At 69.8% G+C, this 57,671-nt stretch carries 35 protein-coding genes and 2 pseudogenes (1 of these 37 running past the window's edge); 22 read left to right on the forward strand and 15 right to left on the reverse strand.

Annotated elements, in window-relative coordinates; genetic code table 11:
• The 6 genes from JOC24_RS31015 to JOC24_RS31040 form a co-directional block, all read right to left on the reverse strand.
• Positions 1-1,059 (reverse strand): beta-ketoacyl synthase N-terminal-like domain-containing protein (locus JOC24_RS31015; RefSeq protein ID WP_205023767.1); only part of this gene is annotated, 1,059 nt, incomplete at its 3' end.
• On the reverse strand, positions 1,056-5,675 hold the full coding sequence (locus JOC24_RS31020; protein WP_205023768.1) for a type I polyketide synthase: 4,620 nt from the start codon (positions 5,673-5,675) through the stop codon (positions 1,056-1,058). The genes JOC24_RS31020 and JOC24_RS31015, both read right to left, overlap by 4 nt.
• Complete coding sequence (locus JOC24_RS31025; protein ID WP_205023769.1) at positions 5,668-8,214, reverse strand: non-ribosomal peptide synthetase; 2,547 nt, start codon at positions 8,212-8,214, stop codon at positions 5,668-5,670. Before JOC24_RS31025 ends, JOC24_RS31020 begins: the two co-directional genes overlap by 8 nt.
• 64 nt (positions 8,215-8,278) lie before the next feature.
• Positions 8,279-8,842, reverse strand: a complete 564-nt coding sequence (locus JOC24_RS31030) for a class I SAM-dependent methyltransferase (RefSeq protein WP_205023770.1) — start codon at positions 8,840-8,842, stop codon at positions 8,279-8,281.
• A gap of 428 nt (positions 8,843-9,270) precedes the next feature.
• Complete coding sequence (locus JOC24_RS34090) at positions 9,271-11,262, reverse strand: carbamoyltransferase C-terminal domain-containing protein (protein WP_205023771.1); 1,992 nt, start codon at positions 11,260-11,262, stop codon at positions 9,271-9,273.
• A gap of 991 nt (positions 11,263-12,253) precedes the next feature.
• On the reverse strand, positions 12,254-12,505 hold the full coding sequence (locus JOC24_RS31040) for an acyl carrier protein (protein ID WP_205023772.1): 252 nt from the start codon (positions 12,503-12,505) through the stop codon (positions 12,254-12,256).
• A gap of 299 nt (positions 12,506-12,804) precedes the next feature.
• On the opposite strand from JOC24_RS31040, the gene JOC24_RS31045 reads away from it, so the two are divergent.
• The 11 genes and pseudogenes from JOC24_RS31045 (at position 12,805) to JOC24_RS31095 (ending at position 28,559) form a co-directional block, all read left to right on the forward strand.
• Positions 12,805-13,737, forward strand: a complete 933-nt coding sequence (locus JOC24_RS31045; protein WP_205023773.1) for a TauD/TfdA dioxygenase family protein — start codon at positions 12,805-12,807, stop codon at positions 13,735-13,737.
• Positions 13,738-14,828: 1,091 nt separating this feature from the next.
• Positions 14,829-16,970 (forward strand): condensation domain-containing protein, encoded by a 2,142-nt coding sequence (locus tag JOC24_RS31050; protein WP_205023774.1) that lies wholly within the window; start codon positions 14,829-14,831, stop codon positions 16,968-16,970.
• Between the two features lie 36 nt (positions 16,971-17,006).
• On the forward strand, positions 17,007-17,222 hold the full coding sequence (locus JOC24_RS31055) for an MbtH family protein (protein WP_205023775.1): 216 nt from the start codon (positions 17,007-17,009) through the stop codon (positions 17,220-17,222).
• Complete coding sequence (locus tag JOC24_RS31060; protein ID WP_205023776.1) at positions 17,219-17,977, forward strand: thioesterase II family protein; 759 nt, start codon at positions 17,219-17,221, stop codon at positions 17,975-17,977. The genes JOC24_RS31055 and JOC24_RS31060 overlap by 4 nt, the downstream gene beginning before the upstream one ends.
• Before the next feature lie 74 nt (positions 17,978-18,051).
• On the forward strand, positions 18,052-21,534 hold the full coding sequence (locus tag JOC24_RS31065; RefSeq protein ID WP_205023777.1) for a non-ribosomal peptide synthetase: 3,483 nt from the start codon (positions 18,052-18,054) through the stop codon (positions 21,532-21,534).
• 91 nt (positions 21,535-21,625) lie between these two features.
• Positions 21,626-22,606, forward strand: a complete 981-nt coding sequence (locus tag JOC24_RS31070; protein ID WP_205023778.1) for a thioesterase II family protein — start codon at positions 21,626-21,628, stop codon at positions 22,604-22,606.
• 257 nt (positions 22,607-22,863) lie between these two features.
• Positions 22,864-23,721: pseudogene (locus tag JOC24_RS34310) on the forward strand (3-hydroxyacyl-CoA dehydrogenase family protein); the annotation flags it as partial.
• 39 nt (positions 23,722-23,760) lie between these two features.
• A complete protein-coding gene (locus JOC24_RS31080) occupies positions 23,761-24,006 on the forward strand; it encodes an acyl carrier protein (protein WP_205023780.1) in 246 nt (81 codons plus the stop codon).
• A gap of 77 nt (positions 24,007-24,083) precedes the next feature.
• Positions 24,084-25,292, forward strand: coding sequence for a class-II aminoacyl-tRNA synthetase family protein (locus JOC24_RS31085; protein ID WP_205023781.1), 1,209 nt, complete (start codon positions 24,084-24,086; stop codon positions 25,290-25,292).
• A gap of 2 nt (positions 25,293-25,294) precedes the next feature.
• The gene (locus JOC24_RS31090) at positions 25,295-27,931 is read left to right on the forward strand and encodes a condensation domain-containing protein (RefSeq protein WP_205023782.1); all 2,637 of its coding nucleotides are present in this window, start codon (positions 25,295-25,297) and stop codon (positions 27,929-27,931) included.
• A 58-nt stretch (positions 27,932-27,989) separates the two neighbouring features.
• Positions 27,990-28,559 carry a cysteine dioxygenase family protein gene (locus tag JOC24_RS31095; protein WP_205023783.1) on the forward strand — a complete coding sequence of 190 codons (570 nt, stop codon included), beginning with the start codon at positions 27,990-27,992 and terminating at the stop codon, positions 28,557-28,559.
• Positions 28,560-28,685: 126 nt separating this feature from the next.
• Here JOC24_RS31095 and JOC24_RS31100 read toward each other — a convergent pair.
• The 4 genes and pseudogenes from JOC24_RS31100 to JOC24_RS31115 form a co-directional block, all read right to left on the reverse strand.
• Positions 28,686-32,096 (reverse strand): annotated as a pseudogene (locus tag JOC24_RS31100) (amino acid adenylation domain-containing protein); the annotation flags it as partial.
• A gap of 385 nt (positions 32,097-32,481) precedes the next feature.
• Positions 32,482-33,624 carry a threonine synthase gene (locus tag JOC24_RS31105; protein WP_205023785.1) on the reverse strand — a complete coding sequence of 381 codons (1,143 nt, stop codon included), beginning with the start codon at positions 33,622-33,624 and terminating at the stop codon, positions 32,482-32,484.
• 159 nt (positions 33,625-33,783) lie between these two features.
• The gene (locus JOC24_RS31110) at positions 33,784-35,544 is read right to left on the reverse strand and encodes an ABC transporter ATP-binding protein (protein ID WP_205023786.1); all 1,761 of its coding nucleotides are present in this window, start codon (positions 35,542-35,544) and stop codon (positions 33,784-33,786) included.
• Positions 35,541-37,325: an ABC transporter ATP-binding protein gene (locus JOC24_RS31115; protein WP_205023787.1), complete on the reverse strand. Its 1,785-nt coding sequence runs from the start codon at positions 37,323-37,325 to the stop codon at positions 35,541-35,543. Before JOC24_RS31115 ends, JOC24_RS31110 begins: the two co-directional genes overlap by 4 nt.
• Before the next feature lie 1,587 nt (positions 37,326-38,912).
• Here JOC24_RS31115 and JOC24_RS31120 point away from each other — a divergent pair.
• The 4 genes from JOC24_RS31120 to JOC24_RS31135 all read left to right on the forward strand — a co-directional run bounded on the left by JOC24_RS31120 (position 38,913) and on the right by JOC24_RS31135 (position 45,199).
• On the forward strand, positions 38,913-40,055 hold the full coding sequence (locus JOC24_RS31120; RefSeq protein ID WP_239581253.1) for an acyl-CoA dehydrogenase family protein: 1,143 nt from the start codon (positions 38,913-38,915) through the stop codon (positions 40,053-40,055).
• The gene (locus tag JOC24_RS31125; protein ID WP_205023788.1) at positions 40,052-41,341 is read left to right on the forward strand and encodes a condensation domain-containing protein; all 1,290 of its coding nucleotides are present in this window, start codon (positions 40,052-40,054) and stop codon (positions 41,339-41,341) included. The genes JOC24_RS31120 and JOC24_RS31125 overlap by 4 nt, the downstream gene beginning before the upstream one ends.
• A gap of 939 nt (positions 41,342-42,280) precedes the next feature.
• Positions 42,281-43,792: an FUSC family protein gene (locus tag JOC24_RS31130; protein ID WP_205023789.1), complete on the forward strand. Its 1,512-nt coding sequence runs from the start codon at positions 42,281-42,283 to the stop codon at positions 43,790-43,792.
• A gap of 336 nt (positions 43,793-44,128) precedes the next feature.
• Positions 44,129-45,199: a lactonase family protein gene (locus tag JOC24_RS31135; protein ID WP_205023830.1), complete on the forward strand. Its 1,071-nt coding sequence runs from the start codon at positions 44,129-44,131 to the stop codon at positions 45,197-45,199.
• Between the two features lie 110 nt (positions 45,200-45,309).
• Here the strand turns inward: JOC24_RS31135 and JOC24_RS31140 are convergent, their stop codons facing one another.
• Positions 45,310-46,233 (reverse strand): sirohydrochlorin chelatase, encoded by a 924-nt coding sequence (locus tag JOC24_RS31140; RefSeq protein ID WP_205023790.1) that lies wholly within the window; start codon positions 46,231-46,233, stop codon positions 45,310-45,312.
• Positions 46,234-46,382: 149 nt separating this feature from the next.
• Positions 46,383-47,372: an N-acetylglucosamine kinase gene (locus JOC24_RS31145; protein WP_374104546.1), complete on the reverse strand. Its 990-nt coding sequence runs from the start codon at positions 47,370-47,372 to the stop codon at positions 46,383-46,385.
• Between the two features lie 209 nt (positions 47,373-47,581).
• Between JOC24_RS31145 and JOC24_RS31150 the strand changes: the two genes are divergently transcribed.
• From JOC24_RS31150 to JOC24_RS31165, 4 genes are all read left to right on the forward strand, one after another.
• The gene (locus JOC24_RS31150) at positions 47,582-48,259 is read left to right on the forward strand and encodes a uracil-DNA glycosylase (protein WP_205023791.1); all 678 of its coding nucleotides are present in this window, start codon (positions 47,582-47,584) and stop codon (positions 48,257-48,259) included.
• Positions 48,260-48,660: 401 nt separating this feature from the next.
• Positions 48,661-49,881, forward strand: coding sequence for a saccharopine dehydrogenase family protein (locus JOC24_RS31155; RefSeq protein ID WP_205023792.1), 1,221 nt, complete (start codon positions 48,661-48,663; stop codon positions 49,879-49,881).
• Between the two features lie 109 nt (positions 49,882-49,990).
• Positions 49,991-51,484, forward strand: a complete 1,494-nt coding sequence (locus tag JOC24_RS31160) for an APC family permease (RefSeq protein WP_205023793.1) — start codon at positions 49,991-49,993, stop codon at positions 51,482-51,484.
• Between the two features lies 1 nt (position 51,485).
• The gene (locus tag JOC24_RS31165; protein ID WP_205023794.1) at positions 51,486-51,902 is read left to right on the forward strand and encodes a universal stress protein; all 417 of its coding nucleotides are present in this window, start codon (positions 51,486-51,488) and stop codon (positions 51,900-51,902) included.
• 34 nt (positions 51,903-51,936) lie between these two features.
• Here the strand turns inward: JOC24_RS31165 and JOC24_RS31170 are convergent, their stop codons facing one another.
• The 3 genes from JOC24_RS31170 to JOC24_RS31180 all read right to left on the reverse strand — a co-directional run bounded on the left by JOC24_RS31170 (position 51,937) and on the right by JOC24_RS31180 (position 54,781).
• Complete coding sequence (locus tag JOC24_RS31170) at positions 51,937-53,022, reverse strand: WD40/YVTN/BNR-like repeat-containing protein (RefSeq protein ID WP_205023795.1); 1,086 nt, start codon at positions 53,020-53,022, stop codon at positions 51,937-51,939.
• 155 nt (positions 53,023-53,177) lie between these two features.
• Positions 53,178-53,717, reverse strand: a complete 540-nt coding sequence (locus JOC24_RS31175) for a GNAT family N-acetyltransferase (RefSeq protein WP_205023796.1) — start codon at positions 53,715-53,717, stop codon at positions 53,178-53,180.
• Complete coding sequence (locus tag JOC24_RS31180; protein WP_205023797.1) at positions 53,714-54,781, reverse strand: LacI family DNA-binding transcriptional regulator; 1,068 nt, start codon at positions 54,779-54,781, stop codon at positions 53,714-53,716. Before JOC24_RS31180 ends, JOC24_RS31175 begins: the two co-directional genes overlap by 4 nt.
• Before the next feature lie 215 nt (positions 54,782-54,996).
• Here JOC24_RS31180 and JOC24_RS31185 point away from each other — a divergent pair, with 215 nt between their 5' ends.
• The 3 genes in view from JOC24_RS31185 to JOC24_RS31195 are tightly spaced (at most 4 nt apart) and all read left to right on the forward strand, a layout consistent with a single transcriptional unit that may run on beyond the window.
• Positions 54,997-56,241, forward strand: a complete 1,245-nt coding sequence (locus tag JOC24_RS31185) for an extracellular solute-binding protein (protein ID WP_205023832.1) — start codon at positions 54,997-54,999, stop codon at positions 56,239-56,241.
• A 2-nt stretch (positions 56,242-56,243) separates the two neighbouring features.
• Complete coding sequence (locus JOC24_RS31190) at positions 56,244-57,173, forward strand: carbohydrate ABC transporter permease (RefSeq protein ID WP_205023798.1); 930 nt, start codon at positions 56,244-56,246, stop codon at positions 57,171-57,173.
• Between the two features lie 4 nt (positions 57,174-57,177).
• Positions 57,178-57,671: the 5' portion of a carbohydrate ABC transporter permease gene (locus JOC24_RS31195; protein ID WP_205023799.1), read on the forward strand. It continues 406 nt past the right edge of the window; the window shows 494 of its 900 coding nt (coding positions 1-494); its start codon is at positions 57,178-57,180; its stop codon lies beyond the right edge, outside the window.

The raw sequence follows: 57,671 nt of genomic DNA on the forward strand, positions 1-57,671 counted from the left end.
GGCGGCGTCGAGGTGGCCGACGTTGCCCTTGAGTGAGCCGAGGGCGCAGGGTCCGGTGTCGCCGAACGCCCGCGACAACGCCTGCACCTCGATCGGGTCACCCAGCGAGGTACCCGTGCCGTGCGCCTCGATGTAGTCGATGTCCGAGGGCGTGAGGCCCGCGTCGGTGAGCGCGGCGGCGACGACCGCGGCCTGGCCCGTCACGCTCGGAGCGGTGAAGCCGACCTTGACCGCGCCGTCGTTGTTGACGGCCGATCCCCTGATCACGGCGTGAATGGTGTCGCCGTCGGTCAGCGCGTCCTCCAGCCGTTTCAGTGCCACCACACCGACGCCGGTGCCGAAGACCGTGCCACGGGCGTCCGCGTCGAACGGGCGGACGTGCCCGTCCGGGGAGACGAAGGACCCCTCCTGGTAGAGGTAGCCGGTTCCCGGGTTCGGGTCGACGTGCACACCCCCGGACAGGGCGAGGTCGCACTCACCGGCGAGCAGGCTGCGGCAGGCCGTGTGCGCTGCCACGAGTGCGGTCGAGCAAGCCGTGCGCAGGGAGACCGCGGGGCCCTTCAGGTCAAGCTTGTACGACACCCGGGAGGCCAGGAACCCGAGTTCGTTCGCCACCAGGATCTGGGTCTGGCCCAGGGTCTCCACGACCTGTCGGTGCGAGTAGACGTGCTGGACGTAGCGGTTGGCGCCCGCGCCGCCGAAGACACCGATGCTGCCGTCGTACTGGCCGGCGTCGTGACCGGAGTGCTCCAGTGCCGCCCACGCCGTCTCCAGGAAGAGCCGGTGCTGCGGGTCCATGATCTCGGCCTCGCGGGCGGTGTAACCGAAGAACTCCGCGTCGAACAGGTCACTCCCTGAGAACTCGGGTGTGGCCTTGACGTAGTCCGGACGGTCGAAGACCTCGGGCGGCACTCCGGCCGCCGTCAGCTCCTCGTCGGTCAGGGCGACGATCGACTCGACACCGTCGCGCAGGTTCGACCAGAACTCGGTCAGGTCCCCGGCACCGGGGAAACGCCCCGCCATCCCGACGATCGCGACACCACCGCCTGCTGTCGTCACTGCGCGGCCCGGAGGTTGTCGATGAGGACACCGAGCGTGCGCACGGTGGGACCCTCGTAGACGATGGTCAGCGGTACGGCCACGGCCAGCTCCTGACGCAGTCGGTGGACGACCTGGAGGCCCAGCAGCGAACTGCCGCCCAGTTCGAAGAAGTTGTCCTGCACGCCTACGCTCTCCACGCCGAGCAACTCCTGCCAGATGTCCGCTACCCGGTGTTCGGTCTCGCCGCTCGGTGCGACGAAGGGGTTCCGCAGGTTGGGGCGCTCGTGCCGCCGGGCCGGAGCCGGTACATCGGCGACCGGGTCGGACCACAGCTCCTGACGCAACGTCAGATCACCCGTGGAGATGACGATCTGTGCCTGGGGGGCTGCATCCAGGATGCCGTCCACCACCAGGCGCCCCTCGGCCGGAGTGAGCGCCAACTCACGTACCGCGGAACCGAGGTCCGAGTCCGCCCGGTCCTCGTGCGAGAAGTACCAGGCCTCCCAGTTGACGCTGGTCCAGGGCAGGGCGGCACTGTGGTGCCGCTGGGCGAAGGCGTCGAGCGCGGCGTTCGCGGCCGCGTACGCACCGAAGCCGAGGCCGCCGAGCAGCGAGGCGATGGAGGAACAGATGACAGCGAAGTCCAACTGCTGGTCGGCCAGGACCTCGTGCAGTACCTGGGTGCCGTAGAGCTTGGGGGCGAAGTGCCACGAGGCCTCCTCCGGTCCCAGTACCGCGACTTCCCGGTGGGCCGCCGTACCGGTCGTACCGGCGCAGTGCAGCACGCCGTCGACCGGCCCGAACTCCCGCAGGACGCGTTCCTTCAACGCGAGCATGGCCGCGAGGTCGGAGACGTCCGTCGCGGTCACCATGACCTCGGAACCGAGCGCCTCGATCTCCTCAACGGCACGGATCGCCGACCGCACGGCCTCCGGGTGCTGCGTATCGGCCCAGCTCGACCGGGGCGGCAGGCCCGCCCGCCCGAGCAGCACCAGGCGCACCTTCGCCCGGTCGGCAAGGGCACGGGCCATCAGCAGGCCGATCTTCCCCAGGCCACCGGTGATCAGGTACACCCCGTCCGTCCGGACCGGCGAGTCACCGCGCGAGGGCGGCGCGCCGGTCACGTACGCGGGCGCCCAGCGGTGTCGTCCGCGCAGCGCGAGCGTGCGTTCGCCGGGCGGGGCGGCGAGGTCGGCCAGCAACTGGTCGACCAGCCCGGGCACGGCCTCCCGGCCGTCGACCCGCAGGTCGAACTGGACGCAGCTGAGCGAGGGGTACTCCTGCGGCAGCACCTTGCACAGGCCCTGGACGGTGGCCTTGGGCGGGCAGAGCGGCTCATCCCCGAGGACGGCGTAGACCTCGGTGGACAGCACGTCCCAGCGCTGCTCCTGTGTCATCAGCTCGGCCTCGGTGGCCTGGACCCAGTGGACCAGGCTGTCGAAGGAGCGGTGCAGCAGGGCCCGCACGTCCTCGGGTGCGTCCGCCCGGTCGGCGTCGTCACCGACGCTCCAGCAGTGCACCACTCGGCCGGGCAGGGTCCCCTCCGCACGCAGCGCTTCGGCGAGCCGCCGGAAGTGGTCCGGCCGGGCGGGGTCGAGGACGTACTCGCGGTCGCTCTTGCGATGCCACTCGGCTCCCTGGACGACCGTGCGCACGGTGGCGCCGAGACCTTCGAGCCGGTCGGCGAGCCTGCGTCCGACACCGGTCTCGTCCGCGAAGACTAGCCAGCGCTGAGCGGCCAGGTCCGTCTCGGCGGGGGGCGGCGCGGCGGCGAGCCGCTGCCAGGAAGGAGCGTAGAACCACTGCGGCAGGGTGCCGCGCCGCTGCTGGGCCGAGCCGCCGCCCGGCTGTGCGGCGCCGGGCTCGAGCCAGTACGTGCGCCGTTCGAAGGGGTAGCCGGGGAGCGGCACCCGCCTGACGCCAGCCGGCACCGGGAAGGGGTGTGCCCGTCCGGCGAGCCAGAGCTGTCCGGCGGCCCGCAGGAGTGCGGCGCGGTCGCTCTGCCCGCGGAAGGCGCCGAGCAGTGACGGGACGACGACCCGGTCGGTGCCGGCCGCGGCGGGGTGCTGGAGGGCTCCGGGGGTCAGGGTGGGCGCGGGGCCGATCTCGACGATCGCGATGTCCGGGACCGACCACAGGGTGCCCAGGCCGTCCGCGAACCGCACACTCTCCCGGACGTGCCGGGCCCAGTACTCGGGACTGGTGGCCTCCTGGTCGGTGATCCAGGTGCCGGTCAGGTTGGAGACGAACGGTACTGCCGGAGCGTTCAGCCTGACCGAACGGACCAGTTCCGCGTAGGGCTCGACGACCGGATCCATCATCGGGGAGTGGAAGGCGAAGCGCGTGGTCAGACGGCGGGTGGCGATGTCGTCGGCCAGCAGTTCCCGGGCCACCCGGTCGATGGCCTCGACGGTGCCGGAGAGCACGCAGGTCTGCGGGCCGTTGACCGCGGCGAGGCAGACGTCCGAGCCGGTGTAACGGGCGATCGCCTCCTCGGACAGCGGCACGGCCAGCATCGCGCCCTCGCCCTGCTCCTCGATCAGCCGTGCGCGCTCCGCGACCAGGCGCAGGGCGTCAGGCAGGGAGAAGACCCCGGCGACGCAGGCAGCGACGTACTCCCCGAGGCTGTGACCGATCATCACCTCGGGCTCGACCCCCCAGGCGGACCAGAGTTCGACCAGCGCGTACTCGAGGGCGAACACCGCGGGGTAGCCCAGGCGTGGCTGGTCGAGCGGGTGCTCGCTGCGCTCCGGCTGGAGCAGCATGCGGCGGAAGTCGAAGGGCTGCTGCCCGGGAGCGGCGTCCTCTGACTCGTCGGCCGTGAGGACGATGTCTCGGATGTCCGTGCCGAGCAGGGGCTCCAACAGCCCCGCACACTTGTCCAGCGCCGCCCTGAACACGGCCTCCTGGGCGTAGAGATCGCGGGCCATGCCGGGAAACTGTGCGCCGAACCCGGTGAACATGAAGGCCACCGGCCGGTGTGCGGCCTCGGGCGCGGTCGCGGTGAGCAGGCGGCCGTCGTCGCGTGCGTCGAGTGCCTCCAGTACCTCCTCGGTGCTCCCGCCGACCAGCGTGCGCCGGTAGGGGAAGGCCCGGCGGCCCTGTTGGAGGGTGAAGGCGACGTCCGCGAGCGCGAGTTCGGGGTGCGCCCTGAGGTGGTCGTGCAGCTGGTCGGTGGCCGCTTCCAGGGCCTCCGGGCTCTTGGCGGAGAGGACCAGCAACTGTTCGGCGCCGTCAGCCGGCCCGGTTCCGCGCGGCAGTTCCGGGGCCTGTTCGAGGATGACGTGGGCGTTTGTGCCACCCAGTCCGAAGGAGCTGACTCCGGCGCGGCGCGGACCATCGCCCTCGGGCCACGGCAGCAGCTCGGTGTTGACGTAGAACGGGCTACCGGCCAGGCCGATCCGCGGGTTGGGCCGCTCGAAGTGCAGGGTGGGCGCCAGCTGACCGTGCTCCACGGACAGCACGGTCTTGATCAGTCCGGCGACTCCGGCGGCGGAGTCGAGGTGTCCGATGTTGGTCTTGGCCGACCCCAGAGCGCAGCTGCGCTCGCCCACACCGGAGAAGGCCGAGGTGAGCGCGGAGAACTCTATCGGATCACCGAGGATGGTGGCAGTCCCGTGCAGCTCGACGTAGCCGATGCTCTCCGCCGGTACGTCCGCGTTCGCCAGCGCGGTGGATATGGCGCGGGCCTGGGTGGCGGCGCTGGGCGCGCTGAATCCGGCCCGTCGGGAACCGTCGTTGTTCAGTGCCGCGCCCTTGATGACCGCGTGGATGTGGTCGTTGTCGGTGATCGCGTCCTTGAGGCGTTTGAGCACGACCATGCCGACGCCGTCGCCGCCCACCGTTCCCTGGGCACGTGCGTCGAAGGTGCGACAGTAGCCGTCCGGCGAGAAGATGCCGTCCGGACGGTAGACGTAACCCTTGCTCCGGGTCCCGTCCACGGCGACACCTCCGGCCAGCGCCGTGTCGCACTGGTACGCCAGCAGGGCCTGGCACGCTTCGACCACGGCCACCAGAGAAGTGGAGCAGGCGGACTGGATGTTGAGGGCGGGGCCCTCCAGACCGAGTTTGTAGGAGACCCGGCTGGCGAGGAAGTCCGGCCGGTTCCCGATCACCGTCTGCTTGTCGCCGAGGATCTGCGCGGCGCCGGGCTGGGAGGCGATGTTGAAGAGCAGATAGGTGTTGTTGCCCGTGCCCGCGTAGACGCCGACCAGGCCGTCGTGGCGCTCGGCGTCGTGCCCGGAGCTCTCCAGCGCGGTCCAGGCACATTCGAGCAGCACCCGGTGCTGCGGGTCCATGAGTTCGGCCTCGCGCGGGGAGTAGCCGAAGAAGGCGGCGTCGAACTTCTCGCTGTCCGCCAGCACGTAGCCCGCGCCCACGAAGTTCGGGTCGGCGCGGGTGGCTGCGTCCACGCCCCGGGTGGCGAGCTCCTCGTCCTCGAAGCGGGTGACGGAGCAGACGCCCGACTTGAGGTTGCTCCAGTACTCCTCGACCGTGCGGGCACCGGGGAAGCGGCCGGCCATGCCGACGATGGCGATGTCGAGACTGTCGTCGAACTCGGAGTACTCATCGACCGGTTCGGAACTCAGCTCGGCATCCAGGGTGGGGCCGAGCTCGGGGGAGTACTCACTCATGGTGACCTCGCTTCGCTTGCAGCTGCTGTTGGCGGCGCTTCAACAGGGCGTTCTGTTGCGCCCCCCTGCTGCGGGTGGTGGCGGGTGCCGCCCCCTGCTTCTGCCGGGAGAGCAGCTCGGCCTGGGCCCGGACGGTGGTGTGCTGGAACAGGTCGAGCAGTTCGATCTCCCGGCTGGTCGCCGCCCGGAGCCGGTGGTGCAGTTCGACCAGGAGCAGGGAGTGCCCGCCGAGGTCGAAGAAGTTCTGTTCGGTGCCGACCGTCTCGGTGCGGAAGACTTCCTTCCACACACTCGCCACCAGCCGCTCCAGCTCGTTCCTCGGCGGCAGCGGTGTGGCGGTTTCGGCAGGCTCCCCGGGCCGGGGCAGCTTGCTGCGGTCGACCTTGCCGTGCCCGGAGAGCGGCAGCTGGTCGAGTGTCACCATCGACTGCGGGATCATGTGCGGCGACAGCCGCGTCCGCAGGTGGCGTTCCAGCCCGGCCGTCGCGAACTCGGGTCCGCGCGGCTCGATGTAGGCGACCACCCGCCGATCGCCGGGGGTGTCCTCGCGGACGACGGCGATGGCGTGGCGTACCTCGGGGTGGCTCTTCAGGGCGGCCTCGATCTCACCCAGCGCGACACGGAAGCCACGCACCTTGATCTGGTCGTCGCGCCGCCCCAGGAAGGCGATCGTCCCGTCGTCCAGGCGGCGGACGATGTCGCCGGTGCGGTAGAGGCGGCCGCCGGGCAGGCCCCCGAGGGTGTCGGGGACGAAGGCAGCAGCGGTGAGGTCGTCCCGGCGGTGGTAGCCACGGCCGAGGTTGTCGCCGCCGATCAGCAGTTCGCCGGCGACGCCGACTGGCGTGGGACGGCCTGCGAGGTCCACCACGTGCGCCTGGGTGCCGGGCAGCGGAACGCCGATGGGCGCGGTCTCCCACTCGGCGTCCGGATGGTCGGCCACGGCGAGGGTCAGTACGCCGACGGTGGTCTCGGTCGGGCCGTAGTGGTTGAAGACCCGGCAGTGCGGCACCAGGCGTTGGAGTGCGCTCAGCCAGCGCCAGTCGGAGGCCTCGCCGCCGATCACGAGCAGGCGGCGCGGCAGGAGTTCGGCGAAGCGCGGGGAGGCCTGGAGGGCCCGGAGGTGGGAGGGCGCGATCTTCAGGCAGTCGACCCCCCAGGTCTGCACCCAGTCGGCCAACCTCCCCGCGTCCAGGGCACTCGCGCGGGATATCAGCTGCACCTCGCCGCCGGTGCACAGCGGTGGGGCGAAGGCCGTGACGCTGGAGTCCACCGTCAGTGGCTGCACCATCGCGAAGCTGAGCGGTCCGTCGATGCCGAGCCGCTGGATGGCGGCGCGGGTGTAGCTGACGAGCTGCCGGTGTTCGATCACCACGCCCTTGGGCTTCCCGGTCGAGCCGGACGTGTAGAGCAGGTACGCGGCATCGGCGCAGGCCGAGCGATCGGAGGTCAGGTTCTCCGTCGGGCTGCCCTCCAGTACGCCCAGGTCCGCGTCGAGTCGGATCACCTGGTGCTCGGTGCCGAGGGGGGCCGTCGCCACCACGAGGCGCACGGCCGCGTCGCTGAGGATGCCGTCCCGCCGCTCGGCGGGGTCGCTCGGATCCACCGGGACGTACGCGCCACCGGCCTTGAGGATGCCGAGCACGGCCACCATGAGCCGCACGTCGCGATCGGCGCAGAGGCCCACGGTCACCTCGGGGCCGACCCCGTGTGCGCGCAGCAGGTGGGCCAACTGGTTTGCCCGGGAGTTGAGTTCCCGGTAACTGAGGGCGGCGCCCTCAGCGCGGACCGCGATCACATCGGGGGTGCGGGCGGCCTGCGCCTCGAAGAGCTGGTGGAAGCCCTGGTCCGCCGGCTCGCCCACGACGCTGTTCAGCGCCGCGAAGGTGCCCTCCTCCTCAGTGGTGAGCAGTGGGAGTTCGTCCACCGGCCTGTCCGGATCGGCCGTCGCGCCTTCGAGCAGTCGGAGCAGGTGGTCCACCGCGCGGCGCGCGGTGGACGGATCGAGGACATCGGTCGCGAACACCAGGTGGCCGGTCAGTCGGCCGTCGAGGTGGGAGAGCTGCAGATCCAGGTCGCACGACGTGTCCCCAGGGGCCACGCGCGGTGCGGATCGGAAGGAGAAGCCCGGCCAAGGGTGCACGGGCGTGGAAGTACGGGCCTCCTCGGCCTCCGTCAGTCGGGAGTCCGCCACCTGGACGAGCTCGCGGAAGCTCCCTCCCACATCGGCTCGGACCGGGGTGGTCACCCCGGCGCCGTTGGACACGCCGACCGCGAGCGCGGACTGCCCGCCGTACCGTTGGAGCAGTGCCAGGTAGAGGGCGAAGGACGCCGCCGGGAGCCCCACGCCACAGGCCTCACACAGCTCCCGCAGCGCGGACGTCGCTGCGGCGGGCACCACGAAGGGCACCGAGTCGGCGCGGAGGTCCCGCGAGGCCGGATGCGGCCGGTCCAGAGGTAGTTCCGGTGTGCCGGGCAGCTCGGCGAGGTGCCCGCCACCTTCCGAACCGGTCACAGGCGTTGCGGGGTGCGGGAGTGTCATGAGGCTGCCTTGAGAAGGTCGAGGGGAGGACACACGTCGTCTGTCCTGCCGGAGGTGGCCACGGTCACGAGGATCGCTTGGTGCAGAAGTAGACCTGATTCCGACGGTTGTCGGCGGGGACATCGATGATCTCGACCGACTCCGACAGCTGGTGCAGCAGCGCCTCGAACGGACCGGGGGCGTAACGGTTGAGCCAGATGTAGCCGTTGGGCGTCTCCCGGCGCAGCAGCGCCTCGGGCTCCCGCGGCACCTGGAACATGCAGATCGCCACCGTGCGGCGAGTGACTCGGAAGAGCTCGCGGACGGCGGTCTCGTAGTAGGGCAGGCTTTCCAGCACGTGGCGGCAGTTCACCACGTCGAACGAGTCGTCGGGGAAGGCGAGGTCGGTGACGCTCATCTGCTGCCACCGCGCCTCGGGGTGGCTTTCGCGGCAGTCCGCGATGGCGGCCTCGCCGATGTCGATGCCGGTGTAGTCGACTTCCAGGCCCGCCCGCAGCAGGTGGCGGTACGTGACTCCGGAGAGCACGCCGCAGTCGAGCAGCTCGAAGGGCACCCCTGAGTGCAGCGCCGCGAGCCGCTCGGTCACGACCGCGTGCGAAGGATGATCGGCTCGTCTGGCCTCACTCATGTAATCCACGTCGGAGGTCCGTGCCCAAAGCGATTCTGTGTTCACTGCTCTGACTCTCCATACTGCTGCGAAGCCGGTTCTGGCGGTACGTTCGTCGGTCGAGCCGGTGAATGGCGGAGGACGGGGCAGCAGGCCGTCCGGCTGGCGGTGCCCGTCCGGAACCCTGGTTGCCCGCCATCGGTGCGCACCGGATGCGGCCCCGAGCCCTGGCGCGTGAAGGTTTGCCTGACCCGCCCGGTCCCGTCGTCGGGGGACCGGCAGGGCCTCCCGAGCCGCCGCGGCGCTTTCCGCCTCGGCCCGGGCCACCTCTTCACACAGCCGCCGCCCGGTCGGCGCATCCGGCTGTCAGGCGACTGCTCCGCACCGGGGTCGGGCCGGGCCGCGTACCGGCCGACCGCGACTTCGCCGTCAGCGTGCCCGCCGAGACTTCAGAAGGCCGCCCCCTCCTGTGACTCGGGATCGAAGACAGCGGTCGGCCCGAACATCCGGGCGTGCTTGTCCGCCGCGAGGGCGAGCGTGCCGCTCTTGTCCCGAGCGGTCGCGACGTCGGCCAGCTGGTTGACCATCGCGGGTTTCGCCAGCTCCTGATCGCGCAGCTCGGGGGAACGGGACATCAGGACCATCGCCGTGGTGCTGTAGCCCAGCTTCGCCCAGGAGTCCCAGATCAAGTCGCGGTCCTGCTCCTGATTCGCGAAGAGCTCCTCGCGGCGAGGGTGCCTGCGTGCGGGGGCCAGGGCCCTGCTGTCGGCGTCGACGCGCAACCGGACCCGGCGGCCGGCGAGGTAGGCGACGGGGATTCCCTTGCGGATGGCGAAGTTCAGGGCTTGTGCCGCCGTGTCGGCCACCGGCTCGCCCTTGTCGTTCAGAGACGTGTTGCACACGATCGGGACCCCCGTGCCCAGCCGGAACGCCTCTATGGCGCGGTAGAGCAGGGGGTTCGTCTCCTGGTTCAACGTCTGACGCCGCGCCGAGTCGTCGAGATGAAGAATCGCTGGAACCAGGTCGCGCTTGGACTCGTGGACGTACGCCGTCTCGAGCATGTAGGGCGATGGCCAGGGATCCTCGAACCACTCGCCGGTGTGTTCCTCCAGAACGATCGGAGCAACGGGACGCCACCACTGTCGGCTCTTGTACTCGTTCAACAGGTCCTTCGACCGAGACGAACGAGGATCGGCGAGGATGCTGCGATGGCCCAACGCTCTTGGGCCGATCTCGGCCGCCCCGTCCGCCCACACCAGTGGCCCATGGCTCAGGTCCTCGACGAACTGGGCGTCGGTGAAGTCCTGGACGTCCTCGACGAAGTCGTCGAAGTGCCGCAACGCGATTTCCACATCGGTCAGCTCGGATCCGTGGTACGGGCCGTTCAGACGGAAATTGCCGTCATGAATCTCGCCCGCGCCGAGGAGGCCGAGGAGGCCGAGCCCGAGCGCTTGACCGGAGTCATTGGCGCAGGGAGGGACGAGAAGCCCCTTGAATCCGTATCGGCGAAGAAGGAAGGAGTTGGTCGGGCAGTTGAGAGCGAACCCCCCGCTCAGAGAAAGGTATGCCTCGCGCGGGTCCACCTCTCCCGAGCTGAGCAGCCGATCGACGTTTCGCACCATGACGAGCTCGCAAGCCGTCTGGACTATCTTCATGACGGCGGACTGCAGGTGCTCCTGCGCGGTGAAGCGGCTGTCCAGTTCCATCGACGGCAGTTGCGATTCAGCCGCACGTATGATGGCTTGAACGAACGGAAGCGTATCGATCAACGGTATGCGTCGGCCACCGAACAGCTGCAGTTCCTGCACCGCTGTGTCGATGTCGTAGGCGATTTCAGTGGTACACGCCGACGCCAGGGCCATCAGAGTACCCGGCTCCTTGCCGAATTCGGCTGAGGCGGCATCATAGATGGGAGCCGGTGACTCGACGGCTGTGAAGTCGACGTCGCCCTTGTCGGACACGCATCCCGCATACCAGTATTTCTTGCCCGTCCGGTCGAGGCCGAAGTCGGGGCGACCGTCCACCGCCAGTCCGATGATGGTCTCACTTCGAAAGACTTCGGAGTCGAGAAGGAGGCCGCTGTAGAGGTGGGAAAGACTGTGCACCGGAAAGTCCTCGGCGCCCGCCGGCAACTTGATTTCCGAGTGATGCGGCAGGCCGGGCGTACCCCACGACGTGTTCACATCGTCCAAGGACAGTCCCTCGGCCGCGAGCAGTTCGGTCAGCACGCGATTGTATCGGTCCACGGTGAAGAGGGGCCAGTAGTGGTGCTTCTGTCCACTGAAGCGCTCGAGTTCCCATATCCTGACCAGCTCGACCCGGGAGTCGCGACTGCGCCACAGTGCAATGTTCTGATCATGGCGCGGTGCGATTACTGACAGACTGTCGGGTGCCGAAATATAGCTCGAGAGGAAGTACTTCGTATCTGGGCGCGCGGTCACGATTTCCCCTTTGACGGTCAGGCAGTGGCTACTGAATTTGGATTCGTGATGTCGGTGTCCCGCCGAGCCGGTCGTTCATGATCAGGCCGGTCCGGGTAAGGCGGCCATCGACCCGGTGCCGGCGGTACTCGCTCTTGGCGAGGGGCGCCGTGGAGGTCTTCGCCGGGTGGTCGTCATCGGCGGTCGCGAGGCGTCGATTCCGTGCGTGACCAGGGCGCACATGACTACGCGCAGATCGAGGCCCAAAGCGTGGGGGAGCAGCTTCGTGGCAAGTCGGACGGGCTCCCCGAGCGGCCGTGGGGCGCTTGGGCCCAGGGCCGGGCCCTCCTTCTTCCACAGCATGATCGCCCCCCCCGTCCCGTTCGTCGGCCCGGCTTCTGCCAGGGCCGACCATGGCGCTCGAGCAGCGCCCAGGCCCCCTCGGCACCTTGCTCACGCCGCTGTCGGCGCCGTCCCCTCCACCACCGTCCACGACGCACTCACCGGCGGCGCCGCAGTGATCTCCCCGTGGCTCCCCCTGCCCACCGCCCACGAAACGTTCCACGGCCCGCAGCCGGATCCGCCCCGCTGTCCTTGCCGGCATCGGCCGCCTGCCGGGCGAACAGCTACGGCATCGCGCTTCCGGACTCAGCGAGCGTCCCTTCTCAGGGCTCGGTGAGCACCTGCGCAGAAGCTCGATCATCGATGGCGCTTAATACCGTTGCTACCTTTGTCAGCCTCACGCAGTCAAGCATGTCGACCGTAGCCACGGCAGGGCCACCGACAGCGGATTCGCCGCGTGGAGCCGTGGTCGAGCGGGAGGCGGAAGCGTTGTCGGCGCCGAATCCGTTCGATCCGCTGCTGCCATCACGCGCCGAAACGGGGGCGTCGATCAGGCACTGTCCCGAAGCGGGCACATTATCCCGAGGCGTCGGCAGGAGGGCATGCGAGGGAAACCGCGGCGGAGCGTCGGCTCCGCGCATTTCCGAGCCCGTTCGCCGTCGGTGCCCGATTACGTCTGAGCGACTCCTCTGCGATCCATTCGCTCTTCGACGAGCTGAATCAGATCACCGACGTTACCCACGGTGAACATGTCGACAACATCCAGATCGACATCAAATTTACTCTGAATTGCCACCATCAAGCGAAGCAGCGATACGGAATCGGCTGTGAGGTCGTCAAAAGTACTGTCAGGTGAGACTTCGAGAGGAGCGAATTCCTCGGAAACCACCGACATCACGTCATCGGACTTTTCGTTCGACATTCCGTTTCCCCGTATCCAGTCTTATGTTCGAGGCCTATCGAGTTAAATGATGCTATTGCGCGGGATGAGTAGTGTCAAGACCTTGGCCTGGATTCGCGGGTGGCCATGGTACGGGCGTGAGGCATGAAAGGCGGTACGTGGGTTGATGTCCGTTTCGTGATCGAAACGTGCTCGACGAGTGAACCCCTTGAATTCCTCGGTAATGCACTGTTTGTCCTGTTCGGAAGGCTGTATTCCGCACGAAGCCTGGGGTAGGCTGCCGCCGATTCATCGCATAGCCACAATACCTGGGGGTACTTGTGTCAGAAATCAGCTTTCGGCCTCTCACACCAATTACCGGTGCGGAGGTGGAAGGTGTCGACCTCGCTGCCGCTCTGAAGCCGGACGTTGTTGCCGACCTGCGCGAGGCCCTGCTCCGCTACAAGGTTCTCGTTTTCCGCGAACAGCCGATGAACGACGCACAGCACGTCGCACTGACCGACGCCCTCGGCGGTGCCACCGCCGCCCATCCCATCGTGAACGGGCTGCGCGAAGAGCCTGCCGTGCTCCGAACCGCACTGTCGGAGGATCGACCGGGGTTGGCCCAGTCCGCGGGCGGCCTCGGTCTCCCCCTGGATGGGACCGCGCCCAGGCGTCTGCGCACCGAGTGGCATATCGACAGCACGTTCGTGGCCAATCCCACCTCCATCACCATCCTTCGCGGCGTGGAGATTCCCCCGACGGGCGGCGACACCCTCTTCGCCAATCTTGAAGCGCTCTACGCCGGCCTGTCGCCTTCCCTCCGGGGGTACCTCGACACCCTGCAGGCCATCCACTCCCGGAACAACCCCGCGCGGACGCCCCGCTTCGACGGCAAGCCGGGAGGCCCCTTCGTCGCTCTCCACCCTCTGGTGCGCGTCCATCCCGAGACCGGGGTGCGGAGTCTGTTCGTCAGCGCCGTCTTCCTGCAGGCGATTCGTGGTCTCAAGCCCCGCGAGAGCACCGCCCTCCTCGATTTCCTCCTCGACGAGCTCGCCGGGCGCGACGAGATCCATGCCCGGGTCCGCTGGGAGCAGGACACCCTGGTCATGTGGGACAACCGCGCCGTGGCCCATGCCGGACCGGTGGACGGTCTCATGTTCGACGAGGAGCGAATCGTCCATCGCACCACGGTCGTCGGCGACCTGCCGAGCGGGCCCGACGGCTTCGTCTCACGCTCCCTGAAGGGTGACTTGTTCGAAGCGCTCGTTTGATCTCCACCGCCGGCCGAAACCATGAGGCAGGTCGACGCTCACCGATCGACCGCCGGGACGGTACGGCGATCGGGGGGCTCGTGGCCCCGGTTCCCGGACGCACGGGTAGCCGACAGGCCGACCGGCCCGAGGTGGGGGCGGCCCACGGCGGGAGTGGCGTGATCACCGGCGACCTCCCGCCCGGTACCCGGCCCGGAGGTCGAGAGGGCTCCTCGCGCGCCGCCGACGGGACCGCCCCTGGTCTGTTGTGCTGTGACGTGCCGTCCGGACGCCGTGCCCGGCGGCGGCGCGCGACATGCTCGCCGTCACGACGGAGTACGGCGCCTGACCGACGCCCGGGGCCATTTTTCGGGACAAGCTTTACGGCCACATCGAGCCGGCCAAGGGGGACTCAATTCCTGCGGTTCTGCCGTCACCTGCGCGTCGCGCCCGGTATCCCAGCCGAATTCGAAGGCCCGTCGATCTGCTCATCCGTGACGTGCGGATCTACTTCGCCGGCCTCTGGGTCACTGGCGACGCGGCACGAACGAGAAGGTGAACAGGCTCCCTCGTCGATACATCCCAGGAGTGCGCATCCACCACCACCGGATAACGGCGGGCTCCGGGTCGCGTATCTCACGCTCGTCAACTGGGCTCGCGGGAAACCTGGTTGCAGAGCGATTGCCGAATCTCATGGCGCACGTCCGCTATCGGTCCAGGAAGTCGATGTCGTGGCGACCGATTGACTCCGGGCGATATACGTCATTCCGCCGCGACCGACTTCTCCGCTCGGCCCCGATCGTGGCCGCGATCGGTAGGGCGGGGTGGCTGACGTCGGCCGTCCGGCCCGTGCGCGCAGCATGGCCCGCGGCAGGGCGGACATGGCCAACTCCCTTGCTGCGGCGACCGCCGGAGCCAGATTTTCGGGGGTTGACAGGGGGGATCTCCCGTAAGAATATGTGTCCCACAGTGGCTGAGCTATGCCGCCCACTTGGTATGCGGAATCGAGGTAGGTGTGTTCCTGCGCAGGGCGGCGCTCTGCCTGTCGAACGCCTGCGGAAGCCCTGTTCATTTCTTCCCGGTGGGACCCGTCGACCTTCACGATGCGTCACATGCGCGAACCTCGACGCCTGCTTGTTCTCTTCTTACTCGGTTCGCTCCCGCAGTGTGTCTGTCGCGAGCTGTTGATCTATGGATTGGTTGGCCAGGTGGAAGAATCCCGTGATGTCGCCGAAGACGTTGAAGAATTCTTCAGTGATGTCGCCGTAATCGACGTGGCGGAACGTTTCCCGGGTGCGCCTGATTCCGATCAATTCTGGAAGTACCTTCGTGACGGCGTGAAGGCGGTAAGTCTCCTCTCTGACGAGGAGCTACGCGCAGCCGGCGTCTGCGAGGAAGAGCTCGCACGGCCGGAGCCCGCCGAACCCGTGACCCGACCGGAGGGGAACCGGGCCGTCGACTCTGCGCGGACCCCGTTCCACGTCCGGCGTGAACCGAACCTTTGGGACGTGCGGGACGCCCTGCGCCGCGCCGGCATCAGGTCTTGCGGCGCCGGGGAGGCCTACGCGCACATAGTCCTGGAGGGTGTCCACGCGTCCGCCGGACCGGCGTCCGCCCGCCCCTCCCGGATCCTCGTTCCCTCGGCGTGCACGCCGAGGGCCTCGAACCGGGTCACCGGCCGCCCGGCCGCGGAGCGGCTGAACCCGGCGACGGTGACGCCGACGACTGGCGAAGCCAGAGCGTCCAGCGCCTCTGACTCCCAGCGCACGACCGAGCGCTTCGACGGCCGGAACGGCCAGAACGGCCAAGGCGGCGAGGGCGGCCAGAACGGCAAAGGCGGCGAGGGCGACCAGGGCGGCCAAGGCCGCGAGGGCGACCAGGGCGGGCAGGACGATCAGCCCTGGTTCGAGCTGTGGAACGTACAGCAGGGTCTGTGGGTCCAGCATCAACTGGGGGAGAGCCGGGCGGACTCGAACCTGCCGCTGTGGCATCACCTCCACGAAACGCTGGACGTCTCGGCCTTCCGCAAGGCCGTGTCCTTCCTGGTCGACCGGCACCAGGCGCTGAGGCTGTCCTTCCAGGACACCGCGGACGGCCCGCGCCAGCGCGTACTGCCCGTTCACGACCTCGACGTGCCGCTCGTCGACCTGACCGGCGCGGCCGACCCCGAGTCCGAGCTGGACCGGATCATCCGGATCGAGAACGCGACCGCCTTCGACGATCTCGGTACACCGCCGGTGCGGGTGAAGATCTACCGGCTTGCGTCCGATCACCACTGCGTCCTCGCGAACCTGCACCACATCATCTCGGACGGCACCAGCATGAGCATCTTCCTGCGCGAGCTGCTGCTCTCCTACCGGTCCTGCGCGGCGGGCGAAGAACCGCAGCTGGCACCGCTCCCGACGGCATTCGACACGTTCGTGCGGGGCCGGCAGCAATGGCTGTCGGGCGCGCAGAGCAAGTCCATGGAGGCGTACTGGCTCGATCAGCTGGCCGCCCCGCTGCCGAGGCTGCGGATCGGCGACTACGACGCACCCGCGGACGACGTGGTGAACGAGACGCTCGAATTCGGTGTCGAGGCCGAGATCACCGAGGGCCTCAGAACACTCGCCAAGGAACTGCACGTCACGCTGCACATCCTGCTGCTCAGCGCGTTCGTGGTCGCACTGCGTGACCTGAGCTGCGACGACGACATCGTCGTGTGCGTCCCGTTCTTCGGCCGCGACACCAAGGACATGGAGGGAATGATCGGCAACTTCGTCAATCCGCTCCCCGTCCGAATGAAGATGACGGGCTCCGACGCCTTCGACGACGTCGTGCGCCGAGCCCGGAGCACGAGCATCGGCTCGTACGCGAACAGCCGCTACCCCTTCACCCGGCTGCTCGAGCAGGTCGAGGCAGAAGCCCGGCCCGGGCGGAACCCGGTCTTCTCGAGTGCCTTCCAGTTCACGCGTTTCCTGCCGCCCGCCAAGCAGACCTCGCAACTCGACCTCTGCCTGTACGGCAAACCGGACGGCGAGCGGCTCAGCATGCGGTTCAACTACAACTCCCGGCGGCTCGCGAAGTCCGAGATCCAGGAGGTCCAGTCGGGCTTCCAGACCGTACTGCGGCAGATTCTCGACGACAGGGCGATCTCGCTGGACTCGCTGTCCGAACCACTGCGACAGGCGCGAAGGACGATGCAGGCCGCGCCGAGGAGCGGCCGCCGGCTGGGGACCCTGCGTGGCTCCCGGCCCACGACGCCGGACGCCTGAACCGGTGCCGGGCCACTTCACCGAAAGGAAGAACCCATGGACGAGCAGCATGACGACGACGAGTACCTCGTGGTGATCAACTCCGAGGAGCAGTACTCCGTCTGGCCGTCCGGCCGCGATCTGCCCGGCGGCTGGCGGGACGCGGGCAAACAGGGTTCGAAGGAGGCATGCCTCGCGCACATCGACGAGGTCTGGACGGACATGCGTCCACTGACCCTGCGCCGGGCGACGGCGGGCAAGACCGGCCGATGAACACGCTCGTCAGGCCACTCGCCAACCGGCCACAGGCGGACACGCGGCTGTTCTGCTTCCCGTACGCCGGGGGCGGCATGTCGGCGTTCCGCGAATGGGGCGCGGCCCTGCCCGACGGAATCGAGCCGTGGGCGATCCAGTTGCCGGGCCGCGAGGACCGCCTCGGGGCAACGCCGCTCGACCGGATGGGTGCTGTGCTCAACGCACTGGTGCCCGCGATCATCCCCTATCTGGACCGTCCGTTCGCCTTCTTCGGGCACAGCATGGGCGGCCTGGTGGCATGGAGCCTCACCTGCTCGCTGCAGCGGATGGAAGCCGGCACACCCACCCGCTTGTTCGTCTCCGGTTGCGCACCGCCCCAGTCCAGGGACGCTGCCGCTCCGCAGTACCACGCGGGACCGGAGGGCGAGCTCGTCGAGAAGCTGCGTTCCTGGCAGGCCACACCGGAGGCGGTGCTGGCGGACCCGGAACTGATGAGCCTGCTGCTCCCGGTCATCCGCGCGGATCTCGCCGTCGTCGAGACCTACCGGTACACCGGCGCACCGCTCCTGAACTGCCCGGTCTCCGCGTTCGGCGGCACCGAGGACGAGGCTGAGGGCAACGAGACGCTCTCGCGCTGGGGCGAGCTGACGGCCGGTGGATTCGACCTGCGGATGTTCAACGGCGACCACTTCTTCCTGCACTCCGCCCGTCCGGCCGTCCTCGCCGAAATCGCCCGCCTGCTGAGCCCGTCGGCGCAGCGAAGCGGCCGCTGAACGGCAGTTCTCCGTAAGAAATCCGTGCTTCCTATCGATGGAATGGGTGGAACAACATGTCGCAGCGGTCCGTAGTGGACGTTGTCTCGGATGTGTGGACGGCTGTCCTTCGGACCGAGATACCCGGCCCGGACGCCAACTTCTTCGCGATGGGCGGGAACTCGCTCCAGGGAGCCAGGGTGATCGGCCGGCTCCGTGAGGAGCTCGGCATCCGGATTCCGCTCAGCGTGCTGTTCGAGGCCCGGACGCTCGCCCAGCTGGTCACCGCCATCGAGGGGATGCGGGAAGAGGCCCCCGGGGCGGCGACGACCATCGAGCCGTTCGGTGAGAGGACGGATGACGTCTTCCACGCCCCCACGTCGTTCGCACAGCAGCGCCTGTGGGTGGACGAGCACATCCAGGGGCCCAGCTCCCGCTACAACATCCCCGTGGCCCACGAGATCGGCGGGCCGCTCGACATCGCGGCGCTGGGGACGGCCGTCCAGACGCTGGCCGACCGTCACGAGGTCTTCCGCACCACCATCACGGCCGTCGACGGAATTCCCGAGCAGGTGATCCAGGCCAGGATCGACCTGCCGTTGACCGTGGTCGACCTCAGGGACGAGCCGGAGGAGAAGCAGGAGCAGGCCCTGGCCGACCAGCTCCTCGTCTCCGCCCAGCGGCCCTTCGACGTGGAGCGGGGCCCGCTCCTGCGCGTGGAGTTGTACCGCCTGGACGAGCAGTGGCACGTCCTGCTCATCAACCTCCACCACATCATCACCGATGTGCACTCCTACGAGCTCGCCATGTCCGAGCTGCTCGAGCTGTACGCGGCAGCCGCCGGCGGAACGCTCCCCGCGGCGGAGCCGCCCCCGGTGCAGTACGCCGACTACGCCGCCTGGCAGCGGCGCACCATCGGCGGAGCCACGCTCGACCGGCAACTGGACTACTGGAAGGAGCGGTTGCGCGGACCACTGCCCGTGCTGGATCTGCCGACCGACCTGCCGGCCAGGGAGACCACCATGAGCCGCGGGGCCTCCGTGGGCATCGAGCTCCCCCGGGCGGTGTCGCGACGGATCCGCGAGCTGTCCAAGGAGAACGACGCGACTCCGTTCATGACCATGTTCACCCTGCTCAACGTGCTGCTCAGCCGGTACAGCGGCCAGACGGACATCGTGGTCGGCATCCCGAGCACCAACCGGGACCTTCCCGAACTGGAGACCATGCTCGGGTGTTTCCTCAACACCCTCGCGCTGCGCAGCGATCTGTCCGGTGATCCGACTCTGACCGCTCTGCTCGGCGACGTCCGCACCCGGACACTGGAGGCCTTCGCGAACCAGGACGTCCCCTACGAGCGGGTGGTCAACGCGATCTCCACCGACCGCTCCTCCCGACAGGGGCCGTTCCGGGTGATGCTGGCGTTCCAGCACGAGTTGCCCGCACCGGAGCTGACCGGACTCAGCGTCACCGATGTGGATCTGGACCTGGGTATGAGGGCGGTCAAGTTCGACCTGGTGTTCAGGGTCGTCGAGGCCGAGTTCACGTACCGCCTCGCACTGGACTACAACACCGACCTCTTCGTCGAGGACAAGGCGTGGCGTATCCTCGAGCACCTCGCTGTGCTCGCGGCGGACGCGGTCGCCTCTCCCGCCAAGCGCATCTCGGAACTCACCATCCTTCCCGACGGGGAGCGCCGGCAGCTCGAGAAGTGGTCCACGGCGGCCTGCGGTCCGTACCCCACCGACCTCTTCCTGCACCGGCTGTTCGAGGAGCAGGCGCTCAGGTCCCCGGACGCCGATGCGGTCGAGAGCGGCGACGACCGGATCAGCTATCGCGAACTCGACGACAGGGCAGCACAACTGGCGCGGGAGCTGACGGCACGCGGCATCGGCACGGACGATCTGGTCGGCCTGTGTGCGGACCCGTCGCCGGACCTCATGGTCGGGATCCTCGGCATCCTCAAGGCCGGGGCGGCCTACGTACCGATCGATCCGCTCTCACCCGTCGACCGGATGTCGTACGTCGTCGCGGACAGCGGGATGAAGGTCCTGGTCACCACCCCCGAACTCGGTGTCCAGCTGCCGGCGGGCGTCCTTGAGAACGTGGACGTGGTGAGCACCGGAACCGTGGGGCAGGCCCGTCCCGCGGGCGCTCCGCGGCCCGGGGCGGAGGACGGCGCCCGTGAGCCAGCGCTGCACCCCTCGCAGCTGGTGTACCTGATGTACACGTCCGGAACCACCGGTAACCCCAAGGGCGTCGGACTGCCGCACACCGCGATCACGCCGTGGATCCAGTGGGCCCAGGACATCCGCCCGATGGGGCCGGGCACCCGGGTCGTGCACAATCTCTCGTACCACTTCGACTGGTCCGTCGAGCAGATGTTCCACGCGCTGACCAGCGGAGCCTGCCTGGTCATGCTTCCCCGTGAGGTCCGGGCCGACGGCCCGGCCACCGCCCGGTTCATCAACGAGCGGTCCATCCACCTGCTCTACCTGACGCCGACCCAGATGCGAGGCATCGCGGACGCGGACATCGGGATGCCGACGTTGCGCCACGTGTCCATGGGCGGCGAGAACCTGGACGCGGACCTGGTCGCGCGGACACGCAAGGTCGTCTCGCCCGAGTGCGAGATCTGGAACGAGTACGGGCCGACGGAGACCGCGGGAGCGGCACTGGTCGGCCGCATGGGCGACGAGCCTGTGGAGCGCAGCTCCATGCCGCTGGGCGAACTGATCGCCAACGCCTCCTGCGCGGTGGTCGACCGCTGGGGGAACCTCCAGCCGATCGGTGTTCCCGGCGAACTCTGGATCGGGGGTGACGGCGTCGCCCGCGGATACCGCAACCGGCCCGCTCTGACCGCCGACCGGTTCACCCCGGATCCGGCCAGGCCCGGCCACCGTCTCTACCGCACCGGTGACCTGGTGCGGCGGCTCCCCGACGGAGAGATGGAGTTCCTGGGCCGGGTCGACAGCCAGGTCAAGATCCGTGGTGTGCGGGTCGAGCTGGAGGAGATCGAGTCGGTACTGCGCGGGCACCCCGACGTCACGAACGCCGTGGTCGTCCTGGAGTCGGGCCATCGGCTGATCGCCTATGTGGCCCTGACACCCGGCGGCGATCTCGACGACGCCGCACTGCGCGCCTACCTCGCCCCGAAGCTGCCCATCGTCATGCAGCCGGCCGTGTTCATGTGGCTCGACGCCATTCCGCTCTCGGCGACCGGCAAGGTCGACCGCCGGCGGCTTCCCCGGCCCAGCGCCCCACCGCCCGTCGAGCCCGTCGTGGTGCCGCCGAGCACCGGGACGGAGCACACCGTCGCGGCGGCGTGGGCGGATGTGCTCAAGCTGGACGAGGTGAGCGTACAGGCCAACTTCTTCGAGATCGGCGGGGACTCGTTCTCCCTGTTGGCCGTCGTCAGCCGGCTGCGGACCGAACTGGGGCTGGACCTTCCCGTGCGCTCCCTGGTCGATACGCCGACCGTCGCCACGCTGGCCGCGCGGATCGACGTGCTGCGCCGGACCACACAGCCCCGGGAGACCGCCGACGGATCCGGCCGCGGTTCCGAGCGGGGCGAGATCTGAGCAACACCCCTGGCCCGGGCGTTCCCGGGACCAGCTCCGGCGAGATCGACCGCCGGTCCGGCCCATGCCGATCTGAACGAAAGCGCATGCGATGAACTCTGAGACGGAAATGATCCGTGCCGCTGTCCTGCAGGCGTGGCGCGACACCCTCGAAGCCGAACCCGCCTCGGACGACGAGAACTTCTTCGAAGCGGGTGGAAACTCCATCCTGGCCGTCGCGCTCCAGCGACGGCTTGTCAAAGCGCTCGGCCGCGCTGTTCCGTTGCGGCAGATCCACGAGCACCCGACGGTGGCCGGACTCCTCGGGATCAGCACTGCCGGTCTCCCGTCCGGGCGGGAGCGGACCGCCGGCGGGTCACCGGCGCTGACGCTCTACTGCCTGCCGTACGCGGGTGCTTCGGCGCGGATGTACGCGGACTGGGACAGCAGAATGCCCTCCTCGGTGACGGTGAAGCCCCTGGAACTTCCCGGAAGAGGGGCACGCTGGTCCGAACCGGCGCTGACCGGGATGGCCGCCCTGCTCGAGGACCTGGCCGGCGCCATGGACGAAGCGCGGCACACACCCTACGCACTGTTCGGCCACAGCTTCGGCGGAGTACTCGCCTTCGAACTCACCCGGCACCTCACGGACCGCGGCTTTCCCGCATCGCGGCGCCTGCTCGTCTCCGCTTGTCCGGCCCCGCACGAGGCCACTCCGGTCGAGACCAACCATGACCTCTCGGACGAGGAGTTCACCGAACGCCTGCGGAAGTTGCGCGGCACCCCGGAGGAACTCCTGGAGAACGAGGAGCTGATGGAGCTCTACCTGCCGACCATCCGTGCGGACTACACGATCCTGGACCACTACCGGGCGCCGCGTATCACTCCTCTGAACTGCCCGGTCTCCGTGTTCCACGGCGCCGACGACCAGGACGTACCGGAGGCATCGGTGGGTGAATGGGCCCAGTACAGCAATGGTTCCTTCGCGGCCGAGGAGATCACGGGAGATCATTTCTTCCTGCGTGACTCCGAGGACGAACTGCTGGCGAAACTGGCCCTGCACCTCGGAGGCGAGCCCGCCGGGGACGAGTAGTCCTCCGCCCCGGCGACGACCCGCGCCGACGGCCGGGAGACGAACCCGGCCATGCCACCGCGAGTTCGCCGATGCCGTCGACAGGGCCCGGAAAGGCGCCTCCGCACCGGTCGACGCGGCCCGTTCGACCGGTGCCGAACGGGCCGGACCGCCGGGGGAGCCGATGAGCGACGGCGACATCGCGGCCCCTCGAACCGAGCTGACCAACATGCCCTGGAAGCCCCCGGAGCACCCCTACCCGCAACCCCAGAAGGTGGTATCGAGTGAGTATCCGTACCGTAGGCGTGATCGGCGCAGGAACGATCGGCCGGGGTGTCGCCCAGTCGTTCGCGCAGGCGAAGTTCGACGTGATCCTGGTGGACATATCGCAGGACCAGCTCGACAGCGCGCTCGCCCAGATCCGGCGGGACGTACTGGTGCACGCCATGCTCCTCGGGCAGCAGTCGCAGGAGAGCGCCGAGACCGTACTCTCCCGGATTCGCACCAGCACCGAGTTCGCGCCGCTGGCGGACGCCGACTTCGTGGTGGAGAACGTCACGGAGAACTGGGACGTCAAGCGCGCGGTCTACGAGCAGATCGACGCCATCTGCCGCCCCGGCGTGATCTTCGGGGTCAACACCTCGGCGGTGCCGATCACCCGGGTCGGCTCGGTCACCGGGCGCCCGGCCGAGATCCTCGGACTGCACTTCATGAACCCCGTTCCCATGATGAGCGCGGTCGAGGTGGTCAGCGGCCACTTCACGTCCGAGGAGACGCTGAAGATCACCCGGGGAGTGCTCGAGGACCTCGGCAAGGAGGGGATCGTCGTCCAGGACTCCCCGGGGTTCATCACCAACCGGGTCCTCATGGTGACCATCAACGAGGCGATCTTCTGCGTCCATGAACAGATCGCCTCGGCCGAGGACGTCGACAAGATGTTCCGCGAGTGCTTCGGCCACAAGATGGGCCCGCTGGAGACCGGCGACCTGATCGGCCTCGACACGATCCTGAATTCCCTCACGGTCCTGTACGAGAGCTTCCGGGACAGCAAGTTCCGCCCGGCCCCGCTGCTCCAGAAGATGGTCGACGCCCGGCTGCTGGGTCGCAAGACCGGCCAGGGCTTCTACACCTACTGACATCTCCGACCACGGAAACCACGAAGGAGAAACACCAGAATGACGCACGAAGACGCCCGCGCACGGGTCCGCGCATTCCTCACCCCGCAGCTGGCGGGCCGGCCCCTGGCCGACAGCGACGACATATTCGCCCTCGGCTACGTCAACTCCCTCTTCGCGATGCAGCTCGTGCTGTTCCTGGAGAAGGAGTTCGGGTTGAGCCTCGGGCCGGACGACATGGACTTCGACAACTTCCGTACCGTCGACGGCCTCGTCCGCCTGGTCACCTCCAAGGCAGCGGTCTAGGCCCTCTCCCGGCGCGCGACGGCAATGAGCCGCCGTGCGCCGGGCCCGTTCTCCCCACCGGCGAGGAAGCGATCACCATGAAGCACCCGAACGACGCCCTGACCCGGATCGAGCTGCAGAGTCCGATCCCCGAGGCGCTGGCCCCCGAGATCGAGCGCCGCCTCTTCTTCGTGTCGCCCGAGATCACCGGCTACGAACTGGTCGTGAAGGACCAGGAGGTGCACGGCGTGGTCCTGCACTCGCCGGAGCCGCTCGATCACGCCGCCCTGACCGTCAAGGTCGACCACATGGTGAACAACGACGTCCGCAGGCAGCGGGTGACCCCCGCCAGGTCGGTCTGGACCTCGCCGCACCGGCGCACACCGCAGGGCGACGACATGTTCGACCTCCTCGCGGAGTCCGGAGCGGTGACCGAGGTGGGCGAGGGCCAGGTGGCTCTCGGAGAGCCCCTGCTCTCCCTGTTCACGTACTTCGACGAGGCCGTCTGCGCATTGCTGGCCGAGGACTTCGACGCCCGGGAGTACCGGTACCCGACACTGATCCGGACCAGGGCCCTGGAAACGGCCGGATACATGAAGTCCTTCCCGCAGCACCTGATGTTCGTCACCAGGCTGCGCAACGACCTCGACGTCTACCGCGACTTCCAGGACTCCTACGCCGTCGACGGACTGACCCCCGGTGCGCTCGACTCCTGCGGGAACGTCGACTACTGCCTGCCGCCGACGATGTGCTACCACACGTTCCAGCAGTACGGCGGACGCACGCTGGAGGCGGACCGGCTGCACGTCGTGACCTCACGCGGCAAGTCGTTCCGCTTCGAGGCGGCGTACTCCACGACGCTGGAGCGCCTCTGGGACTTCACCATCCGGGAGATCGTCTTCATGGGCGCCCGGGAAGAAGTCCTGAACTCCCGCGAGGGATTCATGCGCAAGGTCTTCGCCTTCGTCGAGGCGCTCGGTATGAGCGGCTTCTGCGAGGTGGGGAACGACCCCTTCTTCTGCGGCACGGACACCTCGGAGCGCATCTGGTCGCAGCGACTGATGGAACTCAAGTACGAGCTGCGGCTGGACGTCGCCCCGGAGCGGACGATCGCCGTCGGTTCCTTCAACTTCCACGACGACCTGTTCGGCAAGGCCTTCGACATCGGACACGGCGCGAACGGCCCGATCCGCAGCGGCTGCGTCGGCTTCGGCCTGGAGCGGCTCGTCTACGCCTTCCTCTGCCAGTACGGCCTGGACAGCGCAGACTGGCCGGCCCAGGTGCGCTCGGCCGTCGTCGGGAGTTGACGATGGACGAGAGCAAGGGCCGTGACCCGCGCAACCAGCGGGAGGAAATCCTCTGCGCCGTGTTCGCCCAGGTCCTCGGAGTGGACCAGGTCACCATCGACGATTCCTTCTTCACACTGGGCGGTCACTCCCTGCTGGCCACCCGCCTCGCCGTCCGGGTCCGGGCGGCCCTGGGGATCGACGTCCCGATGCGTACGGTGTTCGAGGCCCCGACCGTCGCCCAGCTCGCCGAGCGACTGGAGAGCGGCTCCGGCAGCAGGCGTCCGGCCCTGCGCCGGTTCGACAGCCCGGAGCAGATCCCGCTCTCGCAGACCCAGCGCCGGCTGTGGTTCCTGAACCGGCTGCACGGCGCGGCGGGGCACTACAACATGCCCATCGCCTACCGGCTGCGCGGCGAGCTCGACGTCCCCGCCCTGCGGCGTGCCCTCGACGACCTGGTGACCCGGCACGAGAGCCTGCGCACGGCCTATCCGGACTGGGACGGGCAGCCACAGCAGATCGTCCTCGACCCGGACGAGGCCCCGGTCGAACTGCCGGTCACCGCTCTCACGGAGGCGGAGCTGCCAAAGGCCCTGAGCGAGGAGGCCGCCTATGCCTTCGACCTCACCGCCGAGACGGTGCTGCGCTGCCACCTGTTCCGGCTGGGCACCGACGAGCACGTGCTGCTGCTGACGATCCACCACATCGCCTGTGACGGCTGGTCACTGGCCCCGCTCAACCGGGATCTGGCGTGCGCGTACTCCGCACACCGCAGCGGTGAGCAGCCGGACTGGGACGAACTTCCCCTCCAGTACGCCGACTACACGCTCTGGCAGAACGAACTCCTGGGCGACGAGGACGACCCGAACAGCCTCCTCAACCGGGAGACGGCGTTCTGGCGCGCGGAACTGGAGGGGTTGAGCGACCGGCTGCGGATCGACGCGGCCGCCCCCCGGCCGGACACCCCCTCCCACCGGGGCGGCCGGGTCGCCACCCGGATTCCGCAGCCGACCCACCAGGCGCTGCAGCAGTTGGCGCGGGAGACCGGCACCAGCGTGTTCATGGTCGTACAGGCGGCCCTCGCGGCCCTGCTCACCCGGCGGGGGGCCGGAACCGACATCGCCATCGGCATCCCCACCGCGGGGCGCGGCGACGAGGCACTCGACGACCTCGTCGGCTTCTTCGTCAACACCCTGGTACTGCGGACCAGGACCGACAGCGACCCCACCTTCCGGGAGCTGCTGTCCCGGGTTCGCAGCACGGACCTGGCGGCCTTCGCCCACCAGGACGTGCCGTTCGACCACCTCGTGCAGGCTCTCAATCCTCCTCGTTCGCCCGCCTGGCACCCGCTGATCCAGGTGATGCTCGCATTCCAGAACAACGCGATCGCCGAACTCGACATGCCCGGCCTCGCCGTGCGCGCCGAGCATGTGGACGAGGGGATCACACGCTTCGACCTGCGCTTCGAGCTGTTCGAGCGCTTCGCCGACCGTCGGACGCCGGCCGGTATCGACGCCAGCCTCACCTACGCTCTCGACCTGTTCACGCCCGCGGACGCCGAGCGGCTGACGCAGGATTTCACCGACCTGCTGAAGGTGGTGGCCACCGCTCCGCAGCTGCGGCTCAGCGAACTCGACCGGGCGCCCGTCCACGAACCGGACCGGGCCCGGCCCGCCGAGTCCGCGCCCTCCACCGAGAGCGCGCTGCGGGCGGCTTTCGTCTGTTCCCCCTACGGCCAGCAGTGGGTCGGCATGGGGCGGACGCTGTTCCGCGCCGAACCCGCTTTCCGCACCGTCCTCGAGGAGTGCGACAGGGAACTCGCCCGGCACACGGGCTGGTCGCTGGTGCACGAGCTCTTCCTCGACGAACCGGAAGCCAGGACGGGTGACGTCGGGGTCATGCAGCCCATCACCTTCGCCGTGCAGGTGGGCATCGCCCGCTGGCTGGAGTCCAAGGGTGTCCTGCCGTCCGCCGTCGCGGGCCACAGCATCGGCGAGATCGCCGCCTGCGTCATCGCAGGCATACTCGACATCCCCGACGCGGCCCGGCTCGTCCACCACTACAGCGACCAGCAGCGCCGGGTGGCGGGCCCGACCTGTGGCATGGCGGCGTTCGAACTTTCCGCGGCCGATCTCACCCCGCACCTTCGCGAAGGTGTCTCCGTCGCCGCCCGCAACGGACCCAGGACCACCATCCTGGCCGGCGAGCGCTCCGTCCTCGAGGCCATCGTCTCCGAACTCCAGGACCGCGACGTCCTGTGCGCGATGGTCCGCGTCGACCTGCCCGCCCACAGCGCGGCCATCGACCCGATCATGGCCGACCTCGAACGCGCCGTCGGCACCCTGACTCCCAAGCCCGGCCGCATCCCGATGGTGTCCTCGGTGACGGGCGAGGAGCTCGACTGGCAGCAGGCGACCGCCGGCTACTTCGCCCGCAACCTCCGCCACCCCGTCCTCCTCGCCGACGCAGTCGGCCGCCTGCTGCGCGAGAACGACGTCCTGGTCGAGATCAGCGCCCATCCGGTACTCGCCCCCGCACTCCAGCAGAGCGTCGACGACTCCGCCACCGACGCCACAGTCGTGACGACCATGCGACGGGGTGACGACGACCGCAGGGGTCTGCTCGACGCGCTGCGCACGCTGCAAGGCCTCGGGGTGTGAACGGACGCCTCCGACAGGGGCGCCCGGTCGGTGAGAACAGCCGGAAAGGACGATCCGTGTGAGTGAACATCCCAGGACCCCGTCGTCGCCACTGGCACGGCTCGTCGCCGACATCCGCGCGGCCCTGCGGGCGGGTGGAACCGACGATCCGGAGCACAGCGGACGGCGCGTCGCCGCAGCCGTCGCCCCCCACCTCCGGGGCGAAGGCCTCCTGACACCGGAGCAGCTGGAGCCGGACCCGCGCTCGTACAGGCAACGCATCCTGCATGTGGAGCCCGGCGGAACCTTCTCCGTCGTCGCGCTCGTGTGGCTGCCCGGGCAGCGGACAGCCATACACGACCATGTCTCCTGGTGCGTGACGGGCACCTATGTCGGAGCTGAGGAAGAGGTCCGCTACCGGCTCGTGGAGGACGAGGAGAAGCCCGGTCTCGTCCCCGTCGCCGTCACGACGAACAAGGCCGAAGCGGTCGACTACATCGTCCCGCCCGGCGACATCCACGAAGTCCGGAACTCGGCCGAGTGCACCACCGTGTCCATCCATGTGTACGGAGCCGACGTGGGCAGCCTCGGCTCCAGCATCCGGCGCACCTACGACCTTCCGGTGAGGTCGGCCGAAGAAGTCACCTGAGGCCGCGGTCGCCCCGGTAGGGGAGTCGCCGTGGGAACGACGGAAGGGGGCCCCGAGGCCATCGCCATCGCGATGACCTCGGGGCCCCCTTCCGCGCGCTTCGCCGTCTCCCGGGCTGACCGGCCCTCAGCGGTCGCCTGGCCGGCGGCCACCGGAGAGCAGAGCGGCGAGCCGTGGCCCGATCCGGTCGAGTGCCCGCCGCGACATCATCTCCCCGTGGCCGCAGTCCAGTTGCCACGTCCGGATCCGTCCGGTGACGTACGGGGCCCAGTCGTCCGGCCCGGGGGCTCCCTCGCCCCTGCCTTCCGTGGCGGTCCAGAGCAGGAGATCGCCGTCGAACACCGTCGGGCGGAAGGCGTGCGCAAGGCCGACGTTGCTCCTGAACACCCGTGCCATGGCGTCGACCTGCTCCTGCTCCAGGCCCGCGAGCACACTGTCGTCCGCTCCCGGCGCCGAGTCGCCGCCGCCCAGGGACTCGAGCAGCTCACGCAGTCCTGAGGCCGAGTTCAGGACGGGCTCGGCTCGGTGATGCAGGGGGTACGAGTCGAGCAGCGCCAGCAGGGCCACCTTCTCACCGGCAGACTGGAGCCGGGTAGCGATCGCCTGCGCCAGGAGGCCGCCGAACGACCAGCCGAGCAGATGGTAGGGGCCGGCGGGCTGGACGGCCCGGATCCGGCGGACACAGTTCTCCGCCAACTCCTCGACGTCCGCCGCGGGATCGGCTCCGGTCAGCCCGTTGTCCTGGAGGGCGTACACGGGCCGGTCGCTCTCGGTGAACCGCAGCAGACCCGAGTAGACCCATCCGACCCCGGCCGCCGGATACACGCAGAACAACGGCGGCAGGGCGCCGCCGGTGCGAAGCGGCAGGATGCCCGAGAGCGGATCTCCGCCGGGGCCGCGGGCCAGCAGCTCCGCGAAGGCGGCCACGGTCGGGGCCTCGAACAGGCTCCGAACGGTCAGGGCGGTACCCAGCGCCTCGCGGATCCGGGCCACCAGGCGGATCGCGTCGAACGAGTTGCCTCCCAGCCGGAAGAAGTCGTCGTGGACGCCCGTGCCGGGTACGCCGAGGACATCTGCGAACAACGCGCAGAGCAGTTCCTCGGCAGCGTCGCGCGGGGCGACCGGCATCCCGGCGGGGCGGATCCGGGGCGCCGGCAGCGCCGCGCGGTCGAGCTTGCCGTTGGCCGTCAGAGGCAGCTCGTCGACGATCACGAAGTGGTCGGGCACCATCTGGGCGGGCAGCCGGAGTGCCGCCTCCCGCCGCACGTCCTCGATGTACAGGTCGGGGGCGGACCAGTCCGGAGCGCGGTACGCCGGTGCGACGCCCGCCCCCCGGGCGGGCGCGGGCCGCTGGGGCAGACCGTCGCGGAACGCATGGACGGTGACCAGGCCGGTGTCCGAGAGCATCCGCAGCCCGTCCACGGTGACCCGGTATCCCCGCTCCTCCAAGTGGTCCCGGACCCATCGGAGTCGCCCCGACGTGTCGTGCACCTCGATCACCAGCTGGCTGACCAGGTCCCAGTGCTCGTCGCGGAGTCCGAGCAGGACCTCGCGTTCGCTCTTCTCCGCGTCGATCTTGAGCAGGTCGATGCGTTCGACACCGGTCTCGTCGATCACGTCCGACAGCGTGCGCAGATCGCAGGTCACATCGACGTGCCGCAGCCGTTCGGTGAGCAGACTGTCGAGATCCTCCTCCTCCGAACCGCCTCGGGGGAGAGCCTCGCGTGCAGGTCGCTCGTTGCGGACGAAGGCATCCAGGACATGGCGCTCCTCGCCGATGTCACCGAACCGCCCCGACATGATCGACATCTGTGGGTAGTACGTGAACGATGCCGTCCCCGACGCCTCGGCGAGGCCGCACGCGAAGAGCCTGGCGTCGACCCCGTGCAGCCGGGTGTTCAGCTCGAGCATCCGGAACAACTGCGGTATCGGCTCGAACGAGTAGACCACGCTGTCGGGACAGGAACGGGCGACGAAGAGTGAGAAGAACCCGATGTGGGCGCCGACGTCGAAGACGCAGGCCCCGCTCTCCGGCAACACGACCCCGTGCCGCAGATACTCGTCCTGCTCGAAGATCTCGCGGTACAGGAAGTCCGTCTCCGCCCGGTTGGGTCCTGCGACGGCCATCCCGTTGGGCAGCGTGTGCAGTTCCTCCCGGTCGACCAGACCGGCCTCCTCGAGACGGCACAGGTTGCGCAGTGCGCCGGCTCCGTCGAAAGCCGGTACGAGGTAGCCGGTCAGGCGCGTCTCGCCGGCCTCGTCGGGCACTGCGGTGACCACCGCTTCGGCGACCGCGTCGTGACGGACCAACGCCGCCTCGACCTCGCCGAGTTCGATGCGTACGCCTCCCACCTTGACCTGGTGGTCGTCACGGCCGGCGTAGTGCAGGACCCCGTCGGTGTCCCACCGGGCGAGATCGCCGGTGCGGTACATCCGGCTGCCGTCGGGGCCGTACGGATCGGGGACGAAGCGCTCCGCGGTCGTTCCCGGCCGGTTGACGTAGCCCCGGGCGAGCTGGAGGCCCGATATGTAGAGCTCGCCCGTCACCCCGGGCGCGACCCGGCGCAGATCCGCGTCCAGGACGTGCAGCACGGTGTTCAGGACCGGGGCTCCGATAGGAACCGGGCCCGGCGGGTCGCCGGGGCGACAGCGCCAGTAGGACACGTCCACCGCCGCCTCGGTGGGCCCGTAGAGATTGTGCAGTTCGGCATCCAGGACGCGGAAGAACCGCGACCGCAGCTCACCGGAGAGCGCCTCGCCGCTCGCGAACACCCGGCGCAGTGAGGTGCACCCGGCCGCGCCGGGCTCCTCGACGAAGAGCCGCAGCATGGACGGCACGAAGTGCACGGTCGTGATCCCCTGCGACCGGATCAACCCGGCGAGACAGGCGGGATCACGGTGTGCGTCCGGCTCGGCCAGGACAAGGCGGGCGCCGACGCACAACGGCCAGAAGAACTCCCACACGGACACGTCGAATCCGGCGGGTGTCTTCTGCAGGACGCGGTCCTCGTGGTCCAGCGGGTACTCGGCCTGCATCCAGCGCAGCCGGTTGACGATGGCCTCGTGGGAGACGGCCACTCCCTTGGGCCGGCCGGTGGATCCCGAGGTGTAGATGACGTAGGCGAGGTCCGACGGGTGGGGGGAGCGGAGTTCGTACTCCGCCGCCGCGAGCCCGTCCTTCTCCGACAGCCGCCGGACGTCCTCGACACCGACGGTCAGCAACGGCCGGGCGTCCTCGGCCATCATCCGTACCCGTTCGGCGGGCAGCAGCGGGTCGACGGGCAGATAGGCGGCGCCCGCCTTGTGCACGGCGTACAGGGCGACCACCAGTTCCACGGAGCGCGGCGCCGAGACCGCCACGACCGCCCCGGGCCCCGCGCCCTTGGCCACCAGCGACCGTGCCATCCGGTGTGCCCGGGCGTCCAGTTCGGCGTATGTCATGGAATCGTCCCCGGACACCAGCGCCACGGCGTCGGGCGTGCGGGCCACCTGGGCCGCGAACAGATCCGGCAGGGTCTCTGCCGCCATGTCGTGAGCCGGTGTGTCGCTCATGACGTCACTTCCCCTTGTTGTCGGACTGTCCATGGGCCCGGGCCGGGCTCCGGCGGGGCCCGGCAGACCCCTCGTGAGTGGTGTGTGTGGCCGTCGGCCGTCCACGCCGAGACGTGGGTCCGCCCGGCGTGGGCCGGGAAGCCGATCCCGCGTGCGCAGCCCCTCCCTACGCCCGGAGCAGCCGCACCAGGAACCGGGGTTCGGGAACGACCCGGCCGCGCCGCGCCGGCGCCCGCGAGGCTCCGGTTCGCCGGGACCGGCTAACCGGCGTCCCGCCGTTCCTCATCCGTAGGCGTGAGCACGGCCACCGGCCATCCCTCGCCGGCCATGACGCGGAGCCGCACCTCCACGGTGTTCCTGACGCTGAACACTAGAGGCCGTCGACCATCCGGCTGCGACCGGTCAGATTGACGAGGACGGTCTCGTCAGGGCTTATCCGTCCCGACGAGGCCCCGTCGCGTACGGCGGCGACGGCGGCGGCCGACGCGTAGCAGACGTCCACGTCCTCCAGGTCGCTCAGCATGCGACGGGCCGTGACGAGGTCCGCCCGCGCCGCGGAGACGATGGCGCCGCCGGTCCCGGCGGCGATCGAGTGCAGGTAGGGATAGTAGGGCGAGCCGTCACCGAGGAGGATCGCCGTCGCCAGACCGCGAGGGTCCTCGATCAGGTGCGCGTCCGACAGCTCCGTGCGGCCCTCCTGCCAGCCCCGTGCGGCGGGGGCGCAGGACTCCTCCTGGACCATCAGGAACGCCGGCATGGCCGAGAGTTCGCCCAGGGCCAGATACTCCCGCGCACCCTTGTGGGCGGCAAGCATGCCCATGCCGCTGCTGATCGCCTGCACGACGACGTCCGGAGCGCGGTCCATGGCGTCGAAGGCTTCGAGGTAGGCGAGTTTGAGGCCCTCCCTGCGGGCCCAGTTGAAGAAGCCGGCGTCGAAGTGGATGCCCTCCCGCGCCGCGTACCCACGGGCCTCGGCGGAGGCGTCCACATAACTGCCGTCCACCACGGTGAGGGCGGTCCGGCTGTGGTCCGGGATGTCATGGTTGGCGACGAAATCCTTGCCGCAGAAGAACCGTGCCCGCATCGTGGGGTCCATGCGCACCGCCCGGGCCAGAGCGGTCGAGCTGTTCCCCGTGCTGGAGCCGACGAACTCCTTCACTCCGAACTGGCGCAGCACCGAGGTCACCAGCGAGGCCAGCCGGTCCTTCGTGGTGCGGGTCGGCTGCCGGGACTCGTCCTTGATCCACAGCCCGGGGACACCGATGGCCTCGCCGAGGCGCGGCGCGGGCCGACACGGGGTCCGCACGGTCACACCGCTGTCGAGGAAGTCCCGTGAGGCCAACGGGAGCAGGTCGAAGTAGACCTGTTCCGGGTCGGCGTGGTCATGGCGGACCATGCCGGACAGTTCGTACCGAGGTTCCAGTGCTCCGGTGCACTCAGGACATCGGTACATCGGCGCCGCGTCGAACTCGCTCTGGCAGAGCATGCAGACCAGTACGAACTTCGCGCGCATGCTGCGCTCCTTCGGGGCGGAGGTGTACACGGCTGATTTCCTTCACGTCGGGTCTCGGATGGGGAGGAGCAGGGGCGGAGCGGGAGCGGGGGGGCGGGAGCGAACATGAGTACGCCCCCGGGGAGAGGGCTCCCCGGGGGCGTACGGATGATCGGAGGCTCAGCTTTCGCCGTTCCACGACCGCCACAGTGCCGCGTACGCTCCGCCCGCGCCGACCAGCTCGTCGTGTGTGCCCAGCTCGACGATGCGGCCGGACTCCATCACGGCGACACGATCGGCGTCGTGTGCGGTCTGGAGCCGGTGGGCGATGGCGATGACGGTGCGGTCCGACCGGACCGCGGCCACCGCACGCTCCGCCTGCCGGGCCGTCGTCGGGTCGAGCAGTGAGGTCGCCTCGTCCAGGATCAGGGTGTGCGGATCGGCCAGATGCACCCTGGCCAGGGTGAGCTGCTGTGCCTGAGCGGCCTTGAGTTCGATTCCGCCCGAGCCCAGCACGGTGTCCAGACCCTCGGGCAGTTCTGCCGCCCAGTCCGCCTCCATCAGGGCCAGCGCCGCGAGGATGGCCTCGTCGTCGGCCTCGGGCGCCGCCATCATCATGTTGTCGCGAAGGGTGCCCATGAACACGTGGTGCTGCTGCGTGATCAGGACGATGCGGTTGCCCAGTTCGCCCGCCGCGGCCAGGTCGGCGACGGGAACACCGCCGACCAGGATGGATCCCGTGTCCGGGATGTCCACGCCGGACAGCAGCTTGCCGAGGGTGGACTTGCCCGCGCCCGAGCGGCCCACCACCGCCAGTCGTTCACCGGGCCGGACCTGCAGCTCGACGTCGGTGAGGACCTCGTGACCGGGGAGGTAGGAGTACCGCACGCCCTGGACCTCGATGAGATCGTCCGCAGGCGGCGGTACCGGGGCGTCCGGCGTGTGCGACACCAGTCCGACGCCCTTGATACGCGCGAACGAGGCGCCGCTGCGCTGTAGTTGTTCTACCCAGATCAGCATCTGGTTGAGCGGGTCGACCAGCTGCCACATGTAGAGGCTGCCCGCCACCACGGTGCCCAGGGCGATCGACCCGTCGAGGTAGGCGAGCCCGCCCACGAGCAGGACGAGCGCCATGGGCAGGGCGTGCGCGAACTCGGTGACCGGGAACAGCACCGTCCGCAGGGCCAGGGTGCGGGTACTGGCGCGGTACGTGGTGTCGACGGCCTGGTCGAGGGAGCGGTTCTGCAGTGCCTGCAGTCCGTACGCCTCGACGGTGCGGGCGCCGTGCGCGGTGGAGTTGAGGATCTCGGAGACCTCACCGGCGGCCGCCCCCTCGGCGAGGTAGGCGTCGCGGGAACGCGCCAGGTACCAGCGGCTCACCACCCAGACGAGCGGCAGACCCACCATGGAGCAGAGCCCGAGCAAGGGGTCCAGGACGAAGACCGCGGCGAAGATGAACACGACCTGGACGCTGGCGATGAAGATGTCCGGGGCCGCGTTGCGCAGCGTGGCCGAGACCGTTGCGACGTCCAGTGTGGAGCGGGTGACCAGGTCGCCGGTGCCCACCTCGTCCGCGACCCGCCCCGGCAGCGCGAGGGCGCGGTCGACGACCTCCTCGCGGAGCCGGGCCAGTGCGCGCTCGCCGAAGCGGTGCGAGAGGCCGCGGGCATATCGCGTCAGTACCAACTGGGCCGCTGCGAAGCCCAGCACGGCGGCGGCCAGTCCGTCGACCTGTGAGACGGACAGATCGCCGGCCTCGAACCTGGTGATGATGCGGCCGAGCAGCCAGGGGCCGGCCGCGCCGGCGAGTGCGGCGAGCGACGTCAGCAGCAGCATCCCGCAGACGGCACGGGGGTCGTCCTTCAACAGCTGCCAGGCGGCCCGGCGCGCCGTCCTGCCGTCGGCGATCGGCAGGCGGGGCGTCTCGTCGGATCGGCTCATCGGGACTGTCCTTCCACAAGCTGCTCCACGGCGGCTCCATCGGGGCTTTCGGTGCTGCCGCGGAACACCAGTGCCGCGTATCCGGGCTGATCTGCGAGGAGTTCCCCGTGCGTGCCGGTCGCCCGCACCTTCCCGTCCACCAGGTAGGCGACTTCGTCGGCCTGGCCGAGCACGAGTGGCGAGGTGCTGACGACGAGGGTCGTCCGTCCCTGGCGGTGCTGTGCCACCCAACCGGCGACGGTCGCCTCCGTGTGCGCGTCCAGTGCGGACGTCGGCTCCACGAGCAGGAGCACCGCCGGGTCCGCCAGCAGTGCCCGGGACAGCTGCAGGCGCTGACGCTGTCCCCCCGAGACGTTGCGTGCCTGATTCTCCAGGTGGCTGTCGAGCCCGTCGGGCAGCGTCTCGACGATGTCCTCCGCTGCGGCGGCGTGCAGCGCCCGCACGACGTCCTCGCTGGAGCGTTCGGTGCTTCCGGAGACGACGGACCGCAGTGGTCCCGCGAACATGTAGGCGTCGTTGTCGGCGAGCAGGATGTGCCGCCTGAGCGCGGTGCGGTCCCACTCGCACAGCTCGGTCCCGCCCCAGGAGGCGTCGGAGTCGGTGTAGCCGGCCAACCGGTCCACCACGGCGCGCGGCTCGTCGGGGCGGGCGCCGACCAGGGCCGTCACCCTTCCCGGCTCGACTACCAGGCCCGACGCGGGGTCGTGCAGCCGGCTGGGGGTGGCCGGCGGGTCGATTCGGGTCCGCTGCTCCTCCGGAGCCGGGGCGAGGGACAGGATGTCGACCACCCTCCGTGCGGAGACGAGCCCGCGCGGCAGATCGTCCGCCCCCTCGATGAGGAACGAGACGGGCCCGAGAAGAGCGGCAACGTATCCGTAGACCGCGACGAGTTCACCGACGGTGATGGCCCCGCTGGCCGCCATCCGCGCACTGATCCACGTCACGACGGCGAGGAAGACCATGGGAAGACAGGCCGTGAGTGCCTGGACCCAGCTGGTGATGGCGGCGACGCGGTATCCGAGAGGAACGAGGGCCTGGGAGCGTTCCCGGTACCGTCCGGCGAACATGCGCTTGCCGCCGATCCCGTTGAGGACGCTCAGGCCGGTCACCATGTCGCCGGCGAGAGCGGTCAGGGCTCCCTGGTCCTCCCGGTAGCTGTTCTCGGCGCCGTGCAGCCTCCCCAGCAAGGGGCCGACCGTGAGCGCCACCGCCGGGACGCCGAGAAGGATCACCAGGGCGAGAACGGCGGAGATCTGGAACAGGAGCACCGCGGTGGCGACGTACGCGATGGCCGCACCCACGCCGGGGCCCGTGATGGTCAGTGTCTGGGCGATCCTGCTGATGTCGCCGGCCTGGAGGTGCGCGAGCTCACCCGCGGACACCTGGCGGGGCAGCGTCGATCCCAGGCGTGTGACGTGGCGTGTGACCACCTGCACCGTGCGGTAGGCCGCGTCGACGCGGATGAGCGTCATGGTGCGGTGCCGCAGGATCCCGAGGACCGCGACCACTGCCCCCGTGACGAGCAGCGCGCCGATCCAGAGGAGCAACGCCTGGGTGTCCCGGGCCCTGAGCCCGTCATCGATCGTCTTCGACATCAGGTACGGCGGAACCATGAGCGCGGACATCCATGTGGTGCCCCACGTGGTGCCGAGGAGTACGCGCTTGCGTTGACTGGTCGTCAGCCACCAGAGGTACCGGAGCGGGCTCCGGTGATCCGGCCGGCCCGGATCCTCGTAGGGGACCCGGCGCGCGCCTTCGGGCAGGTCTCGTCCGTGGATCATCTCGGCCGTCCTTGCATGAGGTTGGGGGACAGGCCCGGCTGACGGGAGCAGCGGACTGCCAGGGCCTGGAGGCGGTCGACCGGCCTGCGGGGGCGGGTCGTGCGGGGGAGATCTGCCGCGGGGCCGCCGCCGGAGAGGGGAGGCAGAGATCCACGGGGCTCCCGTGGGCGACCGATTCGCTGCGGTCCGCCACGCGCCGTCAACGGGAATACGCCACACAACCGACGAGGGCCGTATGGCGTGAGGTCGCAGTGCTCCAACGTGGGGCCCATGTTCTTAGTGCGTCGGCGGCTTGTCAATGTCTGCCGGTCGAACAGTGCCGGTGGCGGTGCGTCCGGTACCCGACAGTCATGCGAAGGGGGAACCGGTGCCCGACCACGGGAGGTATGCGCTTCGGGTCTCCGGCCGGAGACACTCGTCCATGTTGTCCTCATTTCAACCTCACGCGCCGAGAATGAACCATTCATGAAATTCCGTCGTGGGAGGCGCATGTGGATGTCAATGCTCCTCGGGCCATAGTTTGCACCTTGGTCCGTATGTCCGATGCCGGTGGGTCGGGGGCCTGTCGGCAGAGGTGAATCCGTGACTGGATTTCATGAATATGGCCTGAATCATACGCGGTTGACAGTTGGCTGCTGTGGTCCTGACACTCCATGCCCTCCCGGAAACAATCCGCAGCCACTCCGGAAAGGCAAAGGGGGCGCGTTCGGCCATAAGCTGCAGCATCGTCGGTGGGTGCGTGCGTGAACGCCACTTCACCGTGGACGGGGGAAAATCTCTGCGTCCCCCACCCGTGAAGGTGCGGGAGTGCCGGGCGCGGAACGGCCCCGCTCCCACCGCCGGCGCACCATCGCGCCCCACGTCACGGACGGTCCGGCCGGTGCGGACCTCACTCCCATCGGCGGAGCGGCCGGGTGCGCCCCCCGGGTGCGGCTTGCGCCCCCGACCAGCAACCTTCCCGCTGCCGAGCCCGCCGACCGGCCGAAATCTCGCCGGCCCGCACGATCGGACGACGATGAATCGGACATCAAGTCATGTTCCGCCCCTGGCGGGCAGGATGATCGTCCGGCGTCATTGACGAGGCGCCGGGCGGTCCATATATTCTCAACTCGATCGCATGCCGGTGCGCCGGCTTCGTGACTCCGGCGTGAATTCGGGTCATTCGGTTCATCCGCCGGAAACCTTTGTGGGGAAGCGCAGAATGCCGGTCGTCAACCACCAGGCCAAAACCAAATCACCGCCCGAGTGCCGCCCGGACCGCGTCAGGTGCGGAGGGGAATCCGATCCGGAGTTCAGGTTCGTGGGTCCCCGGTGTACGGGTGCATTCGATTCCGAGCCGAACCCGGAGAATGTCACCGAGCAGGCGGGCGGACCAGCCGTCGTCCGGTCCCACACCTCGGAGTGGCCATCGGCTTCCCCTGGTTCCGGGTGAAGGACGAGTCCCGGCGGACGGGACCACCCACGACCGACGGTGAGCGGTGCACCGGTGCCGGGCAGGCCCCCGCCGGTGCCGTCACCGTCCGCTGAGCTACCCCCGAGTCGGATGCCGCCGCTCCCACCGGAGCCCCTACCTTCGCAAGGATTCCGTTGATACTCAGTCACCTCTCCCCGCGGCAGGCCGAGCGCCACGGCGAGTTCCGCGCCTTCGCCGATCGCGCACTGGTCCCGCACGCGGACCGCTTCGATCGCGAGCAGGCGATCTCCCGGGAGGTCATCGCAGACCTGGCGGGGCAGGGCCACCTCGGTGCGCTGGTTCCCGAGGAGTTCGGCGGTCTCGGCATGGACTGGATCGAATACGGTCTGCTCACCGAGGAGTTGGGCCGGGGGTGCCAGTCGATCCGGAACTTCGTCGCCGTGGACGACATGGTCGCGCACTCGATCCACAAGTGGGGTACCAAGGAGCAGAAGGAGCAGTGGCTGCCCAGGATCACCTCAGGCCGGACTCTTGCCGCCTTCGCCCTGACCGAACCGGACGTGGGCAGCGATGCCGCCGCTGTCGAGACCACGGCGACGGCTGACGGCGCCGAGATCGTCCTTCGCGGCACCAAGAAGTGGATCAGCTTCGCCCAGATCGCCGATCTCTTCCTGGTCTTCGCAAAGCTCGACGGGCAGCACACCGCCTTCCTGGTGGAGCGGGACACCCCCGGTCTGACGGTGGAGCCGATCGAAGGCCTGCTCGGCCTGCGCGGGTCGATGCTCGGCCGGATCACCTTCGACGACTGCCGCATCCCGGCCACGAACCTGATCGGCCGGCCCGGCCTCGGGCTCACCTTCGTCGCGTCCAGCGCGCTGGACCTCGGCCGCTACAGCACCGCCTGGGGCTCGGTCGGTCTGTCCCAGGCATGCCTGGAGGCCTCGACGGAGTACGCCGCCCGCCGTGCCCAGTACGGCACGGAGATCAGCAACCATCAACTGATCCAGCAACTGCTGGCCGACATGCTCACCGACACCATCACGGCCCGGCTGCTCTGCCACCACGCCGGGGTGAGCAAGGAGCAGGGCGAGATGGAGGCGGTCAACCACACCCTGCTCGCGAAGTACCGGGCCTCGACCGTCGCCGTCAAGGTGGCCGCCGACGCGGTGCAGATCCACGGCGCCCAGGGCATCGGCGCGGAGGCGTCCGTGCAGCGGCACCACCGGGACGCCAAGGTGATGGAGATCATCGAGGGCACCACGCAGATCCAGCAGACCATGCTCGGCCAGTTCGCCGTCCGGGCGGCCCAGCTGTGAGCGATCTCCGCACGGGGGCGGTGACCTACGGTCAGCTCTCGGTGCTGCGCTCGCTGGAGACACACGGGCCCGACCACCGGTCGGTCGCCAACCTGGTCAGCGTCTGGGAGGTGCCTTTCGGCGTCGGGGCGGCCCAGGTGATGGACGCCTGGCTCCAGTTGGTGGAGGCGCACGAGTCGCTGCGGACCACCTATGACCTCGGCGGCCCCGTACCGACCCAGACGGTCCGCCCGCACCGCCCGTCCAAGGTGGCGGCGGTGGAACTGGCCGAGGACAGTTTCGCGGCGGCTCTTCGGCTGGCCGCCGAGTCCGCGGCCGAACCGATCGACATCGAGTCCGAGCTGCCGTGGCGAGCGTTCGTCACGACCTACCAGGGTGACGCGCTCCACCTGGCCACCGTGATCCATCATGTGGCCGCGGACAACGGCGCGTTGCGCGTGCTGGAGGAGCAGTTCGGCCGACTCCTGGACGGCGGGACGACCGGGCCGGTTGTGCAGCCGCTGGAGATGGTGCGGGCGCAACAGGAGGAGCCGGCTTCGCGGAGCGTCCAGCACTGGACCGAGGCATGGGGCCAACTCGTGCCCGCGGACCGGGATCCGGATGACGGCAGTGAGCGCCGCCGGGCCTCGCTGTACAGCCTGGAGGCTCTGGCCGCCACGCGGGAGCTCTCCGAACGGCTGAAGATCTCGGTCCAGTCGGTGGTGCTCGGCGTCGGCGCGCTCGCGCTGGCCCGGCTCAAGCAGACCGAGCAGGTGACCCTCGCGCTGATGGCCGCCAATCGCCTCACCGCCCGGTGGGTGCCACTGGTCAGCTCACTCAACCAGTTCGCCCCGGTGACCATCACCGTCGACGAGGAGGCCGACCCGCTGGAATACCTCCGGGCCGGCTACCTCCAGTGCCTGACGGCCTACATGCACGGCTGCTACGACGTCGACGCGCTGCGGACGAGCCTTCAGCGAGCGGGTCGGCAGGACACGGACCCCACCGCCTTCGCCAAGCACTTCAACTTCCTCGGCGATGTGGACGCCGAGCCCGAGGCCGGATCGGTCCTGCACACCGGGATCCAGTGGCGCTCGTCCACCCAGCGATCAGGGCCGAACTTCCACCTCGCGGTGGCCACCGGGAAGGGGATCCTCATCGGCGTGGGCGCTAGCCGCGACTATCTCGAAGGGGACCTCCCGGCCGTCCTCGCGGCATCGATCGAGGCCGGTCTGATCAATATCGCCAAGGGTTCCGAAAGTTCCCTCGGCGAGGTGTCGCTGGACAATCCGTGGAGGTCCGACTGAGCGGTCGCAGAATGCGGGGGGAAATCCATTTCCCCCCCGCAATTCGGCTGTCCGTAACCGGGGCGGGCCGGTTTCAGAACCCTGCGCAGATGCCGCGAAGCCTCTTCTTCATCGTTCACACCTCCCTGTCGGCGGTGACTATAGCCACCGGCGGTCGGAGAGGGAAGGAGGTTCTCGCCGAGGTGCGATGAAGGGCCCGGACGTCGCGCAAGGCGCACACCGAGTGCGGTCACGGGTGGCGACCGGGGTAGCCGAACGGAGCTGCCATGCGGCGCCGTTGGCGGGGCACGGCGGCTTGCGACGCGGCGCCGCGGAAGCCCCGGCGCGGCGCCCGAGGGCGTACCCCGCTCCTCTCGGCCGGGGGAAGAAATCCCGTGCGCTCCACGTCACCGCGGTCGGTCCGGAGTCGAGCCCGGCCGGTTCGCGGCCGATTCCCGACCATTCCCCGGCCGATTCGCGGCCGACGGCCCCGCCGGTGGCCTTCGGCTGAAGGGAAGAGCGCGGCAGGGTATTCGTCGTGCAACGCAGGACAGGGAGCGAACGCGTCGATCCCCGGGTGCATCGCGGCGTCCGCACGCTCGGGCTCGTTCCGTACGGGTTCGGGGACGGCCGGAACCTCGAGATCCGTGCGGGTCTCCGTGGCTACGCGCCGGGTTCGGCGGCGCGGGCCGCAGCGATCGGACGGAGGTACCGGAGCCTCGGAGGCCGTCCTCGTCCTGCCGCGAGCGTCCTGTCGCGTGAGGTTGGTCCGTTGGCTCTGCCGTGGCACCACATGCTGACGTTATTCTGTGCCATTGGCACACAGGAACGGGTTCGAGTTGAACCACCAGCCCCCCAGGTGCTGAGATGAGTCAGTCAATGGCGCTGCGGGTCCCTCCGGGACCCATGTGGCGCCTTTCTCATGTCGGCGCTCTTCCACGGGCGAAAGGGCGGGGCAACTTGCTGAAGAGGGCGTTCGTCGCACCCGATCCGGGGCAGATGCGGCTGCGGTTCGCGTCCCGGGCCGTGCTCGGAATCGGGCTCGCCGTCGCGCTGTGCGGGGCGACCGGGCACTCGTTGGTCGCGGCCATCACCGGTGGCCTGGCCGCGCTGCTCGCGCTGTTCACGGTGACCGATCCGACGGTACGTGGACAGGCGACCACGACCGCGCTCCTCCCCGTCGTCGGTCTCCCGGTGCTCACGCTCGCCGCCGTGCTGCACGATGTGCCCGTCGCGCGCGACCTGGCGTTCCTCGCCGTCGTGGGCGCGGGGGTGTACGCACGGCGGTGGGGACCTCGCGGGCACTCGCTGGGTGTGTTCGGCTTCATGGCCTACTTCTCCGCCCAGTTCCTGCACACCGTGCCAGGTCAGCTGCCCGAGCTGTACGCGGCCGTGCTGCTGTCGCTCGTCGCGTCCTCGGTGGTGCGGTTCGGCGTGTGGTGCTACGAGCGGCGGTTCGCGGCACCCGTCGCAGTCGCCCTCCCCACCGAAGCGGCGGGGCTCCGGCGGATCACGACGCGGCAGGCCGTGCAGGCGGTGGTGGGGGCCGGGTTCGCGCTCGCCCTGGGGCAGCTGCTCTCCGACCAGCGGTGGTACTGGGCGGTCGGCGCCACCTGGTGGGTGTTCGTGGCCACGACCTCGCGGGGCGAGGCCGTCGTCCGCGGGTTCAGGCGGTTCCTGGGGACGGTGCTCGGGATCGGGCTGGGCTTCGCCGTGGCGATGCCCCTGCACCACGTGCCGATCGTGGCCGCCGTGGTCGTGGCGATGAGCGTCTTCGGGATCTTCTACACCGCCGCTGTCTCCTACACCTGGATGATGCTGGCCGTGACCGTGATGGCGAGCACGCTGTACGGGCTGCTCGGCGTGCTCGACGCGGGTCTGCTCGTACTGCGGGTCACCGAAACGGCTGTCGGGGCGCTCGGTGCCGTACTGGCGGTGCTGTTCGTGCTGCCGGTGACGACGCACTCGGTGACCGAGGCGTGGGTGGAACGGGCGCTGCGGTGCGTGCACACGTGCACGGCGGAGGCCGCCGCCCGGCTCGCCGGGAGCGAGGAGGCCGACCCGCCCCGGCGCGTCGGCGAACTGGAGGCGATCCTCGGCCGGGTACGACTGTCACTCGCACCGCTGGTTCATCCCCTCTACCCCATGAAGGCCCGCAAGCGACGGGCGCGGCAGGTGATCGCGCTGCTCGACGACTGCGCACGCGAGGTGCGCGGCCTGGCCTCCGTGGCCGCAGACCCGGAGGCCTCGCACGACGTCCGGCTCGCCGCGGCCTGCTGGCGGGTGGAGACCGCCGTCGAGGCCCTCACGGATGCGCCGTCCGTGGGGCAGCACCTTCGCCACGACAACGCGACGGCCACCGAGCCGACAGGCGGCGAGCCTGTGTTCGCCCACCTGCACGCGCTGGAGCGGGCCCTGCTCGAACTCGCCGTCCCCTTGCGGAGGCCCGGCCGGATTCCGGCCGGCGCCTGAGCGTCGCCGCGGCGGTACGGCCGAGTCCCGCCTCGGCCTCCGGGATCCGGGCGGGAACGATCGCGATGTGGCGATCGCCCTCCCGGTGGCCGGGGACGTTCTGCTTCGCGGAGTGCCTTCGCAGGGTGTCCGAGGGCTTCGGCCGCGCCGCGTGCGCCGCCGCCGCGCGCGACCCACTTCGTCACCCACCTCCCGCACGGCGTGCGCCGCGTGATTCCCGACGGACGCCCCCGCCGCGGAGGATCTCGCCCGTCGCCCCAACGGGTCCGGACTCGAAACCGCTGCCTGCTACCGTCGGCCGTGAAGATCGTGACGGACGTGAAGAGGGGTAGCGCGATGGGCGCCGACCACGCACAGCGGGCATTCATGGGGTCGTTCACCTCGGCGGGCGGCCGCGGCATCAGCGTCGCCGCCTTCGACCGTGACACCGGAGCGCTGTCCCTCCTCGCGTCCACGGACGCCGTGGCCGATCCGTCGTTCCTCGCGGTCGGCCGTGCCCCCGGAACGGGCGACGTCGTGCTGTACGCGGCCGGCGAGACCTCCGAAGGCACCGCCGCGGCCTTCCGTGTCGACGACGGAGGCGCGCCGCGGCTGATCGGTGAGGTGCGGCCGGTCGGCGGGGACAGCCCCACGCACCTGGCCCTCGCGGCCGGCCATCTGCTCACGGCCAACTACGGCTCCGGCAGCGTCACCGCGCTGCCCGTGCGGGACGACGGCTCACTCGGCCCGGCTACGGGCGTCCTCGGGCACGAGGGCCGCGGTCCCGACGAGGGCCGCCAGTCAGGCCCTCACGCGCACCAGGTGCTGGCCGATCCGTCGCGGAACTGGGTGCTGAGCGTGGACCTCGGTACGGACTCCGTGCGCGTCTGCGCCCTCGACCCCGAAAGCGGCTCGCTGCGACTGCACACCGAGACGGCGCTGCGACCGGGGACCGGGCCGCGGCATCTCGCCTTCCACCCGTCCGGCGAGCACGCCTACGTCCTGAACGAGCTGGAACCGACGATCACCGTGTGCCGCTGGGACGCGGCCGGAGGCGTGCTCGAACCGCTAGGGGAGGCACAGGTGCTGCCCCACGACCACGACGAGGACGGCGCTGTGCGTACGTACCCCTCGGAGGTGGTGGTCTCGCACGACGGGCGCTTCCTGTGGACCGCCAACCGCGGACACGACAGCATCTCCGTCCTCACGCTCGACGAGACGGCCGAGAAACCCGTTCTGGCGGCGGCGGTGGGCTGCGGTGGACGCTGGCCCCGCGACCTCACCCTCGACCCGTCGGGGCAGTGGCTGTACGCCGCCAACGAGCACTCCGGGAACGTCAGCTGGTTCGCCGTGGACGCCGGTACGGGAATCCCGGTGCACACGGGCTCCGTCGAGGTTCCGGCCGCATCCTGCGTGGTCTTCGCCTGACTCCCTCCCCACCGGGCGGGGGTGCCACGTCCGGGGAAGTGCCGACAGGTGGCCGCGACGGCGTGTGGGGTGGACCGGGGTGACCGGTCCACCCCACACCCGGCGGATCATCAGTGCGCCTGGGCTCCCTGCGGCGTCGCCGGGGTGATCCCCAGCGTCGTGGCGTACAGCGAGAGCACGAGCTTGCCGATGGCAGGGTACGCGCCGAGAGGCTCGGCCGTGGCGCAGCCGGCCTCCTTCGCGGCGGCGTCCAGCAGGCCGGCGTCGATCTCCGGGCCCACCAGGTACGGCGCGAGCGCGAGTTGCGCCGACCCGGAGTTCTGCAGCTGGGCGGCGATCGAGGCGACCGAACCCTCCACGTCCAGGGCCGCGGCCATCACGGGTACGGCGAGACGGGCGGCCAGCAGCATGCCGGTGATACCGGCGGCCTGCACGGCCTCCTCGCCGCCCACCGTGGCCAGCACGATGCCGTCGGCCGCGGTCGCCACGGTGAACAGCCGCGCACGGTCGGCACGCGCCAGACCGGCCTCCGAAAGGCGTACGTGCAACGCCTCGGCGAGCAGCGGGTGCGGACCCAGCACGTCGGTCAGCTCGGCCTGCGTGCCGCTGTCCATGACCGCCTGCCGTATGCGGCGGATCAGGGAGCTGTCCGGCCCCGCGAGCAGCGGCACCACGACGGCCGACGGGCCCGAGGGCTCGGCGACCTCACGGCCCGCGGCGGTGGCCTGCTCGTAGCGCGCGACGCGCTCCGCGGCGGCATGGGTGAGTACGGAGGAGAGCGTGGGATATTCGGCGTCGTCGCCGTCGAGATAACCGATCCGCGCATTCAGACCGGGCAGCTCGGAGCGGGCGATGCTGATGACCTCCTCGGCCAGGCTGCGCGAGGCCGGGGAAGGGGTACCGGGAAGGGCAAGAACGAGCGCGGCAGCGCCCTCAGGTGCGACCACGGGCTCCGGGCGGCGGTGCCGTCCGGACTGGCGAGGTCGCGGCATTCGTACAGGCAGGCCGGAAGCGGGCCCAGTGGGGGTGCTCATGGCGCCGCATGCTACTGGTTTTGGGTACCCCTCTGTTCGGGGAGGGGCCGGTCAGGCGTTATCTGTCCGTATATGTCTGCCGAGCGGCAAAGTAGGCATCTGACCTGCTCTGTCCGGACGGGCGATCGCTCGAATCGGCCCCGTTTCGCCTAGGTTACTCCCGGTACGAACAGGAGGGACGGGTGGAGCGGCAGTCGCAGCCCCGGACCGGCGAGCGCTCGCGCGATCTCCAGCGCGCCGTTCAGCGGGTCACCCTGCGCCGGGACCACGCGCGCCTGCGGGATCTGCTGTGCCAGCTCCTCGCGCAGCGGCCCGAGAAGAGGCTCGCCCATACGGAACAGGCCACCGGTGAGAGCGATCTCGCAGTCGTCGGGACGAGGTCCCGCGGCGCCGGGGCACACCGCCGCTGCCGCTTCGGCGATGTGTGCCGCGGCCTCCCGCAGGATTCCCGCCGCGACCTCGTCGGCGGCTGCGCATGCCCCGACCTCGGGTGCGAAGGAGGCCAGCAGCGCGGGGCGGTCCGTGCGCGGATAGAGCAGGCCCGGGAGGTCGGTGGCCGGTCCGAAGACCGCCTCGAGTCGCGCCAGCAGTGCGGGCGAGCCACCGCGCCGGCCGTCGTGGGCCCGCATCGCCGCATCGAGTCCGGCCCGGCCGATCCAGGCCCCGCCGCCGCTGTCGCCCAGCAGATGCCCCCAGCCGTCCGCCCTGCGCCAGGTCACCAGGTCGGTGCCGAGCGCGATCATGCCGGTGCCGCCCGCGACGACCGCGCCGGGCCGCTGCCCCAGTGCTCCGGCGTACCCGGTCACCGCGTCGGCGGCCAGCGCCACCCGGCGTACGCCCAGCTCGTCCGCGAGGGCGTCGGGCAGCCGGGCGCGCAGCTGGTCACCGAGGGTCGCCATGCCGGCGGCTCCGATCGCCGCGGCGGTGACGGCCGTCCCTGGTCCCACCTGCCCCAGCAGCCGGCGGACAGCGGGCAGCAGTTGTTCCATGAGGTGCCCGGCGTCGATGCCTTCCGGGCCCGTCCGTACGGGTTCGGCGCACACGGTGGTGGACGCGGGATGCCCCGCGTCCACCGGGCCGAGCGCCACGCGGAGCCCCGATCCCCCTGAATCCACCCCGAGGACGAGCGCGCCCGTCACGGCAGCCGCCCGTCCGCGGGCTCGGGACCGGTCGGCGGCCGGGTCACCGGAAGCAACGCGAACCGCCGACCCGCGGACGAATGCCTGCGGGATCTCATGGGGGACTCCGAAAGGGGGGAGGACTGGAGACGAGCGGCACCCTACCGCCCGAACCTGCTCCGTGGGGGCCTCATGATCACCCGGCCGTGTGGGCCGGTAGAGTGACGGCTGTGGCAGCGCGACCGTTGAGTGAACTTGTCGAGCCCGGCTGGGCCGAGGCGTTGGAGCCCGTGGCGGGCCGGATCGCGGCGATGGGTGACTTCCTCCGTGCCGAGATCGGAGCGGGCCGTACCTATCTGCCCGCGGGGCAGAACGTCCTCCGCGCCTTCCAGCAGCCGTTCGCCGACGTGCGCGTCCTGATCGTGGGTCAGGATCCCTACCCGACACCGGGCATGGCCATCGGGCTCAGCTTCGCGGTGGCGCCCGACGTGCGACGCCTGCCGGGCAGCCTGGAGAACATCTTCAGGGAACTGCACTCCGACCTCGGCCTCCCCCGGCCCTCCAACGGAGACCTGACACCCTGGACGCAGCAGGGCGTACTGCTGCTCAACCGGGCGCTGACGACGGCGCCCGGCAAACCCGCCGCCCATCGTGGCAAGGGCTGGGAAGAAGTGACGGAGCAGGCCATTCGCGCCCTGGCCGCACGGGGCAAGCCGATGGTGTCCGTGCTGTGGGGCCGGGACGCACGCAACGTGCGGCCGCTCCTCGGTGACCTGCCCGCGATCGAATCGGCCCATCCTTCCCCCATGTCGGCCGACCGCGGTTTCTTCGGTTCGAGGCCGTTCAGCCGTACCAACGAACACCTGGTGCACGCGGGGGAACAGCCGGTGGACTGGCGTCTGCCGTGAGCGGCGGGTGCGGCACGCGATGCGTCCCGCACCCGGGGACCGCGGCGGTGCATACCTTCTCGTTTCCGGGGCACGAGACCCTTTGGTACGAGCTCCGGCGGTGACCCCCCCTCCCGTCCGTGAGCACCCGGCCCCACCGGCACCCCCCCCGCCGGTGGGGCCGATCCTTTTCGGAATCGATGTGCGGGCCGGGGGCCGCGCCCCGGCGGCCTGACGCGGCGTGAGCCATGACGCCGGGAGCCCGTCCGGGTGGCGCCCGCGGTGCGGACACCCCGGGCGCGGGACACACCCGAAGGGTTCCCCGCCGCCGGGCGGACAGGCTGTTAGCGTCCCCACTCCACCGGACCGGCCGGCCCGGCCGCAGCCGTTGCGCGGCAGAAGTCGCAGAGGAGTGGTGTCCCATGCGTGTCCTCCTGGTCGGTGCGGGAGGGGTGGGCACGGCGATCACCGGGATCGCGGCCCGCCGGTCCTTCTTCGAGCACATGACGGTCGCCGACTACGACCTCGGACGGGCGGAGAGAGCCGTCGCCGCGCTCGTGGAACGGGGCGAGCGTTTCGGCGCGGTCCGGCTGGACGCCTCCGACCCCGTGGCCGTGCGCGCCGCGCTCGAGGAACACCGCTGCGACGTCCTGCTCAACGCCACCGACCCCCGGTTCGTCATGCCTCTGTTCGAGGCGGCGCTCGCGCACGGCGCGCATTACCTCGACATGGCCATGTCCCTGTCCCGGCCGCATCCTTCCCGACCGTACGAGGAGTGCGGGGTCAAGCTCGGGGACGCCCAGTTCGACCGGGCGCCGGAGTGGGAGGCGGCCGGACGTCTCGCACTGGTCGGCATGGGGGTGGAGCCAGGGCTCTCGGACGTGTTCGCCCGGTACGCCTCCGACGAACTCTTCGACGAGATCGAGGAGATCGGTATCCGCGACGGTGCCGACCTGACGGTGGAGGGCTACGACTTCGCACCGTCCTTCAGTATCTGGACGACCATCGAGGAGTGCCTGAACCCACCGGTCGTCTACGAGCAGGGGCGGGGCTGGTTCACCACCGCCCCCTTCAGCGATCCGGAGGTATTCGACTTCCCCGAGGGCATCGGGCCCGTCGAGTGCGTCAACGTGGAGCACGAGGAGGTGCTGCTCGTACCGCGCTGGCTGAAGGCCCGGCGCGTCACCTTCAAGTACGGGCTGGGCGACGAGTTCATCGGGGTGCTGCGTACGCTCCACAAGCTGGGTCTCGACCGTACGGAGCCCGTCCCGGTGAAGAGCGACGCAGGCCCCGCCAGGGTCTCGCCCCGTGACGTGGTGGCCGCATGCCTGCCCGACCCGGCCGGGCTCGGTGAGCGGATGCACGGGAAGACGTGCGCGGGCACCTGGGTCAAGGGCAGCAAGGACGGGCGCCCCAGAGAGGTCTACCTCTACCACGTGGTCGACAACCAGTGGTCGATGCGTGAATACGGCTCCCAGGCCGTGGTCTGGCAGACGGCGATCAACCCTGTTGCCGCGCTCGAACTCATCGCCGGCGGCCTCTGGGGCGGCAGCGGGGTGCTGGGACCCGAGGCCATGCCGCCGCGGCCCTTCCTCGACCTGCTGACGGAGTACGGGGCTCCCTGGGGCATCCGCGAGCAGTGACCGCCGACCGGACGGGCTCCCGCCGGACGTGCGCTCCCGCGGGTGTCTCCCTAGCATGTGGAAGGAAATATTCCGCCTGCTCTTCAGGCCAGTGACCGAGCGAGGGAGCATGGCAGAGGAAAGCGCCGGACCAGCATCACCGGCGAGCTTGAAGCCGAACGCGATCGGATTCGTCGACGCCCTGGTCATCGGACTGAACGCCACGTCCCCCGCCTACTCGGTGGCGGCCGTCATCGGCCCGATCGTGGCACTCGTGGGTATCTACGCACCCGGGACGCTCTTCGCCTCATTCGTACCGATGCTCTTCATCGCCTCGGCCTTCTACTACCTGAACAAGGTCGACCAGGACTGCGGGACGACATTCTCCTGGGTGACCCGGGCGATGGGGCCCTGGACCGGGTGGCTCGGCGGCTGGGCCATCGCCATGACCGGTGTGCTCGTGGTCGGGTCGCTGGCGGATGTCGCCGTCAGCTTCGGTCTGCTGGCCGTGGGCCTCGACAGCTGGGCCGAGAACGAGTTCGTGCGGCAGTTGCTCGCGGTGCTTCTGATCATCGTGATGACCGGGCTGTGCGTCATCGGGACCGAACTGTCGGCCAAGGTGCAGAACGTCCTCATCCTGGCGCAGGTGGCCTTCCTGATCATCTTCGTGATCGTCGCGCTCTACCGCGTCTACGCGGGCACGACATCCTTCGACTCCGTCAAACCCTCGGCCGAGTGGCTCAACCCCTTCGGAGCGGGTGGCGCGGCGCTCACGAGCGGTCTGCTGCTGGGCGTGTTCATCTACTGGGGCTGGGAATCGGCCGTCAACCTCACCGAGGAGGTCGAGGACTCCGCGAGCGCGCCCGGGAAGGCTGGTGTGTGGTCGACCGTCATCCTGCTGGTGACCTATCTGTCCGTCGGCTTCGCGGTCGTCGCGTTCGCCGGAACGGCGTACCTCGCGGACAACGCCGCCGAGGAGGAGTTCATCTTCGCGCTGCTCGCCGGCGAGGTGATGGGGGGCTGGGACTGGATCGTGCTGCTGGCCGTGGCGACGTCCGCGATCGCCTCGACCCAGACCACCATCATCCCGGCGTCGCGCACCGCGCTGTCGATGGCCCGCCGGCGGGCGCTGCCCGCTCACTTCGCCCATATCAGCCCCCGGTTCCGTACTCCCGACGTGAGCACGTGGTGGGTGGCCGCCATCGCCATCGCCTGGTATCTCGTCGTCAGCCAGATCAGCGAGAACGCACTCTTCGACTCGCTGACCGCGCTGTCCCTGCTCATCGCCTTCTACTACGCGCTCACCGGAGTGGCGTGCGTCGTCTACTACCGCCGCCATCTGACCGAGAGCGTGCGCAACTTCCTGCTCATCGGCCTCGGCCCGCTGGTCGGAGCCGGGCTGCTCACCTGGCTGCTCGTCCGGTCGGTCATGGATATGTCCGACCCGGCGAACTCCTACAGCGGAACCTCCTGGTTCGGGCTGGGCCCCCCGCTCGTCATCGGCATCGGCATCAGCCTGATCGGAGTCGTGCTCATGGTGGTGCTGCGGTTCCGGTCGCCGTCCTTCTGGGCCGAACGCCGTGGCGTCGTCGACCCGGACCTCGTACGCGGCAAGGAGACCTGAGATGTCCGTGGTCCTCGGGTACGACGAGTCACCCGGCGCCGCACGCGCCCTGCGGACGGCGATCGAGGTGGCCGCCGCGTACGGCGAGCCGCTCGTCCTGGTCTACGGCGCGGCACCGCCCGGACCCACCGGCGAGGAGTACCGCGCTCACTACGACGCGATCCGCCAGGCGGGGCGCGCGGGGCTGGAACACGCGCTCGCCGCGGCCGAGGAGGCCGGTGTGCCGACCACGGTCGAGGTCATCGACATGAGCCCGGCACAGGCGCTGATCGAAGCCGCCTCGCGCCACGGGGCGAGGGTCATCGTGGTGGGGACCTGGGGCGAGAGCCCGATTCGTGGGGCGCTGCTCGGCTCCACCCCGCACAAACTCCTGCACCTGTCGACCGTTCCGGTGCTGTGCGTCCCGACCGAGGTCTGATCGGACGGGGGCCGGGACGCGACGACCCCTCCGGTCAGCCCAGCACCGCCGCCCGCACGCACAGCACGTCCGGCAGGTGTGAGACGAGCTGCTGCCAGCTGTCGCCGTCGTCCGCGCTCGCGTACACCTCGCCGTTGCGGTTGCCGAAGTAGACCCCTGCCGGGTCGGCGTCGTCCGTGCAGAGCGCGTCACGAAGCACTGTGCCGTAGTGATCACCGTCCGGGAGACCCTGTGTGAGCGGCTCCCAGGACTCTCCGGCGTCCCTCGTGCGGAACACCCGGCAGCGGTGCCCGGCCGGCACACGGTCCGCGTCGGCGTTGATCGGGAAGACGTAGAACGTGTCCCCGCGATGCGGGTGCGCCGCGGCGGCGAAGCCGAAGTCCGAGGGCAGACCCGCGCCGATGTCCTTCCAGTGCTCCCCGGAGTCGTCGCTGCGGAACACGCCCCAGTGGTTCTGCAGATAGAGCCGGTCGGGGTCCGCCGCGTCCCGGGTCACCTTGTGCACGCACTGGCCGAACTCGGGGTCCGGGTCCGGCAGGAACACGGCGGAGACGCCCTTGTTGGCAGGGGTCCAGCGCTCGCCGCCGTCCCTGGTGCGGAAGACCCCCGCGGTGGAGACGGCGACGGTCACCGCTCCGGCGTCCCGCCGGTCCGTCAGGATGGTGTGCAGTCCCTCGCCACCGCCGCCCGGGACCCACTTGGACCGCGTCGGGTGTTCCCACAGCGGCCGGACCAGCTCGAAGGACTCGCCCCGGTCGTCGGACCGGAACAGCGCCGCGGGCTCGGTCCCCGCGTACACGACGCCGGGGGCCTCGGGGCCGGCGGGATGCAGCTGCCACACGCGCTCCAGCGACGCCTCCGTGAACTGCGGGAACTTCACCGCGGGCCGCTTCGGTTCGACCCAGGTCGCTCCCAGGTCGTCGGAGTGGAAGACCGACGGGCCCCAGTGCGCGCTGTCGCCGCCGACCAGCAGCCTGGGCTCGTCGCCGCGGGTGTCGATCGCGATGGAGTAGATCGCCTGCGCGTTGAAATGCGGATCGCCGAACGTCCATGAGCCGCCGTGTCTGCGACCGATGAAGAGTCCTTTGCGCGTGCCTACGGTGAGCAGAACATCGGTCATGAGTGGACCTCCCGAGACGCCGTTGTGCCGGACGGGCCCAGTCTGCACCCCGCCACTGACAGTGCCCGGGACATGCGGGTCGGCCCAGGTCGGAGCGGTCGCGGCAAGCACACCGGGGCCCGGGCACGCCTCCGCGGCGGGTGTGCCCGGGACGTCTACGGCGTCCCGCTGCCGGGCTGTTGCTCCCGGGACTCCTCGCGGGCGCGGACCAGCAGCCGCGTCGTGCTCCCGTCCGCCTCGGATATGTCCCGCACGTGCCGGAAGCCGATACGGCGCAGCAGCGCCAGGGAGGCAACGTTCTCCGCGGCGACCGTGGCGTACACGTCGCGCAGTCCCAGTACGCCGAATCCGTAGTCCACGAGTGACCCGGCCAGTTCGGTGCCGAGCCCCCGCCCCCAGGCGTCGGGGGCCAGGGCGTAGATGATCTCGTGCCCGCCGGACTCCGGGGTGGGTTTGATCTCGGCGTGGCCCACCGTCGTGCCGTCTTCGCGGACCACCCACACGTCGAAGAGGTCCCGGGCGTACACCTTGCTGAAGAGCCGCCCGAAGACGGCGCGGTCCTCCGCCTCCGCGCAGGGGCCGTCGCCCATCCAACGGGACACCCGGGCGTCCTGGAACAGGGCGACGAACTCCTCCTCGTCGCACGGCGTGTACGGGGTCAGCAGCAGCCGTGCCGTTCGCAGTTCCGGAGTCACGGGCCGCCCGTCGACGGCGGGGCCGTGCTGCTGCGGACGACCAGGCTCGTGGCCAGGTCGACCCGGGTGGTCGCCGGCTGCTTGCCCCGGCCCAGGTCGAGGACCAGGCGGGCCGCGGTCTCCGCCATCTCCACGAGCGGCTGGCGCACCGTGGTGAGCGGCGGTCCGATCCAGCGGGTGAGCGGCAGGTCGTCGAAGCCGACCACACTGAGGTCCTCCGGGATCCGCAGACCCAGCTCGCGCGCGGCCTCGTAGACGCCGAGCGCCTGCAGGTCGTTCCCCGCGAAGACGGCCGTGGGCGGTTCCGGGAGCCGGAGCAGTTCCAGGGCGGCCCTGTAGCCGTCCTCGTGGTTGAACTCGCCCTCCCGCACGAGCGCCGGGTCCATCGGAACACCCGAGGTCTCCAGCGCGGCGCGGTAGCCGTCCAGCCGGGCGCGGCTGCACATCATCCGGGCAGGCCCGCCGATGACACCGATCCGCCGGTGGCCCAGACCCGTCAGGTGGCGGGTGGCGGCAAGGCCGCCCTGCCAGTTGCCCGCCCCGACCGACGGGATGTCGTCCCCGGGGTCGCCCGCCGGATCGACGACGACGAAGGGGATGGAGCGGCTGGTCAACTGGGCGCGCTGCGACGCGTCGAGGTCCGAGAGCACCAGGATCACTCCGGCCGGGCGGCGGGCCAGGACGCCGTCCACCCAGGTCTGGCCGGGGGTGAGCCGGCCGGCACTCTCCGAGAGGACCAGGCTCAGGCCCTCGTCCCTCGCGACGTTCTCGACGCCCCGGACGACCTCCATCGCCCACGCGCTGTCCAGCTCGTGGAAGACCAGGTCGATGAGCCTGGACTGCTGGGAGGCGCCACGCCTGCGGCGGTAGCCGTGCCGCAGCAACAGCTCCTCCACCTTCGTGCGCGTACCCGGGGCGACATCGGCTCGGCCGTTCAGCACTTTCGAAACTGTCGGCGCCGAAACTCCGGCTGCTCGGGCGATCTCCGCCAGCGTGGCGGTGCTCTCCGGCGACTCGTCGACGGACGCCTTCTCCTGTTGGGGCCGGACCTTTGCAGGGCTCATGCACGAATCGTAGCTCGCCCGGGGGCCCGCATCGCGGTCCGGGCAAGGTTCGTACATCGTTGCTCCGGCCCTCTTGACGGGCCCGAAACGCGACCGTACGGTTCCGGCAACATTCGATATGCAAGCCGAAACATTCGACAGAGGGTGCGGTCATGCGGTCGGGGATATTCACTCAGGGCACACGTACGACGAGATGGGTCGCGGCCGGCGCCGCGATGGTCATGGCCGGCCTGCTGGCCGGCTGCGGCTCCGGGGACAGCGGCGGCGACAGCGGAACCATCACCGCCTACGTCTACGGCGACGACGCGGTCAAGGTCCAGCAGGCCGCGGTCGACACGTTCAACAAGACCTCCGAGGTCAAGGTGAAGCTGGTGTCGGTCCCCGGTACCGACTACGTGAACAAGCTGCGCAGCGCCATGGGCTCGCCCAGTGCCCCGGACGTCTTCTTCAACTGGGGCGGCGGTTCCATCAAGCCGTACGTCGACTCCGGGAACCTGGTCGACCTCACGTCGACGATCGAGGGCGACGCCACGCTGAAGGACGGCTTCCTTCCCTCGATCATGACGGCCGGCGGTCTCGAAGGGCGGGTCTACGGGGTGCCCATGCGCGGCATGCAGCCCGTGATGCTCTTCTACAACAAGGCGCTCTTCGCCGAGCACGAGATCGAGCCCCCCAAGACCTGGGAGGATCTCCAGACGGCCATCAGGACCTTCAAGGCCGCCGGTATCACCCCCTTCGCGCTCGGCGGCTCCGACAAGTGGCCCGAACTGATGTGGATGGAGTACCTGCTGGACCGGATCGGCGGCCCGGAGGTCTTCAAGAGGATCCAGGACGGCGACACGGAGGGCTGGGGCGACCCGGCGGTGCTCAAGACGGCGCAGACCGTCAAGGAGCTGATCGACGACGGCGCGTTCGGCAAGAACTTCAACTCCGTCGACTACGGCAACGGGGGAGCCCCGACCCTGCTGAACAAGGGCAAGGCCGCCATGCACCTCATGGGCTCGTGGGAGTACTCGACCCAGCTGGGCAAGGCCCCCGAGTTCGCCGAGAGGGACCTGGGCTGGACCGCGTTCCCGACGGTCGCCGGCGGGGTGGGGGACCCCACGAACGTCGTGGGCAACCCCACCAACTACTGGTCGGTCAACGCCAGGACCAAGCACAAGGACACCGCCCTCGCGTTCCTGAAGGCGATGGCGTCGAAGTCCTACGCCCAGTCCCTCGTCGACAACGGTGACGTACCCACCACGTCCAACGCGGCCTCGATGCTGAGCGGTTCACCCAATCCCGAGTTCGCCGCCTACCAGTACGAGATGGTGCAGGAGGCCCCGAGCTTCACCCTCTCGTGGGACCAGGCACTCGAAGCCCAGTACGCCACACCACTGCTCACGGAGATCAGCAAGCTGTTCGCCGCGAAGACCACCCCCGAGCAGTTCGTCGCAGCGATGAAGGCCGCCAAGTAACGATGTCCCACCACACTCCGGTCGTGAAGAGGCGCGGGAACGGGAGGGCGGCCGTCGGCGACACCGGCCGCCCGCCGGTCGCCTGGGCCCTCCCCGGCATCCTCTTCTTCGCCGTCTTCGCGATCGTCCCCCTGACGATCGCCGTCTATCTCTCCTTCTGCGAATGGGACGGGCTCAACTCCCCGACCCTTACCGGCCTGGACAACTGGACCCGGCTGTTCAAGGACTCCGAGTTCGGCCGGGCCGCCTGGCTGAGCCTGCTCCTCACCACGATCAGCTGGGTCTTCCAGACCCCGGTGGCCCTGCTGCTGGGCGTCTGGGCGGCCGGCCGCCGACGCAGCCGCGCGTTCCTCTCCGCGATCTTCTTCATCCCGCTGCTGCTCTCCACCACCGCCATCGCGATGCTGTTCCACGCCCTGCTGGATCCCAACTTCGGTGTGATCCGGACGATCGGACCCTGGCTCGGCATCGATCCCAACGTCATGGGGTCGTCCACCGGCGCCCTGCTCGTCGTGGCGTTCGTCGGCGGGTGGCAGTTCATGCCCTTCCACACGCTCATCTACCAGGGCGGCGCCCGGCAGATCCCGGAGGTCCTCTACCAGGCCGCGTCCATCGACGGTGCGGGCATGGTGCGGCAGTTCTTCCACATCACGCTGCCGCAACTGCGGCACACGATGACGACCTCGTCGGTGCTGATGATCGTAGGCTCGCTGACCTACTTCGACACCGTGCTCATCATGACCAAGGGCGGTCCCGGTACGGACACGACGATCCTGCCCTACCTGATGTACCGGACGGGTTTCCAGACGTACGACCTCGGCTACGCGGCTGCCGTCGCCACCGCACTCGTCGTGGTGGCCACCAGCATCTCGCTGATCATGGTCCGCCTCAGTGGCTTCGGGTCCATGAGGTCCACCCGGGAAGGTATGTGACGCGATGTCGACCGACACCCGCCCCACAGCGCCGCCGCGCCGCGCCGCTCCCATCGCGCCGCGCGCCCGCCGTACGGGCCGACCACGCAGGTCCCTGGGCAACCCGGTGGCCGGCATCGGTTCGCTCATCTGGCTGGTCATCGTTCTGGTGCCGCTCTACACGCTGGTCTCCGCGTCGCTGATGCGCCAGGACGAGGCCCTGAACGGCGACCCGCTGGCGATCCCCACCGATCCGACACTCGAGAACTACGGCACCGTGCTGAACAGCGGGTTCCTGACGCTGATCGGCAACACGGCGATCGTCGCCGTGGCCACGGTCGCCATCGTGCTGGTGCTCTCCGTCCCGGTCGCGTACGTGGCGGTGCGCACCCGCAGCCGCCTCTCCTCGCTCGCCTTCCGGACCTTCCTGCTGGGCGTGGCGATCCCGGCGCAGGCGGTGATCGTGCCGCTCTATCTCATGATCGGCGAGATGGGGCTGTACGACACGCTGTGGGCGAT

The organism is Streptomyces sp. HB132, assembly GCF_016909575.1.
In the GTDB taxonomy this organism is placed as follows: domain Bacteria; phylum Actinomycetota; class Actinomycetes; order Streptomycetales; family Streptomycetaceae; genus Streptomyces.

Coding starts and splice junctions, on each gene's coding strand:
- JOC24_RS31020 (WP_205023768.1), bottom strand. CDS start 5,675: ATGAGTGAGTACTCCCCCGAGCTCGGCCCCACCCTGGATGCCGAGCTG.
- JOC24_RS31025 (WP_205023769.1), bottom strand. CDS start 8,214: ATGACACTCCCGCACCCCGCAACGCCTGTGACCGGTTCGGAAGGTGGC.
- JOC24_RS31030 (WP_205023770.1), bottom strand. CDS start 8,842: ATGAGTGAGGCCAGACGAGCCGATCATCCTTCGCACGCGGTCGTGACC.
- JOC24_RS31040 (WP_205023772.1), bottom strand. CDS start 12,505: ATGTCGAACGAAAAGTCCGATGACGTGATGTCGGTGGTTTCCGAGGAA.
- JOC24_RS31050 (WP_205023774.1), top strand. CDS start 14,829: ATGCGCGAACCTCGACGCCTGCTTGTTCTCTTCTTACTCGGTTCGCTC.
- JOC24_RS31055 (WP_205023775.1), top strand. CDS start 17,007: ATGGACGAGCAGCATGACGACGACGAGTACCTCGTGGTGATCAACTCC.
- JOC24_RS31060 (WP_205023776.1), top strand. CDS start 17,219: ATGAACACGCTCGTCAGGCCACTCGCCAACCGGCCACAGGCGGACACG.
- JOC24_RS31070 (WP_205023778.1), top strand. CDS start 21,626: ATGAACTCTGAGACGGAAATGATCCGTGCCGCTGTCCTGCAGGCGTGG.
- JOC24_RS31080 (WP_205023780.1), top strand. CDS start 23,761: ATGACGCACGAAGACGCCCGCGCACGGGTCCGCGCATTCCTCACCCCG.
- JOC24_RS31085 (WP_205023781.1), top strand. CDS start 24,084: ATGAAGCACCCGAACGACGCCCTGACCCGGATCGAGCTGCAGAGTCCG.
- JOC24_RS31090 (WP_205023782.1), top strand. CDS start 25,295: ATGGACGAGAGCAAGGGCCGTGACCCGCGCAACCAGCGGGAGGAAATC.
- JOC24_RS31105 (WP_205023785.1), bottom strand. CDS start 33,624: ATGCGCGCGAAGTTCGTACTGGTCTGCATGCTCTGCCAGAGCGAGTTC.
- JOC24_RS31110 (WP_205023786.1), bottom strand. CDS start 35,544: ATGAGCCGATCCGACGAGACGCCCCGCCTGCCGATCGCCGACGGCAGG.
- JOC24_RS31115 (WP_205023787.1), bottom strand. CDS start 37,325: ATGATCCACGGACGAGACCTGCCCGAAGGCGCGCGCCGGGTCCCCTAC.
- JOC24_RS31135 (WP_205023830.1), top strand. CDS start 44,129: ATGGGCGCCGACCACGCACAGCGGGCATTCATGGGGTCGTTCACCTCG.
- JOC24_RS31140 (WP_205023790.1), bottom strand. CDS start 46,233: ATGAGCACCCCCACTGGGCCCGCTTCCGGCCTGCCTGTACGAATGCCG.
- JOC24_RS31155 (WP_205023792.1), top strand. CDS start 48,661: ATGCGTGTCCTCCTGGTCGGTGCGGGAGGGGTGGGCACGGCGATCACC.
- JOC24_RS31160 (WP_205023793.1), top strand. CDS start 49,991: ATGGCAGAGGAAAGCGCCGGACCAGCATCACCGGCGAGCTTGAAGCCG.
- JOC24_RS31165 (WP_205023794.1), top strand. CDS start 51,486: ATGTCCGTGGTCCTCGGGTACGACGAGTCACCCGGCGCCGCACGCGCC.
- JOC24_RS31170 (WP_205023795.1), bottom strand. CDS start 53,022: ATGACCGATGTTCTGCTCACCGTAGGCACGCGCAAAGGACTCTTCATC.
- JOC24_RS31180 (WP_205023797.1), bottom strand. CDS start 54,781: ATGAGCCCTGCAAAGGTCCGGCCCCAACAGGAGAAGGCGTCCGTCGAC.
- JOC24_RS31185 (WP_205023832.1), top strand. CDS start 54,997: ATGGTCATGGCCGGCCTGCTGGCCGGCTGCGGCTCCGGGGACAGCGGC.
- JOC24_RS31190 (WP_205023798.1), top strand. CDS start 56,244: ATGTCCCACCACACTCCGGTCGTGAAGAGGCGCGGGAACGGGAGGGCG.